General features: G+C 67.8%; 58 protein-coding genes (2 of these 58 running past the window's edge). 43 read left to right on the forward strand and 15 right to left on the reverse strand.

The genetic code is table 11. From position 1 onward, the window contains the following. The 4 genes from CHB86_RS05030 to CHB86_RS05045 all read left to right on the forward strand — a co-directional run. Positions 1 to 1,155: the 3' portion of an ABC-F family ATP-binding cassette domain-containing protein gene (locus CHB86_RS05030; protein WP_089231893.1), read on the forward strand. It extends 699 nt beyond the left edge of the window; the window shows 1,155 of its 1,854 coding nt (coding positions 700–1,854); its start codon lies off the left edge, out of view; it ends in the stop codon at positions 1,153 to 1,155. 50 nt (positions 1,156 to 1,205) lie between these two features. After that, positions 1,206 to 1,826, forward strand: a complete 621-nt coding sequence (locus tag CHB86_RS05035) for a MarC family protein (protein ID WP_089231895.1) — start codon at positions 1,206 to 1,208, stop codon at positions 1,824 to 1,826. Between the two features lie 78 nt (positions 1,827 to 1,904). Further along, a complete protein-coding gene (locus tag CHB86_RS05040) occupies positions 1,905 to 2,486 on the forward strand; it encodes a retropepsin-like aspartic protease family protein (protein ID WP_089231896.1) in 582 nt (193 codons plus the stop codon). 141 nt (positions 2,487 to 2,627) lie between these two features. Beyond that, entirely contained in the window at positions 2,628 to 3,107 is a 480-nt protein-coding gene (locus tag CHB86_RS05045; RefSeq protein WP_245837751.1) for a cytochrome c, read from the forward strand. Between the two features lie 126 nt (positions 3,108 to 3,233). Here the strand turns inward: CHB86_RS05045 and CHB86_RS05050 are convergent, their stop codons facing one another. Next, on the reverse strand, positions 3,234 to 3,692 hold the full coding sequence (locus CHB86_RS05050) for a DNA polymerase III subunit chi (protein WP_089231898.1): 459 nt from the start codon (positions 3,690 to 3,692) through the stop codon (positions 3,234 to 3,236). 4 nt (positions 3,693 to 3,696) lie between these two features. Further along, entirely contained in the window at positions 3,697 to 5,172 is a 1,476-nt protein-coding gene (locus CHB86_RS05055; protein ID WP_089231900.1) for a leucyl aminopeptidase, read from the reverse strand. 219 nt (positions 5,173 to 5,391) lie between these two features. Here CHB86_RS05055 and CHB86_RS05060 point away from each other — a divergent pair, with 219 nt between their 5' ends. The 7 genes from CHB86_RS05060 (at position 5,392) to rsmA (ending at position 13,986) form a co-directional block, all read left to right on the forward strand. Next, positions 5,392 to 6,066 (forward strand): DUF2270 domain-containing protein, encoded by a 675-nt coding sequence (locus CHB86_RS05060; protein WP_089231902.1) that lies wholly within the window; start codon positions 5,392 to 5,394, stop codon positions 6,064 to 6,066. A gap of 312 nt (positions 6,067 to 6,378) precedes the next feature. Then, a complete protein-coding gene (gene lptF / locus CHB86_RS05065; protein WP_089231903.1) occupies positions 6,379 to 7,509 on the forward strand; it encodes an LPS export ABC transporter permease LptF in 1,131 nt (376 codons plus the stop codon). Then, a complete protein-coding gene (gene lptG / locus CHB86_RS05070; RefSeq protein ID WP_089231905.1) occupies positions 7,506 to 8,612 on the forward strand; it encodes an LPS export ABC transporter permease LptG in 1,107 nt (368 codons plus the stop codon). Before lptF ends, lptG begins: the two co-directional genes overlap by 4 nt. Then, entirely contained in the window at positions 8,609 to 10,735 is a 2,127-nt protein-coding gene (locus CHB86_RS05075; RefSeq protein ID WP_089231907.1) for an LPS-assembly protein LptD, read from the forward strand. The genes lptG and CHB86_RS05075 overlap by 4 nt, the downstream gene beginning before the upstream one ends. A 95-nt stretch (positions 10,736 to 10,830) precedes the next feature. After that, positions 10,831 to 12,051 carry a peptidylprolyl isomerase gene (locus CHB86_RS05080; protein WP_089231908.1) on the forward strand — a complete coding sequence of 407 codons (1,221 nt, stop codon included), beginning with the start codon at positions 10,831 to 10,833 and terminating at the stop codon, positions 12,049 to 12,051. Beyond that, positions 12,051 to 13,046, forward strand: coding sequence for a 4-hydroxythreonine-4-phosphate dehydrogenase PdxA (pdxA, locus tag CHB86_RS05085; protein ID WP_245837752.1), 996 nt, complete (start codon positions 12,051 to 12,053; stop codon positions 13,044 to 13,046). Before CHB86_RS05080 ends, pdxA begins: the two co-directional genes overlap by 1 nt. An 88-nt stretch (positions 13,047 to 13,134) precedes the next feature. After that, the gene (rsmA, locus tag CHB86_RS05090; RefSeq protein WP_089231910.1) at positions 13,135 to 13,986 is read left to right on the forward strand and encodes a 16S rRNA (adenine(1518)-N(6)/adenine(1519)-N(6))-dimethyltransferase RsmA; all 852 of its coding nucleotides are present in this window, start codon (positions 13,135 to 13,137) and stop codon (positions 13,984 to 13,986) included. Between the two features lie 59 nt (positions 13,987 to 14,045). Here the strand turns inward: rsmA and CHB86_RS05095 are convergent, their stop codons facing one another. The 3 genes from CHB86_RS05095 to prfA all read right to left on the reverse strand — a co-directional run bounded on the left by CHB86_RS05095 (position 14,046) and on the right by prfA (position 16,866). Continuing rightward, a complete protein-coding gene (locus CHB86_RS05095) occupies positions 14,046 to 14,756 on the reverse strand; it encodes a DUF4167 domain-containing protein (RefSeq protein WP_089231911.1) in 711 nt (236 codons plus the stop codon). Positions 14,757 to 14,983: 227 nt separating this feature from the next. Then, complete coding sequence (prmC, locus tag CHB86_RS05100; RefSeq protein ID WP_089231913.1) at positions 14,984 to 15,814, reverse strand: peptide chain release factor N(5)-glutamine methyltransferase; 831 nt, start codon at positions 15,812 to 15,814, stop codon at positions 14,984 to 14,986. Then, complete coding sequence (gene prfA / locus CHB86_RS05105; RefSeq protein ID WP_089232565.1) at positions 15,811 to 16,866, reverse strand: peptide chain release factor 1; 1,056 nt, start codon at positions 16,864 to 16,866, stop codon at positions 15,811 to 15,813. Before prfA ends, prmC begins: the two co-directional genes overlap by 4 nt. Before the next feature lie 63 nt (positions 16,867 to 16,929). Here prfA and CHB86_RS05110 point away from each other — a divergent pair, with 63 nt between their 5' ends. Next, positions 16,930 to 17,208 carry a hypothetical protein gene (locus CHB86_RS05110; protein ID WP_089231914.1) on the forward strand — a complete coding sequence of 93 codons (279 nt, stop codon included), beginning with the start codon at positions 16,930 to 16,932 and terminating at the stop codon, positions 17,206 to 17,208. A gap of 9 nt (positions 17,209 to 17,217) precedes the next feature. On the opposite strand, the gene CHB86_RS05115 is transcribed toward CHB86_RS05110, so the two are convergent. Beyond that, positions 17,218 to 18,381 carry a M20 aminoacylase family protein gene (locus CHB86_RS05115; protein ID WP_089231915.1) on the reverse strand — a complete coding sequence of 388 codons (1,164 nt, stop codon included), beginning with the start codon at positions 18,379 to 18,381 and terminating at the stop codon, positions 17,218 to 17,220. Between the two features lie 63 nt (positions 18,382 to 18,444). Here CHB86_RS05115 and mazG point away from each other — a divergent pair, with 63 nt between their 5' ends. Further along, a complete protein-coding gene (mazG, locus tag CHB86_RS05120; protein WP_089231917.1) occupies positions 18,445 to 19,263 on the forward strand; it encodes a nucleoside triphosphate pyrophosphohydrolase in 819 nt (272 codons plus the stop codon). Between the two features lie 94 nt (positions 19,264 to 19,357). On the opposite strand, the gene CHB86_RS05125 is transcribed toward mazG, so the two are convergent. After that, on the reverse strand, positions 19,358 to 20,977 hold the full coding sequence (locus tag CHB86_RS05125; protein ID WP_089231919.1) for an NAD(P)H-hydrate dehydratase: 1,620 nt from the start codon (positions 20,975 to 20,977) through the stop codon (positions 19,358 to 19,360). A 179-nt stretch (positions 20,978 to 21,156) separates the two neighbouring features. On the opposite strand from CHB86_RS05125, the gene CHB86_RS05130 reads away from it, so the two are divergent. From CHB86_RS05130 to CHB86_RS05140, 3 genes are all read left to right on the forward strand, one after another. Further along, complete coding sequence (locus tag CHB86_RS05130; protein WP_089231921.1) at positions 21,157 to 21,495, forward strand: P-II family nitrogen regulator; 339 nt, start codon at positions 21,157 to 21,159, stop codon at positions 21,493 to 21,495. Between the two features lie 54 nt (positions 21,496 to 21,549). Further along, a complete protein-coding gene (gene glnA / locus CHB86_RS05135) occupies positions 21,550 to 22,956 on the forward strand; it encodes a type I glutamate--ammonia ligase (RefSeq protein WP_089231923.1) in 1,407 nt (468 codons plus the stop codon). 214 nt (positions 22,957 to 23,170) lie between these two features. Further along, positions 23,171 to 24,430 carry a calcium-binding protein gene (locus tag CHB86_RS05140; RefSeq protein WP_089231925.1) on the forward strand — a complete coding sequence of 420 codons (1,260 nt, stop codon included), beginning with the start codon at positions 23,171 to 23,173 and terminating at the stop codon, positions 24,428 to 24,430. A 69-nt stretch (positions 24,431 to 24,499) separates the two neighbouring features. On the opposite strand, the gene CHB86_RS05145 is transcribed toward CHB86_RS05140, so the two are convergent. Together CHB86_RS05145 and CHB86_RS05150 are read right to left on the reverse strand one after the other, a co-directional pair. Then, complete coding sequence (locus CHB86_RS05145; RefSeq protein ID WP_089231926.1) at positions 24,500 to 24,730, reverse strand: hypothetical protein; 231 nt, start codon at positions 24,728 to 24,730, stop codon at positions 24,500 to 24,502. A gap of 226 nt (positions 24,731 to 24,956) precedes the next feature. Next, complete coding sequence (locus CHB86_RS05150; RefSeq protein WP_089231927.1) at positions 24,957 to 25,130, reverse strand: DUF1059 domain-containing protein; 174 nt, start codon at positions 25,128 to 25,130, stop codon at positions 24,957 to 24,959. Positions 25,131 to 25,324: 194 nt separating this feature from the next. On the opposite strand from CHB86_RS05150, the gene CHB86_RS05155 reads away from it, so the two are divergent. Beyond that, the gene (locus CHB86_RS05155) at positions 25,325 to 26,230 is read left to right on the forward strand and encodes a hypothetical protein (protein WP_089231928.1); all 906 of its coding nucleotides are present in this window, start codon (positions 25,325 to 25,327) and stop codon (positions 26,228 to 26,230) included. Here the strand turns inward: CHB86_RS05155 and CHB86_RS05160 are convergent. Next, positions 26,227 to 27,018 carry a heme-dependent oxidative N-demethylase family protein gene (locus tag CHB86_RS05160; protein WP_245837753.1) on the reverse strand — a complete coding sequence of 264 codons (792 nt, stop codon included), beginning with the start codon at positions 27,016 to 27,018 and terminating at the stop codon, positions 26,227 to 26,229. The genes CHB86_RS05155 and CHB86_RS05160 overlap by 4 nt on opposite strands. Before the next feature lie 164 nt (positions 27,019 to 27,182). Between CHB86_RS05160 and CHB86_RS05165 the strand changes: the two genes are divergently transcribed. Beyond that, the gene (locus tag CHB86_RS05165) at positions 27,183 to 27,653 is read left to right on the forward strand and encodes a YybH family protein (protein WP_089231931.1); all 471 of its coding nucleotides are present in this window, start codon (positions 27,183 to 27,185) and stop codon (positions 27,651 to 27,653) included. Here the strand turns inward: CHB86_RS05165 and CHB86_RS05170 are convergent. Then, on the reverse strand, positions 27,637 to 28,581 hold the full coding sequence (locus CHB86_RS05170; RefSeq protein WP_089231933.1) for a Hint domain-containing protein: 945 nt from the start codon (positions 28,579 to 28,581) through the stop codon (positions 27,637 to 27,639). The genes CHB86_RS05165 and CHB86_RS05170 overlap by 17 nt on opposite strands. Before the next feature lie 306 nt (positions 28,582 to 28,887). On the opposite strand from CHB86_RS05170, the gene CHB86_RS05175 reads away from it, so the two are divergent. The 13 genes from CHB86_RS05175 (at position 28,888) to dddP (ending at position 40,439) form a co-directional block, all read left to right on the forward strand. Continuing rightward, positions 28,888 to 29,085 carry a Flp family type IVb pilin gene (locus tag CHB86_RS05175; RefSeq protein ID WP_217898275.1) on the forward strand — a complete coding sequence of 66 codons (198 nt, stop codon included), beginning with the start codon at positions 28,888 to 28,890 and terminating at the stop codon, positions 29,083 to 29,085. Between the two features lie 93 nt (positions 29,086 to 29,178). Then, positions 29,179 to 29,355 (forward strand): Flp family type IVb pilin, encoded by a 177-nt coding sequence (locus CHB86_RS24540; protein ID WP_176442778.1) that lies wholly within the window; start codon positions 29,179 to 29,181, stop codon positions 29,353 to 29,355. Between the two features lie 46 nt (positions 29,356 to 29,401). Next, positions 29,402 to 30,199, forward strand: coding sequence for a Flp pilus assembly protein CpaB (cpaB, locus tag CHB86_RS05180; protein WP_089231935.1), 798 nt, complete (start codon positions 29,402 to 29,404; stop codon positions 30,197 to 30,199). A 24-nt stretch (positions 30,200 to 30,223) separates the two neighbouring features. Further along, on the forward strand, positions 30,224 to 31,687 hold the full coding sequence (locus CHB86_RS05185; protein WP_089231936.1) for a pilus assembly protein TadG-related protein: 1,464 nt from the start codon (positions 30,224 to 30,226) through the stop codon (positions 31,685 to 31,687). 4 nt (positions 31,688 to 31,691) lie between these two features. After that, complete coding sequence (locus CHB86_RS05190; protein WP_089231938.1) at positions 31,692 to 32,198, forward strand: TadE/TadG family type IV pilus assembly protein; 507 nt, start codon at positions 31,692 to 31,694, stop codon at positions 32,196 to 32,198. Then, positions 32,195 to 32,836, forward strand: coding sequence for a TadE/TadG family type IV pilus assembly protein (locus CHB86_RS05195; protein ID WP_089231939.1), 642 nt, complete (start codon positions 32,195 to 32,197; stop codon positions 32,834 to 32,836). Before CHB86_RS05190 ends, CHB86_RS05195 begins: the two co-directional genes overlap by 4 nt. 15 nt (positions 32,837 to 32,851) lie before the next feature. Further along, positions 32,852 to 34,063: a CpaE/TadZ family protein gene (locus CHB86_RS05200; RefSeq protein ID WP_089231941.1), complete on the forward strand. Its 1,212-nt coding sequence runs from the start codon at positions 32,852 to 32,854 to the stop codon at positions 34,061 to 34,063. Between the two features lie 13 nt (positions 34,064 to 34,076). After that, positions 34,077 to 35,474, forward strand: coding sequence for a TadA family conjugal transfer-associated ATPase (locus CHB86_RS05205; protein WP_089231942.1), 1,398 nt, complete (start codon positions 34,077 to 34,079; stop codon positions 35,472 to 35,474). Positions 35,475 to 35,477: 3 nt separating this feature from the next. After that, positions 35,478 to 36,449 carry a type II secretion system F family protein gene (locus CHB86_RS05210; RefSeq protein ID WP_089231943.1) on the forward strand — a complete coding sequence of 324 codons (972 nt, stop codon included), beginning with the start codon at positions 35,478 to 35,480 and terminating at the stop codon, positions 36,447 to 36,449. Between the two features lie 10 nt (positions 36,450 to 36,459). Continuing rightward, positions 36,460 to 37,458 carry a type II secretion system F family protein gene (locus CHB86_RS05215; protein ID WP_089231945.1) on the forward strand — a complete coding sequence of 333 codons (999 nt, stop codon included), beginning with the start codon at positions 36,460 to 36,462 and terminating at the stop codon, positions 37,456 to 37,458. A 244-nt stretch (positions 37,459 to 37,702) separates the two neighbouring features. Continuing rightward, positions 37,703 to 38,536, forward strand: coding sequence for a helix-turn-helix transcriptional regulator (locus tag CHB86_RS05220; RefSeq protein ID WP_089231946.1), 834 nt, complete (start codon positions 37,703 to 37,705; stop codon positions 38,534 to 38,536). Positions 38,537 to 38,543: 7 nt separating this feature from the next. Continuing rightward, positions 38,544 to 39,014, forward strand: a complete 471-nt coding sequence (locus CHB86_RS05225) for a prepilin peptidase (RefSeq protein WP_176442779.1) — start codon at positions 38,544 to 38,546, stop codon at positions 39,012 to 39,014. 96 nt (positions 39,015 to 39,110) lie between these two features. Beyond that, positions 39,111 to 40,439: a dimethylsulfonioproprionate lyase DddP gene (gene dddP, locus CHB86_RS05230; protein WP_089231949.1), complete on the forward strand. Its 1,329-nt coding sequence runs from the start codon at positions 39,111 to 39,113 to the stop codon at positions 40,437 to 40,439. 68 nt (positions 40,440 to 40,507) lie between these two features. On the opposite strand, the gene CHB86_RS05235 is transcribed toward dddP, so the two are convergent. Beyond that, entirely contained in the window at positions 40,508 to 41,383 is an 876-nt protein-coding gene (locus tag CHB86_RS05235; protein ID WP_089231950.1) for an endonuclease/exonuclease/phosphatase family protein, read from the reverse strand. A gap of 121 nt (positions 41,384 to 41,504) precedes the next feature. Between CHB86_RS05235 and CHB86_RS05240 the strand changes: the two genes are divergently transcribed. Then, positions 41,505 to 42,713, forward strand: coding sequence for a bifunctional alpha/beta hydrolase/OsmC family protein (locus CHB86_RS05240; protein ID WP_089231952.1), 1,209 nt, complete (start codon positions 41,505 to 41,507; stop codon positions 42,711 to 42,713). A 21-nt stretch (positions 42,714 to 42,734) separates the two neighbouring features. Here the strand turns inward: CHB86_RS05240 and CHB86_RS05245 are convergent, their stop codons facing one another. After that, entirely contained in the window at positions 42,735 to 43,595 is an 861-nt protein-coding gene (locus CHB86_RS05245; RefSeq protein ID WP_089231953.1) for a calcium-binding protein, read from the reverse strand. Positions 43,596 to 43,804: 209 nt separating this feature from the next. Between CHB86_RS05245 and CHB86_RS05250 the strand changes: the two genes are divergently transcribed. From CHB86_RS05250 to CHB86_RS05265, 4 genes are read left to right on the forward strand one after another with little or no spacing between them, the layout of a single operon-like run. Beyond that, on the forward strand, positions 43,805 to 44,746 hold the full coding sequence (locus CHB86_RS05250; protein WP_089231955.1) for a nucleoside hydrolase: 942 nt from the start codon (positions 43,805 to 43,807) through the stop codon (positions 44,744 to 44,746). Beyond that, entirely contained in the window at positions 44,743 to 45,258 is a 516-nt protein-coding gene (locus CHB86_RS05255; RefSeq protein WP_089231956.1) for a GrpB family protein, read from the forward strand. Before CHB86_RS05250 ends, CHB86_RS05255 begins: the two co-directional genes overlap by 4 nt. Next, positions 45,255 to 45,710 (forward strand): GNAT family N-acetyltransferase, encoded by a 456-nt coding sequence (locus tag CHB86_RS05260; protein ID WP_089231958.1) that lies wholly within the window; start codon positions 45,255 to 45,257, stop codon positions 45,708 to 45,710. Before CHB86_RS05255 ends, CHB86_RS05260 begins: the two co-directional genes overlap by 4 nt. Positions 45,711 to 45,754: 44 nt before the next feature. After that, a complete protein-coding gene (locus CHB86_RS05265) occupies positions 45,755 to 47,197 on the forward strand; it encodes a protein adenylyltransferase SelO (RefSeq protein ID WP_089231960.1) in 1,443 nt (480 codons plus the stop codon). A gap of 6 nt (positions 47,198 to 47,203) precedes the next feature. Here the strand turns inward: CHB86_RS05265 and CHB86_RS05270 are convergent, their stop codons facing one another. Then, entirely contained in the window at positions 47,204 to 48,121 is a 918-nt protein-coding gene (locus CHB86_RS05270; protein ID WP_245837754.1) for a DMT family transporter, read from the reverse strand. Positions 48,122 to 48,288: 167 nt separating this feature from the next. On the opposite strand from CHB86_RS05270, the gene CHB86_RS05275 reads away from it, so the two are divergent. The 5 genes from CHB86_RS05275 to CHB86_RS05295 all read left to right on the forward strand — a co-directional run bounded on the left by CHB86_RS05275 (position 48,289) and on the right by CHB86_RS05295 (position 52,702). After that, entirely contained in the window at positions 48,289 to 48,750 is a 462-nt protein-coding gene (locus CHB86_RS05275; RefSeq protein ID WP_089231961.1) for a GNAT family N-acetyltransferase, read from the forward strand. A 17-nt stretch (positions 48,751 to 48,767) separates the two neighbouring features. Next, positions 48,768 to 50,120, forward strand: a complete 1,353-nt coding sequence (locus tag CHB86_RS05280; protein WP_089231963.1) for a DUF2927 domain-containing protein — start codon at positions 48,768 to 48,770, stop codon at positions 50,118 to 50,120. Positions 50,121 to 50,150: 30 nt separating this feature from the next. Beyond that, positions 50,151 to 50,315 (forward strand): hypothetical protein, encoded by a 165-nt coding sequence (locus tag CHB86_RS24545; RefSeq protein ID WP_089231964.1) that lies wholly within the window; start codon positions 50,151 to 50,153, stop codon positions 50,313 to 50,315. Positions 50,316 to 50,581: 266 nt separating this feature from the next. Next, complete coding sequence (locus tag CHB86_RS05290) at positions 50,582 to 51,763, forward strand: vWA domain-containing protein (RefSeq protein ID WP_089231966.1); 1,182 nt, start codon at positions 50,582 to 50,584, stop codon at positions 51,761 to 51,763. Between the two features lie 66 nt (positions 51,764 to 51,829). Continuing rightward, complete coding sequence (locus CHB86_RS05295) at positions 51,830 to 52,702, forward strand: DMT family transporter (RefSeq protein WP_245837755.1); 873 nt, start codon at positions 51,830 to 51,832, stop codon at positions 52,700 to 52,702. A 16-nt stretch (positions 52,703 to 52,718) separates the two neighbouring features. Here CHB86_RS05295 and CHB86_RS05300 read toward each other — a convergent pair whose 3' ends face one another. Next, positions 52,719 to 53,312: a hypothetical protein gene (locus tag CHB86_RS05300; protein ID WP_176442781.1), complete on the reverse strand. Its 594-nt coding sequence runs from the start codon at positions 53,310 to 53,312 to the stop codon at positions 52,719 to 52,721. Positions 53,313 to 53,446: 134 nt separating this feature from the next. On the opposite strand from CHB86_RS05300, the gene CHB86_RS05305 reads away from it, so the two are divergent. Continuing rightward, positions 53,447 to 54,145 (forward strand): M48 family metallopeptidase, encoded by a 699-nt coding sequence (locus tag CHB86_RS05305; protein WP_089231969.1) that lies wholly within the window; start codon positions 53,447 to 53,449, stop codon positions 54,143 to 54,145. 114 nt (positions 54,146 to 54,259) lie between these two features. Continuing rightward, positions 54,260 to 54,606 carry the 5' portion of a DUF4386 domain-containing protein gene (locus CHB86_RS05310; protein ID WP_089231970.1) on the forward strand. Its footprint extends 334 nt past the window's final position, so the window shows 347 of its 681 coding nt (coding positions 1–347); the start codon lies at positions 54,260 to 54,262; its stop codon lies beyond the right edge, outside the window.

Genomic DNA, 54,606 nt, shown 5'->3' on the forward strand with positions numbered 1-54,606 from the left:
ACCCGCGCGGCGCGGCTGGCGGCGGCGGAGAGCGAAGCGCGCAAGCAGGAGGCCCGGCGGGCGCATCTGCAGAGCTATGTCGACCGGTTCCGCTACAAGGCCGACAAGGCGCGGCAGGCGCAGTCGCGGCTGAAGATGATCGCGCGGATGAAACCGATCTCGACGCCGCAGGAAGCCGCACTGCGCCGTTTCACCTTTCCCGAGCCGGAGGAGCTGTCGCCCCCGATCATCGCCACCGAGGGCGCGGCGATCGGCTATGGCGAGACCACGGTGCTGTCGCGCCTGTCCCTGCGGATCGACCAGGACGACCGGATCGCGCTGCTGGGACGCAACGGCGAGGGCAAGTCGACGCTGTCGAAGTTCCTGGCCGGTCGGCTCGAAGCGCAGAAGGGCCGGATCACCCGGTCTGGCAAGCTGCGGGTCGGCTATTTCGCACAGCACCAGGTTGATGAACTTTACGTCGACGAGACGCCGCTGGAGCATCTGCGCCGGCTCCGCCCAGACGAGGCACCAGCGAAGCTGCGGGCGCGGCTCGGCGGCTTCGGCATCGGTGCGGAGCAGGCCGACACCACGGTCGGACGCCTCTCGGGCGGCCAGAAGGCGCGGCTCAGCCTGATGCTGGCCACGCTGGACGCGCCGCACCTGCTGATCCTCGACGAACCGACCAACCACCTAGACATCGAGAGCCGCGAGGCGCTGGTGGAGGCCCTCACCGCCTATTCCGGGGCCGTGATCCTTGTCAGCCACGACCTGCACCTGCTGAGCCACGTGGCCGACCGGCTCTGGCTGATGTCGGGCGGTCGTGTGGCGCCTTTCGACGACGACCTGGACGCCTACCGGGCGATGCTGCTGGAGCGCGACCGGCCGGAAAAGCCAAGGGACGAGACCAAGCCGAAGCGGCCCAGCCAGGCGGCGATCCTGGAGCTGAGGTCGGATCTCAGGAAATGCGAGCAGCGCGTTGAAAAACTGTCTGAAATGCGCGAGACGCTGGCCGAGCGACTGGCCGATCCGTCGGTCTATGACGAGGCCAACCGCGACCGGCTCGACCTCTGGCAGAAGAAATTCGCCGAGGTCGAGGAAGCGATGGAACGGGCCGAAGCGCTCTGGATGGACGCGGCCGAGCGGCTCGAAGCGGCGCAATCGGCGGGCGCCTGACTCGTGGCAAGGGGCGTGACCTGCGCGGCGGTTCGGCCTAAGGAAACGGAATGGACCTGACCTTCTTCATCAGCGCCTTCGTGACGCTCTTCGTGATCATCGATCCGATCGGGCTGGCGCCCGTGTTCCTGGCGCTGACCCAGGGCATGAGCAAGGAAACCCGAAACGCCATCGCGCGGCGGGCGATCGTGATCTCGCTGGGCCTGCTGACGCTGTTCGGCCTGGCGGGCGAGACGGTGCTGGATTTCGTGGGGATCTCCTTCCCGGCCTTCCGGATCGCCGGGGGGATCCTGCTGTTCCTGACCGCGCTCGACATGCTGTTCGAACGCCGCACTGCGCGGCGCGACCACACCGCCGAAGAGGACGACCGCCCCGATCCCTCGGTCTTTCCGCTGGCGATTCCGCTGGTCTCCGGCCCCGGGGCGATCACCACGATGATCCTGCTTGTGGGACAGGCCGACAGCACGGTGCAGGCCGCGGGCGTGTTCGTGGTGATGGTCGCGGTGCTGGCCGTCGTGATGGTGATGTTCCGCGCGGCCGGCCTTCTGGAGCGGCTTCTCGGGCGGACCGGCACGGTCGTAGCCACCCGGCTGCTGGGGATGCTGCTCGCGGCGCTCTCGGTGCAGTTCGTGCTCGACGGTCTGCGCGGGGCCTCCCTGCTGCCCGCCTGACCGACGCCCCTCGGGGCTGGCGGCGGGGCCTCCTGCCCCCTACATGTTCCTTCGGAGCCGCCAGTCGAGGGAGAGGCCATGAGCGCCGACCAGACCGCATCGCTGATCTATCTCATGCTGCTCGGCAGCGTGATCGCCGGATATTTCTTCCTGTCGAACCGGCAGTCGATCGGACGCAGCCTGCGCCAGGCCGGTCTCTGGGCGCTGATCTTCATCGGCGTCATTGTCGCCTACGGGCTCTGGGGCGACCTCCGCAACACGCTCCTGCCGCAGCAGGCGGTCTTTTCGGAGCAGGGTCGGGTCGAGGTTCCGATGGGCAATGACGGGCATTTCCACATGGTGCTGCAGGTCAATGGCACGCCGGTGCAGTTCGTCGTGGACACCGGCGCCACCGACATCGTGCTGAGCCAGAAGGATGCCGAGCGCGTGGGCATCGAGACCGACAGCCTGCCCTATCTGGGCACCGCCAACACCGCCAACGGGCGGGTTCAGACGGCGCGGGTGCGTCTGGAGGAGGTCGCGCTCGGCGACATCCGGGACACCAACGTCGCGGCGGTGGTGAACGGCGGCGAGATGCAGGGATCGCTGCTCGGCATGGCCTATCTGAACCGTTTCGCCGAGGTCACCTTTGGCGGAGGCAAGATGATTCTCACCCGCTAAGACCCCGAATCTTCTAACTTCCCTCTCCACATTGACAGGCATCATGGCGCGCGCTTTCGCGCATGACCTATGATGAGACAGGGAGTCCCGACGCGGCACTCCTGGCGCGTTCGGTGGCGCTCCCGCAACAAGGAGGGAGCGATGTCACAGTTCAAGACCATGAAGACCATGCTAGCGGCAGCGGCCTTAGTCGCCCTTGCCGCGGGGGCCGCCTGGGGCCAAGAGGACCAGAGCGGCCGCGCCGAGTACCTTGGTGCATGTGCCAGCTGCCACGGCGTCGATGCCCATGGCGGCGGCGAGGTCTCGAAATACCTCAATGTCGAGGTGCCGGACCTGACCACGCTGGCCGAGCGCAATGGCGGCGTCTTCCCGATGCTGGAGGTGATCCACATCATCGACGGGCGCAGCGGCGTGCGCGGCCACGGGGACGAAACCCCTGTCTGGGGCACCGGCTTCCGGCTGACCGACCGTGAGGCGCTCGCGGCGTCGGGTGAAATGCCCGCCTGGGGCGACCTGTTCCGCTCGGCCATCGGCGAGGATGCAGGCCCGTTCGGCGCGGAAACGATCGTGCGCGGGCGGATGCTGTCGCTGGCGCTCTATCTGGAGTCGATCCAGAAGTAGGCGCACTGGCACAGGCCGGAAGCGGCAAGAGTTAAGCGGTGGGGGGGAGCTTCGGCTCCTTGGGTGAGTGGCCCCGCCGGGGGGCACCCCGGCGGGGTTTCCTGATGACCGGCCCCCGGGCGCCGCTCAGCGTTCGGCCTTCTTCTCCCAGCGACCGCCCTCTTCGGACCAGTACTGGGCCGAGGCGCCGGCCTCGGTCAGCGCCTTCCACTGGCCGCGGGCGTGCTGCACCGCCGCCTCGTTGCGCCCGTCAAAGAGGATGCAGGCCCGCTCCAGTTCGGCGACCTCGTCGGCGCCCACCGGGGCGCCGTCGATCGCCATGAGGCAAGTGGCCCCGTTGGCGATCGCGGTGTCGCTGGTCAGGAGCACCGGCTGGTCGGCATCGTGCGGACCGCCCGCCAGCCCGTGTGGCAGGAACCCCTCCTCCGGCCCCAGCCAGAGCTTCTCGTCCAGCCAGCGCAGACGGTCCGTATCGGTCCCGCGCACGACGACCCGCCAGCCGCGCTCCCGCGACTTCTCCAGCAGCATCGTCAGCGTGACCTCCAGCGGGTTCCGCGTCAGGTGGTAGAAGAGCGCCTGCCCCATCGGATCATCCGGCCTCGTAGCCGTTGCGGATCAGCCGGTCGAGCGCCAGCACGCCCCAGCCCGAGGCCCCCTTGGGCGCCAGCGGCGGCGCGGCGGCGGGCTGGGCCACGCCGGCGATGTCCAGGTGGATCCAGGGCGTGTCGTCCTTGACGAACCGGTGCAGGAATTCCGCCGCGGTGATCGCGCCGCCCCAGCGGGTGCCTACGTTCTTCACGTCCGCCTTCTGGGACTTCAGCAGGCTCGCGTAGCTTTCGCCGAGGGGCATCCGCCAGGCGCCCTCGCCCTCGACCGATGCGGCCTTGAGGAAGGCATTGCAGAAATCGTCATTGTTGGAGAAGACGCCGGCGTTGTCATGGCCAAGCGAGACAATGATCGCGCCGGTGAGCGTGGCAAGGTCGATCATGCCCACCGGATTGAACCGCTCCTGCGCGTACCACATGACGTCGCCCAGCACGAGCCGGCCCTCGGCGTCGGTGTTGATCACCTCCACCGTATCGCCCTTCATCGAGGTCACGATATCACCCGGCCGCTGCGCCTTGCCGTCGGGCATGTTCTCGACCAGCCCGACGAGGCCCACGACATTGGCCTTGGCCTTGCGGCCGGCGATGGCGCGCATCACACCGGCGACGACGCCCGCGCCGCCCATGTCCATCGTCATGTCTTCCATGCCGGCCCCGGGCTTGAGCGAAATCCCCCCGGTGTCGAAGACCACGCCCTTGCCGATGAGCGCCAGCGGCGCCTCGTCGCCGCCGCCCTTCCACTGCATCACCACGACCTTGGAGGGGCTTTCCGAGCCCTGCCCGACGCCCAGCAGCATGGTCATGCCGAGATCGGCCAGCGCCGCCTCGTCGAGCACCTCGACCTCGACGCCCAGCTCGCGCAGCGCTTCCAGCCGATCGGCGAATTCGGTCGTGGTCAGCAGGTTTGCCGGCAGGTTGACAAGGTCGCGGGTCATGAAGACCCCCTCTGCCAGGGCGCGCACCGCCTCCATCTCGGGGACGACCGGCTCCGGATCGTTGACCATCATCTTCATGGCGCCCTTGGCCGGGTTCGCGGCCTCGCCGGACTTGCAGGCGTCGAAGGCATAGGCCCTCAGCATCATGCCGAGCGCGATCTCCTGCGTGCGTTTGCGGGCGCTGGCCAGCACCAGCACATCCTGCTTGCCGCGCGCCGCGCCGGCCGCCGCCCCCGCCTTGCGCAGCTCCTCGGTGCTCGCCGTCCGCTCCAGCCTGACGACCTGGACCGCCTCGGCCGCCATGCCGGAGGGATAGGCGATGTCGCGGGCCTCGCCCGGCTTCAGCGCCGCGAAGGCCTCGCTCGTCGCGAACCGCACGATGGCGCCCCGGCACAGCCGGTTCACCCGGCGGGCGGCGGCGTCCAGCCGGCCGTCGGAGGGCACGAAGACGGTGATGCGGCCGGAAAACTCCTTCAGGGCGTCGAGGTCGGTGGCGATAATCTCGACATCGGGGACAAGGGTCATCAATCTCTCTCCGGATCTGTTTGCACCATTCCTATCTGCGCTCCCCGGAATGCGCCAGTCGGGCGAGGCCACGAGCCGCCCCTCCCCGCGACACCGCCGGATATTTTCACGCGAACGGTTCCGCGGCGGCATCCCGCGCTCTAGGCTGGGTGACAGGGAGTTTCGGTGGATCGGCCGTTCGCGGCCCACCGGGCGGGCGGATATGCCTTGGGAGGGGCCATGCCGGAGACGACGACGCAGAAACGCGAGTTCACCCAGGCCGAAATCGGGGCGCTTGCGCATCTCTACCGGGGCGAGGTCTACCGAAGCACGATCTGGCGCACCCGGCTCGACACCACGACGAACTGGTCGGTGGTGTCGTTGGGCGCCGCGATCTCGCTCTCGTTCTCCAGCGCCGAGGCCTCCTCCCTGCCGCTGCTGCTCGTGGGCGTTCTGATCTGGACGCTGATGGTGCTGGAATCCCGCCGCTACCGCTACTTCAACGTCTGGCGTGCCCGGGCGCGCTACATAGAGGTCCATTTCTACGCGCCGATGCTGCTCGACGGCGACCTGCACACCGAGGAGAACTGGCAAAAGGTGCTGGCGGAGGATTACTGGCGGCCCGACTACCACGTCAGCCTCTTCACCGCCATGGGCCGGCGAATCCGGCGCAACTACCTGTGGATCCTGTCGGTTCAGATGATTGCCTATGTCGGCAAGCTGATCATCCACCCGGAGCCCGCGGCCTCGCTGCAGGAGGTCGTGGACCGCGCCGACACCGGGCCGCTGCCGGGCGAGCTGATCCTTGGGATCGGCATCGTCTACCTCGGCGCCTTTCTCGTCATCGCTCAGATCACCGGACGGCGGGACGCCCAGCGGAGCGCGCAACGCGGGCGCGGCAGGGCCCTCGGCTGAGCCTCACCGGTCCACCGCCCGACACAGCACCGGCGCGGATCTGTCGCGCGCCGCTTTCCGCCCGACGCCGCGCGCGCAGCGCGCCACGCCCAACGGGGCGAGATGCGTCAGCATCGAGGCCCGGCGGGAGCCCCCCGCCCCCGGCTTCCCGCAACGCCGGTTCGCGCGGACCGCTTCAGCGACTGCCGGCGCCTCCCCGCCGACGGCCCCCTCGGGAGCCATCAAACTTCGACCAGAACCCCGCGATGGGTTTTACCGGTCCGGCAATATCGTCTAAGCCGGTGCGAAACACTGATCCGGAGCACCGGCCGCGTGGCGCGATTCGACCGATATTTCCTTTTCCAGCTCATGGTGCTCTTCGGCTTCTTTTCGCTGGTGCTGGTGTCGGTCTACTGGATCAACCGCGCCGTCATCCTCTTCGACCAGCTGCTCGCCGATGGCCAGTCGGCCGGCGTGTTCCTGACGCTCACGCTCTACACCCTGCCCAACGTGATCCGCATGGTGCTTCCGATCTCGGCCTTCGTGGCCGCGGTCTATGTCACCAACCGGCTGACCACCGAGAGCGAGCTGGTCGTCGCGCAGGCGACCGGCATGTCCCCCTGGCGCATGGCCCGGCCGGTGGCGCTGTTCGGGCTGGTCGTCGCGTTGCTGATGGCGGTGCTGGTGCACGTCCTCGTCCCGGCGAGCCGCACGCATCTTGCCGAGCGCACCGACGAGATCGAGGCCAATGTCGCCTCCCGCATGCTGACCGAGGGGCAGTTCCTCAACCCGGCCCGCGGCATCACCTTCTACATCCGCGAGATCACCCGCGAGGGCGAGTTGCTCGATGTCTTCCTGTCGGATTCGCGCTCCGAGACCACGCGCACCGACTACCTCGCCGCCCGCGCCTATCTCGTGCAGGACGAGCGCGGCCCCAAGCTGGTGATGGTCGACGGATCCGCCCAGACCTACGACCTGACGGACCGCCGCCTGCTCGTGACCACTTTCGACAGCTTCACCTACGACGTCGGCACGCTGATGCAATCGGCCGGGCGCAACCGGCGCGACGTTCGGGAATATGACACGCTGACCCTGTTCAACCCCGACGAGGCCGCGCTCGAGGCCACCGGCAAGGAACGCTCCAACTTCCTCTACGAGGGGCACCTGCGCATCGCCCAGCCGTTCAACCCGCTGATCGCGGCGCTGATCGGCTTCTCGGCGCTGATGCTGGGGAGCTTCAGCCGCTTCGGGGTCTGGCGGCAGATCGGGCTGGCCGTGGTGCTGATCATCCTGCTCCAGGCGACGGAGAACGTCACCGCCGACATGGCGCGGCGCGAGGCCGCGCTCTGGCCGCTGGTCTACCTGCCAACCGCGCTCGGCAGCGCCATGATCCTCGTGCTTCTCTGGGCGGCCAAGCGGCCGGCGCTGTTCAAGCGCGTTGCCCGGCCGGAGGTGCCGGCATGAAGCTGCAGCTCTACTTCGCGCGCAAGTTCCTGACGATCCTCGGCGGCATCTTCCTTGTCTTCGGGATGTTCATCGTGCTGCTCGACATGGTGGAACAGATGCGCCGGTTCGACAGCGCGGAGCTGTCCTTCGGCGGCGCGCTGGAGCTGTCGATGCTCTCTGCGCCCGAGACGCTCTATTCGATGCTGCCGCTGGTGGTGATGCTGGCGACGCTGGCGCTGTTTCTCGGCCTCGCGCGCACTTCCGAGCTCGTGGTGACGCGCGCTGCCGGGCGCTCCGCGATCCGGGCGATGATCGCGCCGGCCATCGCGGCGGCGCTGGTCGGAGTGCTGGGCGTGACGGTTCTGAACCCGATCGTGGCCGCCACGAAGCACGCCTATGAACGCAAGGCCGCGGAGTTTTCCGGCGACGGGCGCAGCGTCCTGTCGGTCAGCCGCGACGGGCTCTGGCTGCGCCAGGGCGGCGCGGAGGGGCAGACCGTGATCCGCGCCCAGCGGGCCAATCTCGACGGCACCGTCCTTTACGGCGTGACCTTCACCGGCTTCGCCCCCGAAGGCGACTCGCAGACCGGCGCGGTGCGCCGCGCCGAGGCCGAGAGCGCGACCCTGATCGACGGCGCGTGGGAGCTGACCAACGCCAAGCTCTGGCCGCTCGGCGTCGACAACCCCGAACTGCGCGCCAGCTACCATGACACGCTGCTCCTGCCCTCCACCCTGACCCTCGACCAGATCCGAGACAGCTTCGGCTCTCCGGCCTCGGTGCCGATCTGGGAGCTGCCCGGGTTCATCCGCAATCTCGACGAGGCCGGCTTCTCCGCCCGCCTGCACCGGGTCTGGTTCCAGATGGAGCTGGCGCTGCCGCTGTTTCTTGCCGCGATGGTGATGATCGGCTCAGGCTTCACGATGCGCCACACCCGCTTCGGCCGGACCGGGCTGATGGTGCTCTTCGCGCTGCTGATGGGCTTCTCGGCCTTTTTCATCCGCAGCTTCGCCCAGATCCTCGGCCAGAACGGCGACCTGCCGATCGCGCTGGCTGCCTGGGCGCCGCCGGCGATCGCGATCCTGATGTCCCTCGGCCTTCTGCTGCACCTGGAGGACGGATGAGACTTCGCACCGCCCTGCTCGCCCTGATGCTGTCCACCGCCCTTCCCGCCGTGGCGCAGGAGGACAGCCCTGTCTCGACCCTGATCGCCGACCGGGTGGAGATCACCGCCGACGGCAAGCTGGTCGCCAGCGGCAATGTCGAGGCTTTCTACGAGGGCGCCCGGCTGCGGGCCGGCCGGATCACCTATGACGAGGACGCCGACCTGCTGGAGATCGAGGGGCCGATCGTCCTGACCCAGGGCGAGAACACCATCGTGCTCGCCGACAGCGCCGCGCTCTCGCCCGACCTCAGGAACGGCCTGCTGCGCTCGGCCCGCGTGGTGATGGACCAGCAGCTTCAGCTCGCCGCCGCCGAGATCGACCGCGTCGACGGCCGCTACACGCAACTCTACCGGACCGTCGCCTCTTCCTGCGAGGTCTGCGCCGCGAACCCGGTGCCGCTCTGGCAGATCCGCGCCCGGCGGGTGGTGCATGACGACCTCGAGAAGCAGCTCTATTTCGACGACGCGGTCTTCGAGGTCGTCGGCGTCCCGGTGATGTACCTGCCGCAGCTCCGCCTGCCCGACCCGAGCGTCGAACGGGCGAGCGGTTTTCTCACCCCGAGCCTGCGCACCACGGACGAGCTCGGCCTGGGGGTGAAGATCCCCTATTTCTTCCGGATCGGCGACGACAAGGACCTGACGGTCACGCCCTATGTCTCGGCCAACCGGACCCGCACGCTGGAACTGCGCTACCGACAGGCCTTCCGCAGCGGCGACATCGAGATGAACGGCGCGGTCAGCCGCGACGACATCCGCCCCGAGGGGCCGCGGGCCTACCTGTTCGCCGAGGGCGGGTTCTCGCTGCCGAATGACTACAAGCTCGAGTTCGACATCGAGACGGTGTCGGACGACACCTACCTGCTCGACTACGATTATTCCGACAAGGACCGGCTCGACAGCGCGCTGAACCTGTCGCGCGTCGGCCGCGACCGGCTGTTCGAGACCGAGGCGGTCGTCTACCGCTCGCTGCGCTCCTCGGAGGACAACGAGACCCAGCCATTCCTCGTGGGCGACGCCACCTGGACGCGGCGCTACGACGTCCCGGTTATCGGCGGCACCGGCAGCTTCCAGCTCGAGGCGCATGGCCACCAGCGCCGTTCCTCCGAGGACGTGGAGGGGCGCGACGTCGGCCGGGTGGCCGGCCTGCTCGACTGGACCCGCGCCTGGTCCGGCCCCGTGGGCATGCTGTTCACCGCCGACGCGCGGCTGACCTTTGACCACACCATCGTCGATGACGACAGCAACTACCCCGACACGATCAACCAGACGACGCCCTATGGCGCGGTCGAGATGCGCTGGCCCTGGGTTCGGCAGGATGCCGGTTCCAGCCAGGTGATCGAACCGGTGGTGCAGCTCGTCTGGAGCCCGGACGACGGTGAAAACACCCCGCAGGACGAGAGCACGCAGCTCGAGTTCGACGAAGGCAACCTCTTTTCCTTCTCCCGCTTCCCCGCCGACGACGTGCAGGAGCGCGGCCTGCGGGCCAACGTCGGCATAAGCTGGACCCGCTACGACGAGGCCGGCTGGACGCTCGGCGCAACGGTCGGCCGGATCTACCGCCAGGACGATCTGGGCCAGTTCAGCGGCTACGAGACCTTCGACGGCATCGAGTCCGACCTGCTGACCGCAGTGCGGCTGGAACTGCCGAACCGGATGACCCTGGTCAACCGGGCCTTGCTGGGTGACGATTACGACGTCACCAAGAACGAGCTGCGCCTGTCCTGGGACAGCGACATGCTGGAATTCGCCAGCACCTACGTCTGGATGCAGCCCAGCGAGGTCGAGGACCGCGACGACATCACCCACGAATGGCGCATCGACGGCGACTGGCAGATCAACGATCGCTGGAGCAGTTCCGCCGACGTCCGCTACGACCTGGAACTGGACCGTTCGGCCTCCGCCCGCGTCGGGGTCGTCTACAGCACCGAATGCGCCACTTTCGACCTCTCGGTCCGCCGCCGCTTCACCTCGACCGACCAGCTCAACCCCTCGACCGACTACACCTTCGAGGTCCAGCTGGCCGGTTTCGGCAACACCGGCGAGGGCCGCTCGAGCGCGTCGCGCTCGGCCTGCCGGGGCTAGATCGGCTTGTCGCAGCGGTGCCGCTGGCATAGAACGCGAAGGACACCCGGGCATTCGAGAGCGACCCGGGCGGGCAGCAACGGGAGCGCAGGACGATGATCCGGATTCTTCGGTCGATCTTGGTGACGGGCTTGGCACTTGTCCCGTTGCAGTCTGAGGCGCAGTCCGGCAACCCGTTCTCGCCGGTCATCATCGTCAACGAGCGCCCGATCACATATTTCGAGCTGGAGCAGCGCCGGCGAATCCTGTCGCTGTTCCGCGCCACCGGCGACATCGACGAACGCGCCCGCAACGACCTGATCGACGACCGGCTGCGGGTCGATGCCGCGAACCGTCTCGGCATCACCATCGCGCCGGAGCAGACCGAAGAGGGCATGGCCGAGTTCGCGCAGCGAACCAATATGGACACCGAGACCTTCCTGTCCTCGCTGGCCGCCAACGGCGTCGACATGCAGACTTTCCGCGATTTCGTGAACGCCGGGGTGGTCTGGCGGGAGGTGGTGCGCACGCGCTTCGGACCGCGCGCCCAGATCACCGACGCCGAGATCGACCGGGCGCTGGCCCTGACCTCGCAGAGCGGCGGCGCCGAGGCGACGCTGGCCGAGATCATCCTGCCCGCACGCACGCCCGAGGAGCTGGCGACTTCGGAGCAGATTGCCAACGATATCTACCAGAACACCACGTCGGTCAGTGGCTTCGCCGCTGCCGCGCGCCAGTACTCGGCCTCCCGGACCCGCGAGACCGGCGGCCGGCTGCCCCGCGCCATGCCGCTCTCCGAGATGCCCCCGGCAATCCGTGGCGAGATCCTGACCCTTGCGCCGGGCGGGGTGACGACGCCGATCAACGTGCCCAACGCCATCGCGCTGTTCCAGCTTCTGGAGCTTCGCGAGACCGGCGTTGCCGAGGCGCAGGACGTGACCCTGGAATACGCGACCTACCTGATCCCCGGCGGCCTCACCGAGACGGCACTTGCCGAAGCCGCGCGGGTCGCCGCCAGCACCGACACCTGCGACGATCTCTATGGCATCAACCTCGGCCAGTCGCCCGAGCGGCTGACCTTCGACACGCTGCCCGCCAGCGAGGTTCCCCGCGACATCGCGCTGGAGCTGGCCAAGCTAGATCCGGGCGAGACCTCCGCCGCGCTGGTCCGCGGCGGCAACCTCGCGATGCTCATGCTCTGCGCCCGCACCCCGGTCTTCGAGGAGCAGCCGGATCGCGAACGGGTGCGCAACCAGCTGATCAACCAGCGCCTCGCCGCCTATGGCGACGGATATCTGGCCGAACTGCGGGCCGACGCGATCATTCTCTACCCGTGATGGCGGTCCCGGCCGCCTCCGCCGGCCTGCCGCCGGTGATGACCTGCGGCGAGCCCGCCGGCGTCGGACCCGAGATCGCGGCCCGCGCCTGGGACAGCCTGCGCGCCGAGCTTCCCTTTGCCTGGATCGGCGATCCCGCCCACCTGCCCGCCGGCACACCGGTGCGCGAGATCGAGACGCCCGCCGAGGCCGCCGACGTGGCCGCGGAGGCCCTGCCGGTCCTGCTTCACCCCTTCCCCGGCGCCGCGGTGCCGGGATGCCCGGACCCGGCCAATGCCGCCGAGGTGATCGCGGTGATCGCCCGCGCGGTGGAGCTGGCCCAGTCCGGCGCCGCCGGCGGCATCGTGACCGCGCCTATCAACAAGAAGGCGCTCAGGGACGGCGCCGGCTTTGCCTATCCGGGCCACACCGAGTTTCTGGCCGCCCTCGCCGGGGTCGAGCGCGTGGTGATGATGCTGGCCTGCGAGGCGCTGCGGGTGGTTCCGACCACGATCCACATTCCCCTTTCCGTCGTGGCGCGAGAGCTGACGCCGGAACTGCTGGCCGAAACCATCCTGATCACCGACGCGGCGCTGCGCCGGGATTTCGGGATCGCGTCGCCGCGGCTGGCGGTGGCCGGGCTCAACCCCCATGCCGGCGAAGGCGGCGCGATGGGCCGCGAGGAGACCGACTGGATCGCCCCGATGCTGGAAGACATGCGATCCGACGGGCTCTCGCTCGCCGGCCCGCTGCCCGCCGACACCATGTTCCACCCCGAGGCCCGGGCGCGGTACGACGCGGCCATCTGCATGTATCACGACCAGGCGCTGATCCCGATCAAGACCCTGGATTTCGCACGCGGGGTGAACGTGACCCTCGGCCTGCCCTTCATCCGCACCTCCCCCGACCACGGCACCGCCTTCGACATCGCCGGCAAGGGCGTGGCCGATATCCGCTCCACTGTCGAGGCGCTGCGGCTTGCCGGGCGCATGGCGCGCACACGGGCAGAGGCATGACCGTTCCTGCCACGTCCAACCGAGCCGGCGGAAGGGAAACGCCTGCGTTCCGCGCGCTTGTTTCCAAACATATGAGGGGGCCGCAGCCATGAGTGCGATCGACGGCTTGCCGCCGCTGCGCGAGGTGATCCGGACCCACGGACTCGCGGCCAAGAAGTCGCTGGGCCAGAACTTCCTGCTCGACCTGAACCTGACCGCGCGCATCGCGCGCATTCCGGGCGACCTGTCCGGGGCGTCGGTCCTGGAAGTCGGCCCCGGCCCTGGTGGACTGACGCGCGGCCTGCTGGCCGAGGGCGCGGGGCGGGTTCTGGCGATCGAGAAGGACGCGCGCTGCCTGCCGGCCCTGGCCGAGGTGGCGGCGGCCTATCCCGGTCGGCTCGAGGTGATCGAGGGCGATGCGCTGGAGGTGGACGCGCTGGCGCATCTCGCCCCGCCGATCCACGTGGTGGCCAACCTGCCCTACAACGTCGGCACCGAGTTGCTCACGCGCTGGCTGTCGCCGCCGGAATGGCCGCCCTACTGGGCCTCGCTCACGCTGATGTTCCAGCAGGAAGTGGCGGAGCGGATCGTGGCGCAGCCCGGCGGCAAGGCGTATGGCCGGCTGGCAGTGCTGGCACAATGGCGCTGCGATGCGCGCATCGCACTCCGTCTGCCGCCAGAGGCGTTCACCCCGCCCCCCAAGGTGAGTTCCGCCGTCGTCCACCTTCGCCCGCTGCCTGAGCCACGCTGGCCGGCCGAGCCGGAGGTCCTGTCGCGCGTTGTGGGCATGGCCTTCAACCAGCGGCGCAAGATGCTGCGCGCCTCGCTCAAGGGCTTGGGCGGCGATGTTGAAAGCCTGCTGGAGGCGGCGGGCATCGCGCCCACCGATCGGGCCGAGCAGGTCTCCATCGAGCAGTTCGCCGCGCTGGCGCGTGGCGTCGCCGCACGCAGCCGCAACTGACGGCAAGCCGGAATCCCGGCCAGCGACCGACGCCCCGAGGGGCGCCGCAGCGCGCGCTGTTACTTCGCGGTCTCGGTTGAGCTTTCCTGCCCACCGGGCGCCTCGGCCGGAGCATCCTGCGCCGGGGCGGCGGAGGCTTCGGGCGTATCCGTCTTGCGCTTGCGGGTCCGCGGGGCGCGCGGTTTCGCCTTGGGCTTGGCCTTGGCTTCGGGCGTCTCGACGAGCGTGTTGCCCTCTCCGCCTTCGGCCGGCGCATCCACCACAGTCGCTTCGGATTTCTTGGCCGGCGGCACATCCATCACGAGGTCGGGCTGCGGGGTACCCTGGCTCGCGTCCTCGATCACGTCCGGTCCGCTGGTGTCCGGCTGGTCGATCGACTGGAACGCGTCCGAGCGGAAATCCTCGCGGCGCTGGTTGCCGGCGTTGTTCCCGCCGTCCCCACCGGAGTTTCCGTTGTTCCCGTCGTTGCGCTCGCGCTGACGGTCCCGGTTGGACTGCTCCTGCTGCTCGCGGCGGGCATCCTGCTCGCGTTGCGCCTCGCCCAGCATGCGGGTGTAGTGCTCCGCGTGCTGCTGGAAGTTTTCCGCGGCAACCCGGTCGTTGCCCAGCGTCGCGTCGCGGGCGAGCTGGGTGTACTTGTCGATGATCTGCTGCGGGGTGCCACGCACCTTGCCCTCCGGACCCGACGAATCGAAGACCCGGTTGACGATATTTCCCATCGAGCGCGAGCGGTTCGACTTCGAACGCGAACGTGACTTGGATGATCTCATGTGTATCTAGTTCCGCCTTGTTGCGGGGGCGGACCTTGTGTTGCTTGCTGCAGGCTCAGCGCCCGCGCGTCGGTCCGAGTTGTTATGGCTTTCGTGCGCGGGGGGCCGTCGGCCGCCGTTCCGTGCCTGTTCTGCTAATCATGCGACGGCTGCCGTGACAAGTCAAAAACCGTTCAAACAGCCGGAAAGCGCCGATCACAGGTCCGAACGTGCCGTTTGGGGCACGTTCATGGGCGTTCTGCGTTTCCGATGACCACCCTTCTGCGTCCATCGAGATCGGTACGAAAGCCGATGTCTTCAAGCCCAGCCGCCCCGAAAATCTCCGCCACGGCCGCAGCCTGGGTGGCGCCGACCTCGACCATGAGCCGCCCGCCGGGGGCGAGGTGTGCCGAGGCGCCTGCGGCGATGGCGCGGTAGGCCGAAAGCCCGTCGGCCTCGTCGGTCAGGGCCATCCGCGGCTCCCAGAGCCGGGTTTCGGGCGCAAGGCCGACCATCTCCGCCGCGGCGATATAGGGCGGGTTGGAGACGATCAGGTCGAATTGCCCGGTGACCGCGCCGAACCAGTCCGACTGGCGGAACTCCGCGTCGATCCCGAGCGCCGCGGCATTGCTGCGTGCGACGTCGAGCGCGGCCGGAGAGGCATCTACGCCGAGGCCCGTCGATCCGGGGCATTCTGCAAGCAATGTCAGCAGGATACAGCCAGTTCCTGAACCAAGGTCCAGTACGCGTTCAAAGGGTTTTTCCAGTGCCGCGGCAACCAGCGTCTCGGTTTCCGGGCGCGGGTCGAGCACATCGGCGGTCACGCGGAACGGACGCCCGTAGAACAGCCGCTCGCCGATAATGTGGGACACCGGCCTGCGCTCTTCTCGAGCCGCGAGCGCATTTTCCAGCGCCTCCCCGCCCTCGAAGGCATCACGCAGGTGCAGGCTCAGCCTGTCGGCGCCAATCCCCGCGGCAAAGGCCACCAGCCTGCGGGCATCGCGTTCGGGCGTCTCGACCCCGGCCGCCCGCAGGCGCGCCGTCGCCGTCGCGATCACGTCCGCGAAGGTGGCGCTCACGCGCCCATCTCGGCCAGCTTGCGGGCCTGATCGTCGGCAGTCAGCGCGTCGATCACCTCTCCCAGGTCGCCCTGCATCACCTGGTCGAGCTTGTAGAGCGTCAGGTTGATACGGTGGTCGGTCATCCGCCCCTGCGGGAAGTTGTAGGTGCGAATCCGTTCCGAGCGGTCACCCGTGCCAACCTGGCTGCGCCGGTCGGCCGCGCGCTCGTCGGCGGCCTTCTGGCGCTCCATGTCGTAGAGTCGTGCCCGCAGCACCTGCATGGCGATCTCGCGGTTGCGGTGCTGGGATTTCTCCGAACTCGTCACCACGATGCCGGTCGGCAGGTGGGTGATCCGCACCGCGGAATCGGTGGTGTTCACGTGCTGGCCGCCGGCGCCGCTGGCGCGCATCGTGTCGATCCTGAGATCGCTCGCCGGGATGGCGATATCGACCTCCTCGGCCTCGGGCAGCACCGCGACGGTGGCGGCCGACGTGTGGATGCGCCCGCCGCTCTCGGTCTCCGGCACGCGCTGCACCCGATGGACGCCGGATTCGTACTTGAGCCGGGCGAAGACGCCGTCGCCCTGCACATGGGCCACGGCCTCCTTGATGCCGCCAAGTTCGCTCTCCTGCGCCTCGATCAGCTCAAACTTCCAGCCCTCGGCCTCGGCAAAGCGCTGGTACATGCGCAGCAGATCCCCGGCAAAGAGCGCCGCCTCCTCGCCGCCGGTTCCGGGGCGGATCTCGATCATCGCCGGGCGGGCATCGGCGGCGTCCTTGGGCAGCAGCGCCAGCTGCAGCGCCTTCTCGTGTTCCGGCAGGCGGGCGCGCAGGTCCGGAAGCTCCTCCTCCGCCAGATCCTTCATCTCGGGGTCCTCGAGCATCGCCTCGGCCTCTGCGATATCGGACCGGCACCGGCGCCAGGCGGCGATCTCGGCCACCACGGGCTTGAGGTCGGAATATTCCTTCGCGAGGCGCGCGATCTCGCCCGCCCCGGCACCCCCGGCCATCTTCGCCTCCAGGAACTCGAAGCGCGCCGTAATCTCTTGAAGTCTTTCCTCGGGAACCATGCCGGGCTGCGTGCAGGATTGCGCGGCTTTGGTCAAGAGGTCGCGATATGCTATGATCTCCGGATGCGCAGCCTGCCGTTCCTGCCTCTTCTGCTTGCCGCCGGCCCCGCCCTCGCGGAGGGCCCGGGAGAGGCCGGCACGGGCATCGACTGCTACTGCACGGACCGGCAGGGCGCCCGCGTGGAGCTGGGCGAGACCATCTGCCTGACGGTCGACGGCCGCGCCTTTCTCGCCCGTTGCGAGATGTCTCTCAACACCCCGATGTGGCGCGAGACCGGCGACGGCTGCGTCAGCTCACAGCGCGGCCCGGCCCGCGCGCTGCTCTCCATAAGTCCGGTATGAGGCCCCCGGTCACTCGAGCGGCAGCGCCCGCTCTACCAGCCGCGCAAAGAAGCTTGCCCCGACCGGCGCGATCTCGTCGTTGAAATCGAAGGCCGGGTGGTGGCACATCGGCCCCTCGCCCTGCCCGATGAACAGGAACGCGCCGGGCCGCTCTAGCAGCATGAAGGAGAAGTCCTCCGCCCCCATCTCGGGGTTGCGGGTCATCTCCACCCTGCCCTCGCCGGCGATCTCGCGCGCCACCTCCACGGCGAATTCCGTCTGTGCCGCGTGGTTGACCGTCGCCGGGTATTCCGGGCGATAGTCGAGCACGATCTCCACCCCCATCGCGGCGCCGATCCCGGCGCAGATCTCCTCCATCCGCCGGCGCACCATCTGCTGTGCCTCCGGGCGGAAGCTGCGCACCGTGCCGCCGATCACCGCCTGTGCGGGGATCACGTTGTTGGCCGATCCCGCGTTGATCCGGGTCACCGACAGCACCACCGTATCCAGCGGTGCAACGTTGCGGGAGAGGATCGTGTCGAAGGCCGAGACGAGTTGCACCGAGGCCGCCACCGGGTCCACCGACTGCTGCGGCCAGGCGGCGTGCCCGCCGACGCCCCGCAGCGTGATCTCGAAATCGTCCACCGCCGCCATCAGCGGCCCCGGGCGCGTCGCGAAGCGGCCGGCCTCCATGTCGGGCGCGGTGTGCAGCGCATAGACCTCGCCGATCCCGAAGCGCTCCATGATCCCTTCGCGGCACATCTCCCGGCCGCCGCCGCCATCCTCTTCGGCCGGCTGGAAGATCAGCGCCACCGTGCCCGCGAAACGCCGGGTCTCGGCGAGGTACTTCGCCGCGCCGAGCAGCATCGTCGTATGCCCGTCATGCCCGCAGGCATGCATCCGCCCCGGGCTTTCGCTGGCATGCTCCGCCCCGGTTTCCTCCGCGATCGGCAGCGCGTCCATGTCGGCCCGGAGCCCGACGACCGGCCCGTCGCCCTGCCCCTTGATCAGCGCCACCATGCCGGTGCCGGCAATGCCCTCATGCAGCTCATCCACCCCGATCTCGCGCAGCCGCTCGGCGACGAACCGAGAGGTCCTGGGCAGGTCGAATCCGAGTTCCGGATTGCGGTGCAGCCAGCGCCGCCAGGATTGCATCTCCTCGGCATAGCCCGCGATGCGATTGAGAACCGGCATGGACATGTCTCCCGAAACCGCCCTAATTCGCGGCGACCCTAGTCCAGGACAGGAGCCGCGACCATGCACGATTCCCTGATCAACGACCCCATGGGCGGAATGCCACGCCTGCTGGAGATCATGGCGCGCCTGCGCGATCCCGAAAACGGCTGCCCCTGGGATATCGAACAGACCTGGCAGACCATCGCCCCCTACACGATCGAGGAAGCCTACGAGGTCGCCGACGCGATCGAGCGCGAGGCCTGGGGGGAGCTCAAGGGCGAACTGGGGGATCTGCTGCTGCAGGTGGTCTATTTCGCCCAGATCGGCGCCGAGGAAGGCCGCTTCACCTTCGGCGAGATCGCCGACGGCATCTCCGACAAGATGGTCGACCGCCACCCGCATGTCTTCGGCGACGAGAGCCGGGACAAGTCAGCCGAGCAGCAGACCCGCGACTGGGAAGTGCAGAAGGCCCGCGAGCGGCAGGAGAAGGGCGAGGCGCGCGTGCTGGACGGGGTGGCGCTCGGGCTGCCGGCGCTCCTGCGCGCCTACAAACTTCAGAAACGCGCTGCAAGGGTTGGATTCGATTGGGACAATGCGGATCTGGTGCTCGACAAGATCCGCGAGGAAGCCGAAGAGCTTGCCGAGGCCGCCGCGTCCGGTTCGCACGACCGGATCGAGGACGAGATGGGCGACATGCTCTTCGTGCTGGCCAACCTCGCGCGGCATCTGGGCGTCGACCCGGAGCAGGCCCTGCGCCGCACCAATGACAAGTTCATCCGCCGTTTCAATGCCCTGGAGGACGCGCTTCACGCATCCGGCTCGTCGCCCGCCGAAGCGACGCTCGACGAGATGGACGCGCTCTGGAACGCGGCCAAACGCAGCGAGTCCGGCCGGGACTGAACCCCACAGGGCTCGCCTAGAACCAGACCGCGCGAAGCGCTCAAGAGGAATGCGCCGCAGGCGCGCAGTCTGGCAAGCTGTCCGCCGCTTCCCGTCAGACGCCGATTTCCCGGAACACCGCCGGCAGCAGGTCCGGCAGGTCCGCCGCGATCAGCCCGGGGCCGAAGCGCCGCGCCGCCTCCACGTGCAGCCAGGTCGCGATCTCGGCCGCCGTCACCGGCCAGACGCCACGCGCCAGAAGCCCGGTGATCATGCCGGACAGCACGTCGCCCGCGCCCGCCGTCGCCAGCCAGGGCGCCGCGCGGTCATAGCTCGCCGCGCTGATCACCGTGCGCCCGCCCGGCTCGGCGATCACCGTGTCCGGTCCCTTGAGCAGAACGATGCAGCCCGCCCGCGCCGCCGCCTCCTGCGTCGCATCGACCTTGGAATAGGCCGGTCCGCGGGTCGCGGGGTCCGTGAGCTTCGCCCAGATGTCGGGAAAGAGCCGTGCGAACTCGCCGGTGTGTGGCGTCAGGATCACCCGCGAATGCAGGTGGGCGAAGAGCGAGGGCGCCGAGCCCGCGAAGGAGGTCAGGGCATCGGCGTCCAGCACGCAGCAGCGCCGGCTGCCGAGCGCGGTCATCACCATGTCGCGGGTCGCGGAGCCCACGCCGAGCCCAGGCCCGAGGCAGAGCGCGTTGAGCCGTTCGTCGCCCAGGATCGCGCCGAGGTCCGAGGCGCCGTTGCACCGCGCGAGCATGATGGCCGTGAGATGCGAGGCGCATTCTGTCATCGCCGAGCCCGGCGCCGCGACGGTGACCAGCCCGGCGCCGATCCGCAGCGCACCGCGCGCCGCCAGCCGTGCCGCGCCGGTATGCCCGGGGCCGCCGGACACGACCAGCGCGTGGCCGTAGTCGTATTTATGGACGCCCGGCGCATCCTCCCCGCCCTTGCGCAGTTCGTAGGCGCGCGGGATCGCCCTGGTCACCGCCGCGCCGAGGGTCTCGCGCAACTCGCTGCGCGCCGCGCGCAGCGCCGCCTGGTCGAGCCCGATATCGGCCACCCGCACCGCGCCGCAGGACTCCGGCCCCTCGGACAGCACATGGCCCAGCTTCAACCGATGGAAGGACACTGTCATATCCTGTTTCAGCGGCAGCTCGACCTTCGCCCCCGGCACCAGCGGCCGGCCCGAGTCCATGCACAGCCCCGAGGGCGCATCGACCGCGACGCGTTTCGCCGTCCCCTTCGGAAAGGCGGCGTCCAGCTCCCGCAGGGCCCTGTCGAGATCGTCCGCCAGCGGCCGCACCAGGCCGGTCCCGAACAGCGCGTCGATCACGAGGGTCGGCGCCTCGGCGCCGTTGGAGCCGACGCCGTAGCGCAAGGCGAAGCGCCAGTCGTTGAAATCCGTGGTCGGCCCGAGCACGGACCAGCGCTCGAAATTCGCGCGGGCATCGGGCGGCAATCGGTCGGCCTCGCCATAGAGAAAGCACTCCGCGGTCCAGCCCCGCTCCTTCAGAAGACGCGCCACGACGAAGCCGTCACCGCCGTTGTTGCCCGGCCCGCAGAGAATCACCGCCCGCCGCGATCCGTGCTCCAGATCGGGGAAAGACGCCAGGATCGCCTCCACCACGCCCTGCCCGGCCCGCTCCATCAACTCCGCACCCGTGGCCGCGCCAAGGTCGAACGCCGTCTGTTCGATGGCGCGCATTTGTGCAGATGTAAGAAGTTCGGTCATCAAATTTGGCCCACCCGATTTATTGTTCGCCTCATACGCAGGCAGTTTGCACAGTTTTTAACCACTCACTCATGAAACGGCCTTTCGGCGCAATGCCGCCGCGGCTCTTGAATTGTTCCCCCTCCGGGTTGATGGTCTCTGCATTTACCGGGACGGATCACAGGGAGTCGGCCGCCACCATGAAAAAAATCGAAGCCATCATCAAACCTTTCAAGCTCGACGACGTGAAGGAAGCCCTTCAGGACGTCGGCGTGCAAGGGCTGAGCGTGATCGAGGTCAAGGGTTTCGGGCGGCAGAAGGGACATACGGAGCTCTACCGGGGCGCCGAGTATGTCGTGGATTTCCTGCCGAAGGTGAAGATCGAGGTCGTGCTGCCCGACGACCAGCTCGACGCCGCCATCGAGGCCATCATGACCGCCGCCAAGACCGACAAGATCGGCGACGGCAAGATCTTCGTGTCCTCGGTCGAACAGGCGATCCGCATCCGAACCGGCGAAGAAGGCGACGACGCGCTCTGACCCGCCACGCAAACCCGCAATCCATCCAATACTGACAAAGGGACCAAGGTCACCATGAGCAAAGAAGCGGTTCTCAAGACCATCAAGGAGGAGGACGTCGAGTACGTCGATGTCCGTTTTACAGACCCGCGCGGCAAGCTGCAGCACGTCACCGTGATGTCGGATCAGGTCGACGAGGACTTCCTGGAAGAAGGCTTCATGTTCGACGGCTCCTCGATTGCCGGCTGGAAGTCCATCGACCAGTCCGACATGAAGCTGATGCCGGACACCAACTCGGCCTACATGGATCCGTTCTACGCCGAGAAGACCCTCGCCGTGCACTGCTCCGTGGTCGAGCCCGACACCGGCGAAGCCTATGACCGCGACCCGCGCGGCACCGCCGAGAAGGCCGAAGCCTACCTGAAGGCCTCCGGCATCGGCGACGCGGCCTATATGGGCCCGGAGGCCGAATTCTTCCTGTTCGACGACGTGCGTTTCCAGGTCGGCATGAACAAGGTCGGCTACGAGGTGGACGCCATCGACGCCGCCTGGAACACCGACACCGAGTACGAGATGGGCAACATGGGCCATCGTCCGGGCATCAAGGGCGGCTACTTCCCCGTGAACCCGACCGACGACGCCCAGGACCTGCGCTCCGAGATGCTCTCGACCATGAAGCGCATGGGCATGAAGGTCGACAAGCACCACCACGAAGTGGCGTCGTGCCAGCATGAACTCGGCCTGATCTTCGGCACGCTGACCAAGCAGGCCGACGAGCTGCAGAAGTACAAGTACGTGATCCACAACGTGGCCCACGCCTACGGCAAGTCCGCCACCTTCATGCCCAAGCCGATCGCCGGCGACAACGGCACCGGCATGCACGTGAACATGTCGATCTGGAAGGAAGGCAAGCCGCTCTTCGCGGGCGACAAGTACGCCGACCTCTCCGACGAGGCCCTGTGGTACATCGGCGGCATCCTGAAGCACGCCAAGACGCTGAACGCCTTCACCAACCCGTCGACCAACTCCTACAAGCGCCTGATCCCCGGCTTCGAAGCCCCGGTTCTGCGCGCCTACTCCGCCCGCAACCGCTCCGGCTGCGTCCGGATCCCGTGGGCCGAGTCGCCGAAGGCCAAGCGCGTCGAGGCCCGCTTCCCCGACCCGTCGTCGAACCCGTATCTCTGCTTCGCGGCCCTGCTGATGGCTGGCCTCGACGGCATCAAGAACAAGATCGATCCGGGCGAAGCCATGGACAAGGACCTCTACGATCTTCCGCCGGAAGAGCTCGAGGGCATCCCGACCGTCTGTGCCTCGCTGCGTGAAGCCATGGAGTGCCTGGCCGCCGACCACGAGTTCCTGCTCGCCGGCGACGTGTTCACCAAGAGCCAGATCGAGGGCTACATGGATCTCAAGTGGGAAGAGATCTACGCCTTCGAACACACGCCGCACCCGGTCGAGTTCAAGATGTACTACAGCTGCTGATCCGAAAGAGATCAGGGACAGTGACAGCGGGGGCGCCTTTCGGGGCGCCCCTTTTCCTTTTCCGACCGACCGATCCGGATGAGCCATGCGACCGGATCGCTGTCGCCAAGATCGCGACAATCCCCGCAAACACCCGCAAACGTTGAAAATTACCTAGGGTAATGCTACGATAGGTGACTTTTGCAACGACAAATTCGGCCACGGAGGGGGACAGATGGCTACCTGGAACTACTACAACGCGAACAAGGGCATTCACGCGTTTCGCTGGGACACCGAGTATTACGACGTGGACGTGAAGGCGAAGAAGATTGTCCTGACCTACAATGAATCGCTCGGGCGCGGCTTCGAGGACGACCGCAACGCCTATCGTATCGAGTTCCTGACGGAGGGGAGCAAGACCTACAGGCCACAGGAAGGCCGCAACGCGGGTGAGGATCAGTTCTACGCCGGATCGATCACCGAGATCCGGATGTTCGACCCGAGCGGCGACCTGCAGATCAAGGTGACCAAAATCGACGTGCCACTGGTTGCGGTTCAGGGCTGGTACAACCGCGAAGGAGATTTCGACCGGCTCTTCCAGTTCCTCGACGGGTTCGACTCGACCCATATCGGCGCCCAGAACGGCAAGCCGGAAACATGGGACCTGTACCAGAGCTATGATGACATCCGGACCGGCCGGGGGAATGACACCGTCACAGCCAAAGGCGGAAACGACTTCATCATCGATCTGGGAGGCAGAGATTCCTACGACGGCGGCGCTGGCTTCGACCAGGTAAGCTACGATGAGTGGTACTACAATCCCGGTGGCGCGACCCAGGGCATCAGGGCGGATCTCAAGGCCGGGGAGATTGTCGGGCCTGACGGGGTGAAAGACAGCGTCAAGGGAATCGAGGGCGTACGGGGCACCTTCCTCAAGGACGTCATCCGCGGTGACGGCAAGGACAACACCCTTGTCGGCTTTGCCGGCAACGACGTTCTGGATGGCCGCGGCGGCTGGGACAGCGTCCGGTACGACCGGGATGACGATCACGGCGGCTATAACGGCATCCGCGCGAACATGAAGACCGGCAAGGTCAAGGACGGCTTCGGCACGACCGACACGCTCAAGAGCATCGAGCGGATCGACGGCTCGGACGAGCGGGATGTCATCATCGACAGCAACAAGGATCACGGCTTCCGCGGTCGCGATGGCAACGACGTCTTTCGGATCTACGGCGGAAACGACTGGATGCGCGGCGACGAGGGAGCGGACAGCTTCCTGTTCTACGGCACCGATTTCGGCTCGGACTACGTCGGCGACTACGACCCCGGTCAGGACAGCCTGACCATCGTTGCCGCCAACCGCCCCCGCGACCTCAAGATCCTGTCGCGCGACAACGGCAACGACACGCTGGTTCGCCTGAACAAGAACGCCGAGGTCTACCTTGAGGACGTGGATCCCAACAGCGTCAGCGCCGGGGATTTCATCGCCTGAGCTTCAGTGCCCTCCCCCGGGAGGGCACATTACCGACGACCTGTGCCTCACGCGCGCGGCGCGGGCCCGTCATTTCGAGCGCTTGCCTTTCGGACCGGTCACGTTGTCACGGCCACGGGATTTTTCCACACCCCTCATCTCGTCCTCGCCCGGACGGTCGGCGCTGAACTCCTGGTTCTCGTCGTGGTTCTGGCCGAGGAGCGTGTCGCCCTCCGACGCCCAGGGGTTGTTATGCGCCGCCCTGGCGGTGGTGAGCGAGAGCGCCACCAGAAGGCCGGCGAGTGCGAGGGTGGATTTCATGCGCCTGCGGTTCCTTGGTTGAGTGACACCCGAAACTGCCGCCGGGCTGCGCTCGCAATACATGCAAATTATCGAATATCACAGCCCGTCCCCGAGCCCGCCGGTCAGTCGGCAGGTCCCCGCCGGTCCTGCGCGGCAGCTCGCCGATGTGGCCCTCCCCGAAACGCAAAACAGGCGCCCCCGGGGCGCCTGCCTGCTACTGAACCGTGCCAAGGTCCTCGCCGGATCACTCCAGCCGGATCGCCTCTTTCACTTGCTTGGCCAGCTCCGGCGTCACCTCGACGCGGTGCACCTCCTGGGCATGTTTCGCCGCCATTTCGAGCAGCTCTTCGTCGGTCTCGGCCCGGGCTTCGAAATCACATCCCGGCATAAGGTCACCGCATTTGAGAAGTCTTGTCATGGCGCTTCCTCCCTGTCGCGCTCGATAGACGCCCACCATACCATGGTCTCGCAAAGATGCATCAACCGGGCACGCCGCGCCGCAGAACAAGGCGCCATCGCCGTCCGCTCCTCGCGATTTCCCCGCCCGCGCCACGATCCGACCGCAAAGCCCGGGCATCTTGCGCGCAGGTCCCCACATCAGAAGGCCCCGCCATGCACCTGCCCGATCGTATCTCCGTCACGCTCCTCCTGCCGCGTCCCGCCGTGGCAGACGCGCCCGGTCTGCGGGTGCGTCTCAATACGATCCTTGGCCCGTCGGGGCTGCATTTCGACCAGTTTCCCGCGCGGCACGGCACCACGCTGAATGCCCGGGGCCTGTGCATCGAGATCCGCGAGCGCGACCTGCCGATCACCTCGGCCCGGCTGGATTCGTCCATCGACTCCCGCCTTCAGGAGCTGCTCAATGAGGACTGGGCCGGTCTGGTCGCCCGCCACAGGGCCGCGATCAGCCTCGAGCTGCGATGCACCCCCATGCCGCGCGAGGCGACCACGGACGGCGCCGAACCCGCAGAGGCCTCGGCCCTGCGCAACCGCAATTTCTCCGCCACGCGCGAGGCCTACGACCTGATGCTGATGGCGGGCCATGTCGCGGCCTCCTGGCTGGCGGAATCGAGCCACCCACTCGCCGTCTACTGGAGCCAGTCCGACCGCATCTTCCCCGCCCCGCGCTTCCGCGCCATGGACGGCATGCTGTTCCCGCTCCCACTGTTCCTGCATCCGACCCCGATAGGCACGCCAACACCCGCGAAGGGCACCGAGGCGAAGGGCCTGTTGCCGGAGTTCGACATCCGGGGCGCGGAGACCCTGATCGGCTGCACCTTGCGCATCGCCCCGGCCCGGGTGCGGTTCGACTGGCTGATGAAGCGCGTCCTCGCCTTTGTCGCCCATGTCCGCGCCACCGAGGCGTTGCCGGAGGAAGGCGCCGCCTTCGGGCTCGAGGACGGCGAGCGCTTCGTGGTGCACCGCCTGAGCGGAGGCGCGCTCGGCCTGGTGCTCGAGGAGCGTAACGGCCTGCCGGTCTGCAACGGCGGCGCGGGGTATTTCCAGACGGCTCTCTAGTGCGCCACCGCCGCGCCTGTTGGCAGGTCCGAGCGGCGCATCACCATGGTGTGGATCGAGAAAGCCACGGCACCTGTTTCGGGCAACCGGAGCAGGCACTGGCGCTCCGAACGCAGGAAAGGCGCCTCGTTTTCTGCCTCCGCCCGAACCTCGCCCTCCCGCAACGGATGGAACAGCGCCGCGTCCCGGTAATGATGCCGGTTGGCGCGCCAGAGCGGCCGGCCCGGCCGAACGCCGTCCAACAGGCGCTGCACACGTCGTGCTAGCTCGGCATCGTATTCAGCCACGGGCCGATGGATCGCCACCATCGGGCGGCCAAGTTTCTCCGAGAGCGTCCAGCTAGCCGGGAAACACAGGACGGCGGCCGTGAGCAGGTGCTCCGTTCCGCCCGGCGGCTTTTCCAGCAGGCAGAGATCCTCCTGCACCAGCCGGCCCAGCGTCAGGAGCGGCGCATCACGGTCCAGCCGCACCAGCCGGCTGTCGGGGCAGCGCATCACCTCACCCTCCAGCCGGAAATCACCGCGATCAGCGAGCTGTGCGAGCACGATGTCGTAGAGTTCCTGCGCGGCCGGCAGCGCCGCCTCCGGCAGGGCATGTACACGGGGCGTGACCTCCGCCAGTAGGCGCTCCCGCTCGGCCATCTGGGCAGGGTAGCTATCGAGGACCCATAGCCAATCCGCCATGTCGAGCGGCGAGATCCCGGGCAGGCGATGCGTGCGCGGGTCTTCCCAGGGCGGGTTCGAGACGACCCGGTTGAGGATCATCTGGGGCTGAGCGAGATCTGACATGGATGCCGACTTGAAACGCGCCCCGCGCGCCGGAACAGGTGGCATTCTGCCGCTGCCTCCGCGCAAGACGCAACGGGCGCTCCGGCTGATCTGCGTCATGGCTCGATGACGTTGCGTAATGGTACCATCATCATGGCGCGCGGACCCGACATCGGGAGGTTCACATGAGACAGCATCGCTGGACACATATCACACTGGCCGCCTGCTCCGCCGCCGCGTTCGGCCTGGGTATGGCCCTGCCCGCCTATGCCGACGACGCCGCGGACGAGGCCGCCATCAAGGGCCTCTGGCAGACCTACAGCACCGCACGGGTGGACGCGGATGCCGAAACCTGGCTGTCGCTTTGGGACGCCGAGGGGATCCAGATGCCGCCGGGCATTCCGGCGCGCGGCTTTGACGTGCTGCAGGAATCCGTTCCGAAGGCCTTCGTGCCCGGAGCGGTCACCGCGATGGAGATCGATCCGATCGACATCGAGATTGCCGGCGACTGGGCGTTCTCGCGCGGGGTCTACAGCTCGACCCGCATGAGGGACGGCCAGGAGATGGAGCTTGACGGCAAGTTCCTGACGATCCTGAAACGGCAGGACGACGGTACCTGGAAGATCTATCGCGACTGCTTCAACAGCAACAACTGATCGACCGGCTTTCCGCCAAGGCCTCTGCCGGGGACAGCAGGGGCGCCGGCCCGCGCGCCCGGTAATCCGCTCTGGCGAAGAACGCGCGGCCTTCGACGATACTGGCGAAGGGGCGCGCCGGTCTGGCATGGACCGGGCCCGGGGCGAGACAGGGGTATAGTTTCTCGAGGTCCGACCGGGTCGGGCCAAGTCCGCGAGGGCCGAGGAAGAGGCTCTCCGCCGCCACGCCATTGGCCAGGATGACGTCATGCTGCTCGAGCAGCAGGTGGTGATAGGTGATCGCCTCACCGTCTCCCATCAACCAGGCCCGTCCCGAGGCCAGCAACGCCTTTGCCGGGACGAGGATCTCCTCCAGCCCGAACCAGAGTTCCACGCAGCCACCGGCGACAAGCACGCGGTGCTGCTGGGACACGGTCAGCGGCCGGTCGTTGCCGAGCGCGCCTTCCCCGATCACGACGGCCCGCAACCGAGGATCCCGCTTCAGTGACGCCGCCGGAACGCGCCGCGCCCCGGCCCAGAGGATCCGCGCGACGCGGCCCGAGGCCGTCACGACCCTGTCGCCCGCCGAGAGCCGTTCGATGGGAACCTCTCCCTGCGGTGTCGCGATCAGCGTGCCGGCGAGGAAGCAGGGAGGGTCCGTCGGATCGAGATCGCCTCCCGAGATCTGCCAGTTTCCGGTCCGCAGGGGGCCGGTCGGATTGTCAGAGGCATAGGCGTAGATCTCTCCCTCGACCTCGATGAATTCCCCCGACTGCCCAGTCCCCCGGTAATTGCCCTGCCCGAGGTAGGTGTAGCTCCGGAACGTCGCGCCACCGTCAAAGGTGATCGTGTCCGCATCGATGATGGTCGCAGACAGCGTCGTGTTCTGGACGACGAAATTGCCGCCGCCTGTCGAGTTGACCGTGTGTGCAAGGATATCGAACGGCATCGTGTGGAACTCCACCCGATATGGCGTCCGGGTGTTCGGCGATTGGATTTCTTGAGGAGACCATCCCTCCTCAATGTGGCGAACGTTTGCTCCAAGCAGGGAAACCTCCCGACCGCCCTGCCCGTTTCGGCGCCCAACTTCCCATCAAAAAACACATCGACGCAAAGCAATTCAACCTTCGGTAGAGTTCCTCATCCAAATTGACGGTGGATGCCACTTGGCGACCTGAAACTCTCGAGGAAGCTGGCCGGAGTGTCTCGGCGGCTGTGTTTAAGCCGGTTACCGGCTAAATCCTGGAGGGAAACCATGACCAACTACCTGATGCGCACCTTCAAGCGTTTTTCCAAAGACGAGAAGGGTGTGACCCTTGTCGAGTACGGCATCGCGATCGCCCTGGCCGTCGGCCTCGGCACCGCGGCGCTGACGACTCTCGGCGACGAAATTGGCGACGCGATGGACGCCGCGGGCGCAGAGATGCCGAGCACCACCACCACCACCAACTGACTTGGTGCGAGCTTTCTCGAAACTCTTCTGCGGCCGCGCCTGCGGTCGCAGAAGCCTCCCCCCGAAGCCCAACGTTTCACCTGAAAGCCAAAGATGAAATTTTTTCTTATTAGATTTAAATACCTTACCCGCGACACCCGCGGCGCGACGCTGGTCGAATACGGCGTTGCCCTGTCGCTCGCGATGCTCGTCGGGGTCACGGCGCTGACCGCTCTTGGCCTCGAGATCGAGGATGCGATCGTCGCGGCCCAGCAAGAGATGCCCGACTGACCCGCCATCCGCGCAAAGGCGCGATACGAAACCGAAAGGACCAAACATGCGACTGAGCGCCATTCTGACAACCCTTGTGGGCCTCGCCGTTGCCGGTGGGTCCGCATATTTCGCCCGCGATTACGTCGAGCGGAGCACAGCCGCCGCGCTGGCGGTAGAGCCGGCAGCCACGGTCAGTGTGCTTGTTGCACGGCAGGACATCTCGCTGGGCCAATCAATCGAATCCCATCTGCTCGAGACCATCGAGTGGCCCCGCGATGCGGTGCCGGCGGGCGTATTCACCAACCGCGACGAACTTCTGCCCGAGCGTGGCCAGCCAACGCGCCGCGCCAAGCGCGCGATCTCGCAAGGTGAGCTGATCATGCGGGTGAAGGTGTCCGACTTCGGCGAGAAGGTTACCATTGGCCAGGCGCTCGGCCCCAACCTGCGCGCCATGGCGATCAAGGTCTCGGCCGAGACCGCCGTCGGCGGCTTCGTGACGCCCGGCGATTTCGTCGACGTCCTGCTCACCCAAGGGCAGCGGGACGACCTGCGCGCGGTGACCATCCTGCAGAACATCCGCGTTATCGGTGTCGACCAGGACGCAGACGAACATGTCGACACGCCCGAGGTGGCGCGCACCGTGACCGTTGCAGTGACCCCGGAACAGGGCCAGCGGCTCGCCCTTGCCCAGCAGGCCGGGACGCTCAGCTTGACCCTGCGCAACTACGAAGCCGCAGAAACCCAGAAGCTCGAGTTGATCCGCCTGAGCGACATCCTGATGGATGCCCCGCTCGAGGATCGGATCTCGAAGACCGTCGTGGTCCGCCGCGGCAACGTGCCCGAAGTTCAGGAGCTGCGCTGAGGCGCATGGCCGAGGGAGAGCGCGATGAAACCGTTTCGTTCCATAGGTGAACTGCGCAAGGCGACGGAGGGGACCATACTGGTCTTCTGGGGGATTTCCTTCGCCACCTTCCTCGGCCTGGTCGCCCTGTCCTTCGATCTCGGCCGCATCGGCATCACCCAGACCGAACTGCAATCCTTTGCCGACCACGTGGCGCTCGCCGCCGCCGGCGAGCTGGACGGCCGCCCGGACTCGATCGACCGTGCCCGCGCCGCCGCCGCCAATTTCATCACCGATCACAAGACGTTCGGCTCCGGCGACAGCACCCTGTCGGGCGACGCGGACTATGCGCTGACCTTCTTCCGTTCCCTGCCCTCCAGCGACCTGACGGCCATGACGGACATCGCGACCGAGCCGGAGGACGCCGCCTATGTCCGCGCGACGGCCACCGCCAGCACCGTCGACATGACCTTCGCCGCCGCCTTCGCCGCGCTCACCGGAAATGCCGCGCCCGATGGAGTGGTGCGTGCCTCGGCCGTGGCGGGTTTCACGATGTATGCCTGCGACATCACTCCGATGATGTTCTGCGTGCCTGGCCCCGACTGGTCGGCCGACGACCATACCGGCGACATGGTGCTGCTGCGCACCGGCGGCCAAGGCGCGGCCTGGGGGCCTGGCGATTTCGGGTTCCTCGACCCGCAGAACGTGAAGGTCGATCCGAACGGCCCCTGCGCCGGCCTGTCGAACCAGCAGCTGGACCGATGCCTGCTCGGCGCCGTCGGCAGCATCACCCAGTGTTTCGTGCAGAAGGGCGTCGACATGGAGCCCGGGCAGAAGGTCGGCATCGAGGACGCCGCGATCAACGTCCGGTTCGACATGTATTCCGCCACGATGAACAACAAGAAGAACGACCCGGACTACGCGCCCGCGCCGAACGTCATCGATGGCCTGGTTACCAAGAGCTGCAAGGCCGACGACAACGTCGTGAGCAACCAGGACCCCACGCCGCTGTCCGTGCCCCTGCCGCCGGACGATTGCTTCCCCGGCTGCCCGCGTTTCGGCGACGGCAATGGCTGGGCCACCGGACGTGCCAACTACGTGAACGTCAATTACGGCGGCGTGGACCCGACCGGGCTGCCCGCAGACGCCACCCGATACGAGTTCTACAAGAAGGAGATCGACCTGCACGGCGGCGCGCTGTCGTCGGAAGCGATCCTGCCCGCGGGCAACCCGGAGACCGGCCGTCCGCAATGCGCCCCGCAGGCCACGTCCAACCCCGATCGCCGTGTCATCATCGTCGCCGGGATCGACTGCGCGGCCAACAACATCCAGGGCTCGGCCAGCAACGTGCCGGTGCAGGAATTCGTCAAGATCTTCCTCGTCCAGCCCGGAAAGGTGAGCGGTGCCAAGCAGTTCGACATCCTTGGCGAGGTCGTCGGCACGGCCGGTGGCGTCGGTGGCGGCGCAGCGGGCGCGACCTTCCACGATGTCGTGCAGCTCTACCGGTGATCCCATGACACGCCTGTTCCGCCATATCCCCTCAAACCTCCGCCGGTTCCGCCGCTCCGAGAACGGCGCACAGCTGGTTGAGTTCGCGATCCTGCTTCCGATGCTGCTGCTGATCTTCGCCGTGATCGTCGAGGGCGGGCGGCTGATGTGGTCCTACCAGGCCACGGGATCGGGCGTACGGGATGCCACGCGCTATCTCGCCCGCGTCGTGCCCTCCGATGTCTGCAGCGGCGGCGGTTCCGTCGCCGCCTGGCAGGGCAAGGTCGAGAGCATCGTGCGCGAATCCTCTGCGGGCGACGCCTTTTTCCCGACCGGTATCACCATCACCTCCGTCACCCCGCGCGTGACCTGCTTCTCCGGCAGCTACCGCGTGCCCGTCGTCGGCGTGGCCGCCGTCACCGCCAACGTGACGATCACCTTCCCCTTTGCCGGCCTCTTCCGCTTCGCCGGAAGCGATCGCACCACGATCAACACCAGCGTCACCGACCAGAGCCGGATCTTCGGAACATGAAACCGCACCGCACATATCGCCTGCGCGCCTTCCGGCGCGACGAGGACGGCGCGACGCTGGTCGAGTTCGCGCTGGTGCTCGCCTTGTTCCTGCTGATCCTGTTCGGGCTGATCGACTTCGGCCGGATGGCCTTCCACTATGTCACCGCCGAAAAGGCGATGCACATCGCCGCCCGCGTCGCGGCCGTGCGCCCGCCGGCCTGCGCCGGGGTGCCGGAATTCCACCTGATCGACCCCGACAACACCGACACGACCCCGCCCGACTACGGGACGCGCTGTAACGCCGGGGCCAATGTCTGCCTGCCCGCCGGCACGATCTCCTGCGCCGGCGCGCTTACCAATTCCACCGTGGCCGAGATCTGGCCGATCGTGCGGGGCACCCTGCCCAACGACGCCAACCCGGACGCGCTGCGGTTCAGCTATGCCTACGACCCCAATCTCGGCTTCCTCGGCGGGCCCTACGTGCCTGTCGTGACAGTCGAGCTTCAGAACCTTCAGTTCCGCTTCATCTCGCCGCTGGGCGCGCTGGTCGGGCTGACGGGCGCCACGGCCCCGACCGGGCTGGGCGCAGACATCGCCTTCCCTGCCATGAGCGTGTCGATGCCGGGTGAAGACCTGGCCCACGGCTCTGCGGGATAGAGAGAGGAGACCGACATGACTGCCAGCTCCAATTCCATCGCCCTCGTCGGGTTCATCGATCCAACGTCGCGACAGCTCGCCGACGAGATCCGCAATGACAAGAGTTGCGAGGTGGAGGAAATCGGCCTGCCGCTCGCCGCGATCAACGGCCATGCCGTGAAGCTCGCCCACAAGCATTCGGTCATCCTGTTCCGCGCCAACACCGGCTCGAAGGACGACGAGGAGGCTGTCCGGCTGATCCGCAGCCAGGCCACCCGGCGGGCGACCATCGTTGCGCTGACCGAGGCCTCGGCCTCGCTGCAGGCGGCGCACAATCTCACCCGGGCCGGCGCCGATGCGGTGCTGCCCGACACGGCCTCGTTCGACGATCTGAAGGCGGCGCTCAGCCATGCCGCAGCCTCCCATGCGCCGGCCGTGGCGACGGGCGGCGGCGCGCCGAAACAGGGCCGGATCATCTCGGTTGCGCAGGCGCGCGGCGGTGCGGGGGCAACCACCGTCGCCGTCAACCTCGCGGACATGCTGCTCAGCCGGCAGGGCCGTCTCAAGAAGAAGCCCAGCAAGCGCGTCGCCATCGTCGACCTGGACCTGCAGTTTGGCGCCGTCGCGGGCTTCCTCGACGCCGCGCGGAACGACAGCCTCTACCAGATGGCCAGCGAGGACACGCTGCCCGACGAGACCTTCCTCGAGCAATCCCTCGTCAAACTGCCGTCCGGGCTCTCGGTCCTGCCCGCGCCCTCCAAGTTCGCGCCGCTCGACGCGCTGACAAACGCGCAGGTCAAGGCGATCCTCGAGACGCTGGCGCGCAGCCACGACCACGTGATCGTCGACATGCCGCGCGCGCTGGTGGGATGGATCTCGCCGGTGCTGGAACTCAGCGACCGGATGCTGCTCGTGACAGACACCGCGGTGCCCTCGTTCCAGCAGGCCCGCCGCCTGATCGATGCCTATACCGAGGACAACCTCGGCCTTGCCATCGACATGGTGGTGAACTTCGAGAAGAAGCCGTTGATCAAGGGCCGGCTGCACAGCGAGGCCGAGAAGATCCTCGAACGCCCGCTGAAACACTGGTTGCCGCCCGACCCGAAAGCCACCCGCCTGGCACTGGATCGAGGCGCGCCGCTGTCCGAGGTCGCCAGCCGCTCGCCGCTGACCCGCGCCTTCCGGAAACTCGGCACTTCTCTCACGGACGCGATGGACCAAAGAGCGGTCGCAAGGATCAAAGGTTAAGGAGCACGACGCCATGTTCAAGAATTTCAGCAAGCGATCGACGTCCGGCTCCGACGGCAACGTGGTCCAGCTCATGCCCGAGGCACGGATCGACCAGCCGGATGCCTTGCCGGTGGCGAAGGTCTCCGCCGAGGATGCCGAGCTGAGCGCCTTCCTGGAGCTCAAGAGCCGGCTGCACGACGCCCTGCTCGACCGGCTGAACCTGTCGGTGATCGACAAGATCCAGCCCGAGGACCTGCGCCGCGAAGTCGCCACGCTGGTCGGCCAGGTGCTGACCGAGGAGGGCAATCCGATGCGCTCCGAGCAGTTCAAGCGCGTCGTCGACGAGCTGATGCACGAGGTGCTCGGCCTCGGCCCGCTGGAGCCGCTGCTGGCCGACCCCACGATCAACGACATCCTGGTCAACGGCCACCGCAACGTCTTTGTCGAGCGCGGCGGCGTGCTGGAGCGCACCCCGGTGCGGTTCCTCGACGAGAAGCACCTGCTGCGGATCATCGACAAGATCGTCTCGCGGATCGGCCGGCGCATCGACGAGGCAAACCCCTGGGTCGATGCGCGCCTCGAGGACGGCAGCCGGGTCAACGCGATCATCCGCCCCTGCTCCATCGACGGGCCGAGCATCTCGATCCGCAAGTTCTCCAAGCAGCCGCTGACGATGGACATGCTGGTCAAGAGCGGCGCGCTCAACCGCACCGCCGCGGACCTTCTGCAAGGCCTCGTTGCCGCGCGGATGAACGTGCTGATCTCGGGAGGCACCGGCTCGGGCAAGACGACGATGCTCAACGCCATGTCGGCCTCGATCGGCCATCACGAGCGCATCGTCACCATCGAGGACGCCGCCGAACTGAGGCTCCAGCAGGAGCACATCGTCCGGCTCGAAACCCGCCCGCCGAACCCCTCGGGCACCGGCGCCGTGATCCAGCGGGACCTCGTGCGCAACGCGCTCCGCATGCGCCCTGACCGGATCATCGTCGGCGAGGTGCGCGGCGCCGAAGCCTTCGACATGCTGCAAGCGATGAACACCGGTCACGACGGTTCGATGACCACGGTGCACGCCAACTCGACCCGCGACGCGCTCGGACGGATCGAGCAGATGGTCACGATGATCGGGCTGGAACTGCCGCTCTCGGCGGTGCGCAGCCAGGTCGCCTCCGGTCTCGACTTCGTGGTGCAGCTCTCGCGCCTCTCCGACGGCCGCCGCAAGGTGATGTCGATCTCCGAGATCACCGGCATGGAGGGCGACGTGATCACGATGCAGGACCTCTTCGTCTTCCGCCGCCGAGGTCTCGCCGAAGACGGCACCGTGCTGGGCGAGTTCACCGCGACCGGCATCCGCCCCTTCGCCGCCGAGCGCCTGCGGGCCGCCGGAGTGGAGCTGCCCAACGAGATGTTCACCGTGAGGGAGAACTGAGCCATGCTCGATCGCCTGTCGGACCAGGATATCATCTACGTCGTCTATTGCGGCATCGCCGTCGGCGCGCTCGTCTTCGTGTCGGGCCTGGGCCAGCTCTTCAGCCCACAGGAGAACCGCGACGAGGCGCGCAGCCGGCGCATGCGGATGATCGCGGACGGTCGCTCAACCGCTGAACTTCTCGCGCTTCTGAAGCCGACGCCGAAGACCGGGCTGCTTGCCCGCATTCCCTTTGTCGGCGACCTGACGGTCAAGCTGCGCAAGGCCGGCTGGATGATCAGCGCCCGGATGTTCGTGGCGGCCTGCCTGATGCTCTGGGGCGCGATTACCCTCGTCGGTGCGAATTTCGCGCCGATCGGAACCGTGGCGCTGCTCGCCATCGTGCCCGCCTTCGTTCTGCCGCTGGCGGTCCTGAACGCCCGGATCAACCAGCGCACCGAAAAGCTGGTGCTGCAACTGCCCGACGCGCTGGAGCTGATGGCCCGCGGCCTGAAGGTCGGCCACCCGCTGGCCGCCTCCATCGCCGCCGTCGCCGAGGAGATGCCCGACCCGATCGGCACCGAGTTCGGCCTGATCCACGACCAGGTGAACTACGGCGAGGACCTGGTGGACGCGTTCAAGGAATTCGCCGAGCGGGTCGATGTCGAAGACGTCAACTACCTGTCCGCCAGCATCGGCATCCAGTACGGCACCGGCGGCGACCTGGTGCGGGTGATCAGCGTTCTGTCGCGCACCATCCGCAACCGGATCGCCATGCGCCGCAAGATCCGAGCGATCTCGTCGGAGGGGCGGCTCTCCGCCTGGTTCCTCTCCGCCCTGCCCCTGGTGATCTTCGGATTCACCATGTCCGCGACGCCGGAATACTACGGCGGTGTCATGGCGGACCCGATGTTCCGCCCGATGGCGATCACCGTGATCGTCCTCGTGATCGCGAATGCGCTGGTTCTGCGCAAGCTCGTGAACTTCAAGCTCTGAGGGGACGATCATGGACCGTATTCACCCCATCCTCACGTCCTACGGGATCAGCAGCGAGATGCTGATCATCCTTGGCATCGCGCTCGGTTCGCTGCTGTTCGTCTACGGCCTGAGCACGGCGACCAGCAGCCCCAACCCGGCCGCCGACAGGCTCGCCGCCTCGGACCGGCGCCGCCAGGCGCGGCTCGACCAGGGCATCCTGAAGCCCGTCGAGTCGGACCCGACCGGCCTCATGAAATCCTTCGTGCCCTCGGACGCCGCACAACGCAGTGCGCTGCGGCTCAAGCTCAAGCAGGCCGGCCGCGACGGGCCGAACAGCGTGGCGCGCTTCATGCTCACGCGGATCCTGCTGGCGCTGCTGCTGCCGGCGGTGTTCCTCGGCCTTGCGGCCCTGAGTCGCGAGATGCCCGAAGTCGTCCCCGAGGGGCTGGCCGTCCGGCTGAACGGCATGTCCAACTTCGGCATGTTCCAGTGGCTGACCCTGCTCGTCGCAATCGGCTATTTCGGGCCGCTGCGCCTGCTCGACGCGCGGGTCGAGGCCCGACAGCAGCGGATCCGCTACGGCTTTCCAAACGCGCTCGACCTGCTGCAGATTTCGGTCGAGGCCGGGCTCGGGTTCGACGCGGCGATGACCCGGGTCGGCAACGAGTTGCGGGAGGTCTCTCCGGACATCGCCTACGAGTTTCTCAGCGTCCAGCACGAGGTCCAGGCCGGACGGCCCCGCGACGCCGCGCTTCGAGACATGGCCGACCGGGTCGGGCTCGACTTCGTGCATTCCTTCGTCAACGTCGTACGCCAGTCGATGCAGCTCGGCACAAGCATGACGGAGGCTCTCAACGTCTATGCAGAGGAGCTGCGCAACTACCGCGAGGTGCAGGCGCAGGAAAAGGCCAACAAGCTGCCGGTCAAGATGTCCGGGGTCCTGGCCTCGCTGATGCTGCCGGCGCTGATCCTGTTGTCGCTCGGCCCGGTGGTGATCCGTTACGTGAACTACTTCGCCGCCAACTGACCGCGCGGCCCCGGCACTTTTCGGCCACAATTCCCACGGCGAACCCGGGAATTGTGGCCTTGCCGATGAACAATTGCACTGCCCAGAGCCTTTGTTTCAAATTTGTGATCCATTCCCGCCAAGTATTTGACACATTCGTTAAAGCGTCATTAACTGACCTAGAGGCAACGAACCAATAGGCAAGAATCCACCCCGAGCAGCATGTGAAGTGTGTTGTGTTGTTCTTTATTTTTCGGGGTACAAAATGTTCGGTTCGGGGGAAGAATTCCAGACAAGTCAGGGTGCGAGCGCGGTCTCGTTGATCGATGCGGTCTTCCGTTGGTGCAAGGCACTGAAGGGAGAGGACACCATCGAGTCCGCGCTCGCGGCAATCGCCAAGGGTGTGGGAGCCGAGGCAATGACCCTTTCGCGGGTCCGGCACGGGAGCTTTCAGGCAGCGAAATGCGTGACTTACGACACGTTGTCGAGCGCGTCGCCGAAGCCGCGCCTGACCCGTTCCTTCGCGGCATCGATCCTCAGCGAGTTCATGTCGATCGCGCGCTCCGGCACCGTCTGGCTGCGCTCCGTCGTCGAGGTGGAGACCGATCCCGCGCTGGATCTGTTTCACTCCCGGCGCAAGCTTCAGGAACTGGTGGTCATTCCACTTCAGACGGATCACGGCTTTTCCGATTTCGTGGAATTTCATTTCCTGGATCCGCTTTCGCGCAATCAGCATGCATTGCTCAATATGCTTGCAGAGACCCTCAGCGAGGCCTGGCGAAATCGTAGCCACGGGGTTTTCGCGGCCTGTGCGCTGGAGGACAAGCGGCAGGAGCGCGATTTCGACTCGGTCGACCTTCTCGGGCATGAAAACCCGGCACGTCTGAGCCGGGCGGAGTACCGGGTCTGCCTGCTGCTGAGCCGCGGTCTGCCCAACAAGGGGATCTGCGAAGAGCTCTCGATCTCGAACGCCACTCTGCGGACGCACCTGCGCAACGTCTATGCCAAGACCTCGACAGATGGGATGCCGGACCTGCTCTACCTCCTTCTCAAGGGTCCGAGGCAGCGTCCGCAGGGCGACCTGCGGCGGATCGCGTGAGCCCGGCATGGAACTCCTGCCCCTGCTCCTCGCGGCCCCGCTCATGCTCTGGATGGCCTATGGCGACCTTCGCTACATGCGCATCCCCAACCGGCTGGTCGGCGCGCTGGTCCTGATCTTCGTCCTCTCGGTGCCGTTCCTTCCCGTCGAGTCCTCGATGGAACGGCTGGTCGCGGCGCTCTTCGTGCTGGCCGTCTGCTTTGCCGCCTTCGCGGTGGGCTTCTTCGGCGGCGGCGACGCCAAGGCGCTGGCGGCGATGATGCTGCTGATCCCGCCGGGGACGCTCAACCTCTTCGGCCTCGTCCTGTCGGTGTCGATCGTGCTGGGCCTAGGCCTCGTGCTGACGCTCCGCGCCGCACCGGGGGCGCAACAGGCCAGATGGGTCGCGCTCCGCGCCCGGGGCATGTTCCCGATGGGCGTGTCCATCGCCATGGCCGGGTTGATCCATCCCTTCGCGGTGACGGCGCTCGCCTTCTAGCCCTGCATTCCGGCCCGAATGCGACCGCGATGGTCGCATCCGGACCTGACAGCCGCGCCATGGCGGGCCGAGCCTGTGGGAACAGGAGGCCGCGCCATGAACCTTCACTCCCGAGACCGCCGCAAGATCGACCCCAGCCGGGGCGCCACCCTTGCCGACGGCAGCCCCAACGACAACGACCGCATCGAGATCGGCCCGACGCTGCTGGCGTTGCGGGAATGGGAGGCGGCGGGGCTCGCCCTGCCCGACCTGGCCGAGATGCGGCGCTATCGCTGGCAGCGATTGACCCGGCACATCGTGGACCGCGACTACGGCGGCCTGCTGATGTTCGACCCGCTCAACATCCGCTACGCCACCGACACCACCAACATGCAGCTCTGGAACGCGCACAACCCGTTCCGGGCCTGCCTGCTCTGCGCCGACGGGCACATGGTACTCTGGGAGTATCGCAATGCACCGTTCCTGGCCGATCACAACCCTCTGGTGCGCGAGGTCCGGTCCGGGGCCTCGATGTTCTATTTCTCCGTCGGCGACCGTGGTCCCGAGGCGGCGCGCGACTTCGCGGGACAGGTGGCGGAGGTGATGGCCGCCCATGCCGGCCGCAACCACCGGCTGGCGGTGGACAAGATCATGATGCACGGGCTCCGCGCGCTGGAGGCCGCGGGGTTCGAGGTCATGGACGGCGAGGAGGTGACGGAGCACGCGCGCGCCGTGAAAGGGCCGGACGAGATCCGGGCCATGCGCTGCTCCATCCACACCTGCGAGGCCTCGATGGCCGCGATGGAGGCAGCGGCCCGGCCTGGCTTGAGCGAGGACGAGATCTGGGCCGTACTCCATTCCGAGAACATCCGGCGCGGCGGCGAGTGGATCGAGACCCGCCTGCTCTCCACCGGCCCGCGCACCAACCCGTGGTTCCAGGAATGCGGGCCTCGGGTGCTGCAGCCGAACGAGATCCTCGCCTTCGACACCGACCTGATCGGCCCCTACGGCATCTGCACCGACATCTCCCGCACCTGGTGGATCGGCGACGCGCCCCCGCGGCAGGACATGGTGGCGGCGATGCGCCACGCGGTGGAGCACATCACCGAGAACATGGCGATGCTCCGCCCCGGGGTGACGATCGGAGAGCTGGTCAGGGGCGGCCACCAGCTCGCGCCCGAATACTGGGCGCAGAAATACTCCTGCAAGTTCCACGGTGTCGGGCTCTGTGACGAGTGGCCCCACGTCGATTATCCCGACCACTACCACGAGGGCGCCTGGGACCACGCGCTGGAGGCGGGCATGGTGCTTTGCGTCGAGGCGCTGGTCGGAGAGGTCGGCGGGGATTTCTCGATCAAGCTGGAAGACCAGGTGCTGATCACCGAGGACGGATTCGAGAACCTGACCTCCTACCCTTTCGACGACAGGTTGATGGGCGGCGCCTGATCGGCGCGGGGCAGGCCACGCCCCTTGCGCCCCGTCCCGAGGATGTTTCCCAACCTGTGATGGCGACGTCAGTAGCGGGCGACGAGGCCGCGGTGGTCGGAGCCGAGCAAGGGGCGCAGCGTTGTGGCACCGCGATTGCCGGCCGGGATCAGGACGTGGTCGATCGGCAGCACGAGCACGGGGTTGAGCGGAAAGCTCGGGCGCACCTTGCCGGCACGCTCCGCTCCGATGCTCGAGGCGATCCGGCGCATGGTGTGGGACCAGGGAACCATGTTGAGATCACCGCCCAGAACCACCGGCCCGTCGAGCCGGTCCAGCACCTTCAGCCGATGGCGGACGTGGGCTGCCTGGCCGAAGGGCCAGGGCCATTCGAGATGGAGCGAGACGACCCAGGTCCGTCCCTCCGGTGTCTCGACCTGGAGGGCGGCGAGCCCCTCGCGGCAGATCTCGGAACCCTCGACGGGGGGCCAGCGGGTGGCCAGCGCCACCGAGCCGACCCGCGTGGGTTCGCAGACCCGCGCGTGGGGCAGGATATCGGAGAGGTTGTCCAGCATCCCCCGCACCTCGGGCATGAGTTCCTGGAGCGTGAGCACGTCCGGCGCCACCTCGCGGATATCGGCTTCGAGCGCGGAGGTGTCGGCGATCCGGTAGGACATGTTCTTCTGGTAGACCGTGACCGTCTCCGGCGGCGGTGAGACGGTCTCGTAGCGGGTATAGGCCATCAGCACCGGCAGCGAGATCAGCGCAACCGGCACCAGCCAGAGCGGCGAGGCCACACCGGTGAGCCATCCGAGGGCGATCCAGAGCGCTCCGATAAGGGTCACCGGCCCGCGCAGCACCGCCAGCGATTCCCCCGCCGGATGCAGCGGGCCGAGAAACCCGCCGGCCAGAACGGCAAAGCCGCAGACGGCGACGGCCCAGAAGATCACGCTCCAAATGCTCATTGGCTCAAGCTCCGGTTACGGCCCGTCACCTTCCCGTGACGCGGGTGACACAGGCCTTTTGTTCGGTGTGCCGCAGCACCACCCTTCGATCAAGCACGCAATCGCCCCCGGGAGAAACAGCATGGAACGGATCACCTTCGAAGGTGCTCACGGCACGCCGCTGGCCGCCAGGCTCGACATGCCGGAAGGGCCCCACCTGACCACGGCCATCTTTGCCCATTGCTTCTCCTGCACCAAGGACATCGCCGCCGCCCGGCGGATCGCGCAACGTCTGGCGGGCATGGGGATAGCCGTGCTGCGGTTCGATTTCACCGGGCTGGGGCATTCCGAAGGCGAGTTCGCCAACACGACCTTCACCTCGAACGCAGGGGACCTGAAGGCCGCCGCGGCCTACCTCGAGGCGCGCGGCATGGCGCCGACGCTGATGATCGGCCATTCGCTGGGCGGGGCCGCGGTCCTCAAGTCGGCGGGCGAGGTCGACAGCCTCAAGGCGGTGGTCACGATCGGCGCGCCCTTCGAGCCCGGCCACGTCACCCACCATTTCGCCGACGCCCTGCCCCGGATCGAGGCCGAGGGGATGGCGCCGGTCGACCTCGGCGGGCGGTCCTTCTGCATCGGGCGCGACTTCGTCGAGGATGTGCTGAAGGCCGATCTCGCGCCCCATATCGCCAACCTCCGCAAGGCGCTGCTGGTGCTGCACGCGCCGCGCGACTCGGTCGTGGGCATCGACAACGCGACGCGCATCTTCATGGCGGCACGTCACCCCAAGAGCTTCGTCACCCTCGACGATGCGGATCACCTCGTCAGCCGGGCCGCGGATGCCGAATACGCCGCCGAGGTGATCGCGGCCTGGGCCGGACGCTATATCGAGCTGCGCCCGCCCGCGCCGCCCCCCGGCGCGCCGGAAGGGGTGGTCCGGGCCTCGGAAGCGGATCCCGACGGCTTCCTGCAGGACATCAGCCACGGGCCGCGCCACCATACGCTCGCAGACGAGCCTCTCGCCTATGGCGGCACGGATCGCGGAATGTCGCCCTACGGGTTCCTGTCGGCGGCGCTGGCAGCCTGTACCTCGATGACGATCCGCATGTATGCCCGCCGCAAGGAATGGCCGCTGGAGCATGTCTCGGTCGACGTGACGCACGAGAAGGTCCATGCGCAGGACAGCGACCTGACGGGTCCGAACCGGATCGACAGGTTCACCCGCCGGATCCGGCTCGAAGGGCCACTGGATGCCGGGCAGCGCGCACGGCTGCTCGACATCGCGGACCGTTGCCCGGTGCACAAGACATTGGAAGCCGGCGCCAGGGTCGAGACGGCCCTGATCGACTGACGTCCCCTGCCTGCACCGGCCTCACAGGTCGAACACGTCCTTCGTCAGCTCGCTCTTGTCGGTGTCGTCGAAACGGATCGTTACGTTGGCGAATGACACGATGGCGTCCTCGTCATCCTGCCGGATCGTCAGCTGCGAGAATTTCGACGCGCCCTTGTTGATCTGGACGATGTCCTCGGAGGCGTCGAAATCGTCGATCTTGTCGCTGCCGTCGCCCCGGGTGAAGACGAACGTATCGGCCCCGTTGCCGCCCTCAAGCTCGTCATTGCCGGTGCCGCCGATGAGGCGGTCATTGCCATTGCCCCCGTCGAGATCGTCCCGACCCGCGCCGCCGCTCAGCATGTCCCTGCCGCCGTCGCCGTCGAGGTCGTCGTTCCCGTTGCCGCCGTAGAGCTTGTCATTGCCCTTGCCGCCATCGAGGTCGTCTGCGCCGCTTCCGCCTTTCAGCAGGTCGTTGCCACCGCCGCCGTCGATGTCATCATTGCCGTTGCCGCCGTAGAGCTCGTCGTTCCCGCCGGCGCCGCTGTCGTCATCGTCGTCGTCACCGTCGAGGTCATCGTCGCCGTCGCCGCCATAAAGCACGTCGTCGCCCCCCTCGCCCTCGAGGTCGTCGTCGCCATCGTCGCCGTAGAGCACGTCATTGCCGCCGCCACCGTCCAGATCGTCGGCGTCGGCGCCGCCGCGCAGGACGTCCCGGCCCGCACCGCCCTCCAACTCGTCCTCTCCGGCGCCGCCGCGCAGCTCGTCCGCACCGTCACCGCCGTAGAGATCGTCGTCGCCGCCGTAGCCATAGAGCATGTCGCTCCCGCCGAGACCCTTGATCACATCGTCCCCCGGCCCGCCTTTCAGCACGTTGTTCTTGCCGTTCCCCTTGATGGTCATCGAAATGCGCCCTTCCAAATGCGTTGAAACATGGACGCAGGCTAGCCGATGAATCCTCGCCGGATCATCACGTTTTCCTGTGCGCTCCGGGTGTCCCCATCGGACCGGCGGAATGCCGCCGTGGACGGCGGCAATCTCTGCCCGTCCGGCGGCTGGACTTTTGGCCGGGGCACCTCCAAGGTCGCGCTGTTCACGAAGGAGAAACCGGCATGGCGCGGCGCAAGATCATCATCGACACCGACCCCGGCCAGGACGACGCGATCGCGATCCTGCTGGCGCTGGCCAGCCCCGAGGAGCTGGAGGTGCTTGCGATCACCGCGGTGGCGGGCAACGTGCCGCTGGCGCTGACCTCGCGCAACGCACGGGTGATCTGCGAGCTGGCCGGGCACACCGACGTGCCGGTCCACGAGGGCGCCGACCGGCCGATCCGGCGGACGCTGGTGACCGCCGAGCATGTCCACGGCAAGACCGGGCTCGACGGCGCCGACCTGCCCGACCCGAAGATGCACATGGCCGCCCAGCCGGCGGTGGAAGCGATCATCCACCACGTCCGCCGCGAGCCGCCTGGCACGGTAACCCTCTGCCCGCTGGGGCCGCTGACCAACATCGCGCTGGCCTTCGAACGCGCCCCCGACATCGTCGAGCGGCTGGCCGGGATCGTGTTGATGGGCGGCGCCTATTTCGAGGTCGGCAATGTCACGCCGGCCGCCGAGTTCAACATCTACGTCGACCCGGAAGCCGCGGATATCGTTATGAACTCCGGGACCGACATCACGATCCTGCCGCTCGATGCGACACACCAGGCGCTGATCACGCGGCCCTGGCTCGACGAGCTCGCCAAGGTCGACACGCCGGTGGCGCGCGCCGCCTGCGGCTGGCTCGACTTCTTCGAGCGCTACGACATGGAGAAGTACGGCGGCGCCGGCGGCCCGCTGCACGACCCCTGCGTGATCGCCTACCTGTTGAAGCCGGAGCTGTTCGAGGGGCGGCACATCAACGTCGAGATCGAGACGCTCAGCGAGCTGACCCGCGGCATGACCGTCGCCGACTGGTGGGGCGTTACCGACCGCGCGCCCAACGCGACCTTCATCGGCAAGGTCGACGCGGAGGGGTTCTTCGACCTGCTCCTGGAAAGGCTGGCCCGCCTGTGACGGTAGAGATCGCCCCCCACGACCCGGCCTGGGCCTGGCTCGCCGAGGGCGAGGCGGAGCGCTGGAGCGCGGCGCTCGGCCCGGCGCTGGTTGCGCTGCATCACATCGGCTCCACCTCGGTCGACCGGCTCGCGGCGAAACCGATCATCGACCTTCTCCCGGAGATCGCCCCCGGCACCGATCCCGACAGCCTGCGCCCCGCCATCGAGGCGCTTGGCTACGAGTGGATGGGGGAATACGGCCTGCCGGGCCGCCGTTATTGCCGGCGCAACGACCCGCGCACCGGCCGGCGGCTGTTCCATGCCCATTGCTGGCTGTCCGGCAGCCCCGAGATCCGCCGCCACCTCGCCTTCCGCGACGCGCTGCGCGCCGATCCCCTGCTCGCAACCGCCTATGAATCCCGCAAACGCCATTGCGCCTCGCTGCACGCGGAGGATCACGCCGCCTACGGCGCCTGCAAGGCCACCTGGATAGACACAGCCGAAGCCCGAGCCCTGGAGGGTCTGGAATGAAGACCAAGCTGCACATGGCCCGCGCCGAAGACCTGTCCAGACTGCTCGGCATGGTCGCGTCCTTCCATGACGAGACCGGGATCGAGCAGGACGAAACCACCCGCACCGCGGCGCTTGCGCCGCTGCTCGAGGGCTCGCCCCACGGCGTCGTGTACATCATCGGCCCGCGCAACGCGCCGGTGGGCTATATCGCGATCAGCTTCGGCTGGTCGATCGAGATGGGCGGGATCGACGGCTTCGTCGACGAGTTCTGGATCCGCCCCGCCGTGCGCGACAAGGGCATGGGCGGCGAGGCGCTGTCCGCCCTGGTCCCGGCGCTGCGCGAAGCGGGCGTCAAGGCGCTGCACCTCGAAGCCGACCGCGAGAGCCCTGTCGATGCGCTCTACCGCCGGCTCGGTTTCGAACGGCGGGATCGCTACTGCCTGATGACCGCAGACCTGCGCCACCCCTGACATCGGCCCACGGGCCACCTATGTTTCCTCTCAAGGAGACGCCCATGCCCCTCGAGATCCCGTTCGACAACAGTTATGCCCGCCTGCCGGAGCGCTTCTACGTGCGCCAGCCGCCGGTGCCGGTGCGCGCCCCGGAACTTCTGCTGCTCAACCGCGGGCTTGGGGCCGAGCTTGGGATCGACCCGGACGCGCTGCAGAGCCCCGAGGGCGTGCAGGTGCTGGCCGGCAACGCGGTGCCGAGCGGCTCCGACCCGCTGGCGCAGGCCTATGCCGGACACCAGTTCGGGGGCTTTTCGCCGGTGCTGGGCGACGGCCGCGCGCTGCTGCTGGGCGAGATGGTCGACAGCCAGGGCCGCCGCCGCGACATCCAGCTCAAGGGCTCCGGCCCCACCGCCTTCAGCCGGCCGGGCTCGGACGGACGCTCGCCACTCGGCCCGGCGATCCGGGAGTTCATCGTCAGCGAGGCGATGCACGCGCTTGGCATCCCTTCGACCCGCTCGCTCGCCGTGGTCGCCACCGGTGAGCGTGTCCGGCGCGTCGAGATCGAGCCGGGCGGCGTGCTGACGCGGATCGCGTCGAGCCACATCCGCGTCGGCACCTTCCAGTTCTTCGCCGCCCGTGGCGACGCCGAGGCCGTCCGGCTGCTCGCCGAGCACGTCATCGCCCGCCACTACCCCGAGGTCGAGGGCCCGCTGGGCCTGCTGGACGCCGTCATCGCGCGGCAGGCGCAGCTGGTGGCTCAGTGGATGGGCGTGGGCTTCATCCACGGGGTGATGAACACCGACAACACCTCCATCTCCGGCGAGACCATCGACTACGGCCCCTGCGCCTTCATGGACAGCTACCACCCGGCGACGGTCTATTCCTCGATCGACCATCAGGGGCGCTATGCCTACCAGAACCAGCCGGACATCCTCGCCTGGAACCTCGCCCAATTCGCCACCTCGCTGCTGCCGCTGATCGACCCCGACCAAGAGACCGCGATCACCGCCGCACAAGCCGCGATGGAGCGCTACCCGGCCCTTGTCCGCCGGCACTGGAGCGCGGTCTTCCGCGCCAAGATCGGGCTGGTGACCGAACAGCCGGGCGACGACGCGCTGATCGGCGACCTGCTGGCGCGGATGGTCGAGGGCCAGGCCGATTTCACCAACACCTTCCGCGCCCTGGCAGCCGGAACGCCCCGCGACGAGTTCCTTGACCCGGCCGCCTTCGACGCCTGGGAGGCGGACTGGCGCAAGCGCCTCGAGCAGGACACCGCGCCCGACCGGCTGCAGGCCCGGCTCCGGGCCGCAAACCCGGCGATCATCCCGCGCAACCACCGCGTCGAACAGGCCATCGACGCAGCAACACAGGGCGATATGGCCCCTGCCGCCCGGCTCGTTGCGGCCCTGTCCCGCCCCTTCGAGGACCTCGCGGAGGACGACGCGGATCTTGCCCGCCCGCCGACCGAGGCCGAGCGCGTGCACCGGACCTTCTGCGGCACCTGACCGGGCTCAGCCGGGCGTGCGCTTGCGGTGGTTGATGAGGATCAGTCCCGTTGCCACCAGCACCAGCCCGCCGAGCAGCGTCGGCGGCAGCGGCTCGTCCAGCAGCAGCCAGCCGAGCGCGACGCCGAAGACCGGCGACAGGAAGCTGAAGGCCGCAACAGCGGCCGGCGGATAGATCGCGAGCAGCCACAGCCAGGCCGAGAATCCGAGGGCCACGACAAAGACGATCTGGAACCCCAGGCCCCACCAGTGCAGCGCCTCCGGCTCCCGGAGGAACTCCCCGAAGAGCGGTGACAGCGCCAGCAGCAGCGGCGCCGAGACCCCGACCTGCCAGAGCAACTGCGTCTCCGGCGAGACCTCGCGGATCGCGGTGCCCCGGGCGCAGAGCGCCACGCCGGCCCAGGCGAAGGACGCGCCGAGCGCACAGAGATCGCCGGCCAGCGCGCCCTCGCTGCCGGCCCCGCCACGCCCGGCGATCACCCAGGCCACGCCGGCAAATGCCACCACCAGCCCCACCATCCGGCGGCGGGTCAGGCGTTGCCCCGGCAAGAGGAAATGCGCGGCGATCCCGAGCCAGACCGGCATCGAGTAGAAGATCACCGAGGAACGCACCACGGTTGTCATGTCGAGCGCAAGGAACAGCAGCAGGAATTCCGTCGTGAACGCCGCCCCGATCAGCAGCCCACCCGTCCAGGTATGCCGCGCCAGCTCCACGCGCCTGCCCCGAAGCCGCAGCATCAGCCACAGGATCGGCACCGCCCCGGCCGAGCGCAGACCGGCCCAGAACACCGGCTGCAACCCCTCGTTCACCACCTTGGCCACGACCTGGTTCATGCCCAGAAAGGCCGAGAACCCGATCAGCGCCAGCGCGCCGAAGGTGTCGATACTGTCCCGCCTGTCCACGATCCCCTCCGCCGAGCGCATGGGGCGCCTCTGGGGGAAGGATGATGCGATGTCAATCCGCGCTGCCTGCGAAAGCGGCGCTCCTGCAACGCTCTCTCGCTTGTTACGGAAATGCCGGCGCAATTCGTTTCCCTGCCACCGACCGCTCGGATAGCGTTGCCCGCAACGAAAAGACGGGAGAACACCGTATGCCCGGACGAGCAGAGATCCGCATCCGCCCCATCGAGGCGTCCGACGAACCCGAATGGCGGAGGCTGTGGACGGGCTACCTCGAGTTCTATGAAAGCTCGGTCAGCGAAGACGTCTACCGGACCTCCTTCGCCCGGCTCTTGGGCGACGACCCGCAGGATTTCCACGGTCGCCTGGCCGAGATCGACGGCCGCCCGGTCGGTCTGGTGCATTTCCTGTTTCACCGCCACATGTGGCGTGTCGAGAACACCTGCTACCTGCAGGATCTCTACGCCGACCCAGACGTTCGCGGGCACGGCGTCGGCCGGGCGCTGATCGAGGCCGTCTATGCCGAGGCCGACGCCCGCGGCTGCCCTTCCGTCTACTGGCTGACGCAGGAGTTCAACAGCACGGCCCGCACGCTCTATGACCGGATCGGCACGCTGACCCCGTTCATCCGCTACAACCGGGTGGTGGCGTGAGGGTGCGTGCATTCGCAATGGCGGCGACCGCGCTGGTGCTCGCCGCCTGCGCCCCTTCGCCTTCGGCCGACATCGCCCAGAGGCGCGCGAGCTTCGACGAGCCGCTGCCCCCGATGCGCGCCTTCGGGACGCCGCGGTCGAGCGCCTCCGTCCGGACCAACACCCAGCTCGCGGGAGATTTCCTCGACCTGACCTTCATGCTGGAAAGCGGCCGGGAACTGCCCCGCCTGACCCGGTTCGAGGGCGAGATCACCGTCGGCCTGCGCGGCTCCGCAGACGCGACCCTGCAGCGCGACCTTTCCCGGCTGCTCACCCGCCTGCAGCGCGAAGCCGGCATCCCGATCCGCTCTGCGCGGGAGGGCGAGGAACCGTCGATCGTGGTGGAGGTCCTGCCGCGCAAGGAGCTGCAGCGCGCCGTGCCGCAGGCCGCCTGTTTCGTCGTGCCCCGCGTCAGCGGCTGGTCGGAGTTCCGCCGCCAGCGCCGGTCCGAGACCGTCGACTGGACCACGCTGGAAACCCGCGAGCGCGCCTCCGTCTTCCTGCCGGGCGACGTGTCTCCGCAGGAGGCCCGCGACTGCCTGCACGAGGAGATCGCCCAGGCGCTCGGCCCGCTCAACGATCTCTACCGGCTGCCGGACTCGGTCTTCAACGACGACAATTTCCACACTGTGCTTACCGGCTTCGACATGCTGATGCTGCGCGTCTACTACGACGATGCGCTGTCCAACGGCATGAGCAAGGCCGAGGTGGCCGCCGCCCTGCCCGGCATCCTCGCCCGGCTGAATCCCGGCGGCCAGCGCAGCGGCCCGACTCCGACCCCGCCGACGCCGCGCATCTGGATCGAAGCGATCGAGGACGCCCTCGGCCCGCGCGGCAACATGGTGCAGCGCCGGGTTGCCGCCGAGCGCGCCGTCGATCTGGCCCGGGCCGCGGGCTGGCGCGACACGCGGATGGCCTTCTCGCTCTACGCTCTCGGCCGGCTGTCGCTGAGCCGCGAGCCCGAACTGGCGCTCGCCGCCTTCATCGAGGCCGCCGAGATCTACCGCCGCCTGCCCGACACCCAGATCCAGGCGGCCCATGTCGCCATGCAGCTCGCCGCCTTCTCGCTGAGCGCCGGGCAGACCGCCGCCACCATCGGTCTGGTCGAGGAGAGCCTGCCCGCGGTCCGCGAGGCCGAGAATGCCGCCCTGCTGTCGACGCTGATGATGATGCGCGCCGAGGCGCTGGCCCTGCAGGGCCGGACGGCCGAGGCCCGCGCGGAGCGCACCGAGGCGCTCGGCTGGGCCCGCTACGGCTTCGGCGCCGACGACGTGGTCTGGGCCCGCGCCACCGAGATCGCCGCCCTTGCCCCCGGCCCCTCGGACCGCTAAGCCGCGATCCGAAACAGCCGAGGACGGACGATGATCGTGATTTTCTGCGCCCTCGCCGGGGCGCTCCGGGGCGGATACCTGGCGAAGAAGCGGGGCGGCAAGCCCGCCGACATCGCGCAATATGCCGCCGGCTACGCAATCGCCCTGGGGCTGCTCGGCCTCTTCGCGACGATCTTCCTCGAACGGATGCTCTGAGCCACCCCGGGCACTCCCGCCCCTCCACCTCGCGCTGACGCGCGCGGCAAGAGGGTTGGGCGAAGCGCCCTTCGGGCGCAAAGCCAAAGCCCAACGCCGCGCCTGTCCTTCTCCTGTTCCCAGGCATCCCAGGGGGAACGGCCCTGCGGGCCGCCGCGGCCCCGTCCACCAGCGACGCGCTCGGCTCCCTCAGGCTTTCCGCACCGGTTGACGCCCCGCGCCGCAACGTCGAGTGTTGGGACCAGCCCCGCAGGAGAGCCCACGGCATGTTTCTCCCCTTCTTTCAGAATCTGCGCGACGCCGGCGTTCCGGTGAGCCTGCGCGAGTATCTCGCCTTTCTCGAAGGCATGGCGGCGGGGCTGGTGACCTATGACATCGAGAGTTTCTACTACCTCGCCCGCACCGCCATGGTGAAGGACGAGCGTCACCTCGACCGTTTCGACCGCGCCTTCGCCGCCGCTTTCGAAGGGCTCGAGGCAATCCCCGTCGAGACGGTCCTGGAGGCGGTCGACCTGCCCGCCGACTGGCTGCAGAAGATGGCCGAGAAGCACCTGTCCAAGGAGGAGATGGCCGCGATCGAGGCTCTCGGCGGCTTCGACAAGCTGATGGAGACGCTTCGCCAGCGGCTGGAGGAGCAGAAGGGCCGGCACCAGGGCGGCAACAAGTGGATCGGCACCGCTGGCACCTCGCCCTATGGCGCCTATGGCTACAACCCCGAGGGCGTGCGGATCGGCCAGAAGGAAAGCCGCCACAAGCGCGCCGTGAAGGTCTGGGACCGGCGCGATTTCCGGAACCTCGACGACACGGTGGAGCTCGGCACCCGTAACATCAAGGTGGCGCTGAAGCGCCTCCGCCAGTGGGCCCGGCATGGCGCCCACGAGGAACTCGACCTCGACGAAACGATCCGGGCCACCGCCGATCACGGCTATCTCGATGTGAAGATGCGCCCGGAGCGGCACAATGCGGTGAAGGTCGTGATGTTCCTCGATGTCGGCGGCTCGATGGACCCGTTCGTCAAGGTGGTGGAGGAGCTGTTCTCCGCTGCGCGCGCCGAGTTCAAGCACCTCGAATATCACTACTTTCACAACTGCCTCTACGAAGGCGTCTGGCGGGACAACGAGCGTCGATGGACCGAGCAGACGCCGACCTGGGAGGTGCTCAACACCTACGGGCCCGACTACAAGTGCATCTTCGTCGGCGACGCCTCGATGAGTCCCTATGAACTGCTGCACCCGGGCGGCGCCAACGAGCACTGGAACGCGGAATCGGGCGAGGTCTGGCTGCGGCGAGCGCGGGAGCAATGGCCGGATCACCTCTGGATCAACCCGACGCCGGAACGGCACTGGCAATACACCCAGTCGATCGGAATGGTGCGGGAGATCTTCGAGGGCCGCATGGTGCCCATGACCCTCGACGGCATCGACCGCGGGATGCGCCTGCTCAGCTAGGCCGGTTGCCAGGCCCGGTCGCGCCCGTTATCGCCAAAACACCTTCACACCACCTCGGAGACCGCCGTGCCGCGCGCCCAGGGCCTGCCCCTCTATCTCTCCGCGATGTTCCTTATCACGGCCATGTCCGCCTGCGTCCGGGCGGTGTCGGGAGAGGTGCCGCTCGGACAGATCATCTTCTGGCGTTCCGCCGTCGCACTGGTACCGATCCTGGCCTACATGGCGGCGCGCGGCGAGTTGCCCGCCGCGCTCCGCACATCGCAGCCGCGGCTGCACGTCACCCGCAACCTGCTCGGCGGCCTGTCGATGGCGCTGTCCTTCCTGTCGCTGGCTTATCTGCCGGTCGCCACGGCGCAGGCGCTGGCCTACCTCGCGCCGATCCTGACGCTGGTGCTGGCCGCGCTCGTCGGGCGGGAGCAGATCGGCGGGCGGGTTGTCGGGGCGATGGCGCTCGCGGTGGCGGGGCTCGCCGCGATGATCGGCGGCGCGCTGACGGCCCCGGGCCAGGGCGCGCTGATCGGGATCGCAGCCGGGCTCGGCTTTGCCACAACCCAGGCCGTTGTGCGGGTCCATGTCCGTGCGATGACCCGGAGCGAGAAGCCCTCCACCATCGCGTTCTATTTCGCGGTGACCGGCACGGCGATCGGGCTGGCGAGCCTGCCCTTCGGCTGGTCGACCCCCGACCTGCCGGCGCTGGCGCTGCTGGCCGGGGCCGGCTTGCTGGGAGGGATGGCGCATGTGGCCGCGACCGAGGCCGTGGCCCGCTCGCCCGTCTCGCGACTGGCGCCGCTGGAGTACACCGGGCTGATCTGGGCGCTCGGTTTCGACATCCTGGCCTTTGGCGAGATGCCCGCGCCCGCCGCCCTGGGAGGCGCAGTGCTGATCGTTCTGGCGGTACTGATCCTCGCGATCCGGAGCGGGGCGAAGGCGCCCGGCTGACCGGAGGCCCCTGCCCTCAGCCCTTGGTCGGGTTCGGCATTGCCGCGCCGCGCAGACCGACGATGTTGGGCCGGACCTCCTCCTCGCGCGTCATGGTCCGGCCGGGCGCAGGATCGCGCCAGTTGCCCAGCACCAGACCGGTGGCGACGACCATCAGGGAGGCGGCCACGGAGGGTGCGACGGCGGCGGTCATGTAGGCCGGAAGCGAGGATACCGGCAGATCGAACCCGGCGACGGCGATACCGGCCATCGGCGCGAAGACGAAGATCTGGACCGCGAACATCGCCAGCAGGATCGTCAGGCCGTGGCCGGGATGCTCCGGCCGGCGCAGCCACGGCGGCGTCATCCGGGGCACAGCGAGGAACAGGCAGACGCCCGCACCGGCGAAGCCGACGGCGATGGAACTGCCGATATGGCGCCCGAGGGCGAGACCGACCGGTATGCCCGCCAGGATCGCCAGAAAATAGAGGATGCCGATGGCGCCAAGCAGGCGCAGCATGATTGCGTGCAGGGAATCGATGATGTCGCGCATGAAACAACTCGCAGTCTGGAACTCGGGAACACGGGTCTTGAACATCTTCACCATCATTTCGAAATGCGGCGTTAACATGCTGCCTTTCTGAAAAATCGGCGTCGGGGCGGAGGCCGGCTGCTGTTCCGGCTGCCCGCGCCGCACCCCACGCCGATCCAGCGTCCGGGTCGCTTCGGCTTGCTGCGGCCCCGTCTTCGCCCCATATCTTGGGCATGTTGAAGCTTACGCCCCTCCTGCTGATGCTGGCCTACGGGCTGGTGATGTATCGGTTCTCGGCCTGGAAGACGGCCCGGGATCTCGATGCGCGTTCGACCGAACTGGCCGACCCGACCTTGCGCGGACTGACCAACCGGATGGCCGAGGCGTTGGGTCTGGAACGGATTCGGGTTCATATCTACGAGGTCGCGCCGATCAACGGGCTGGCGGCTCCGGACGGGCGGATCTTCATCACCCGCGGCTTCTATGACCGCTACCGTGCGGGCGAGGTCAGCGCCGAGGAGATCTCGAGCGTCATCGCCCACGAACTGGGCCACGTGGCGCTCGGGCATTCGCGGCGGCGGATGATCGACTTTTCCGGGCAGAACGCGATCCGGATGGCGCTGGCGACCATGCTCAACCGGTTCCTGCCGGGTCTGGGTGTCTGGATCGCCACGATGCTGACCACGTTGCTGGCCGCCCGCCTGAGCCGGCAGGACGAGTTCGAGGCCGATGCCTATGCCTCGGCCCTGCTGGTCAAGGCCGGCATCGGGACGGAGGCGCAGAAGAGCCTGTTTGCCAAGCTCGAGCACCTGACCGGCGGGCTCGGCGCGGGCACCCCGGCCTGGCTGCTGAGCCACCCCAAGACGGAACAGCGCATCGCCGCGATCGAGGCGCGCGAAGCCCGCTGGACTCGCCCCCAGATCGAGGATTAACGGACCGGCGCATCCATGCCGGAATGCATGGGACTTCTGCACGAACAGGCAATTTCAATGCCGTGACGCATGGCGCATCCTGAGGGCAGATCGACCCAAGGGAGCGCCAAGATCATGTCCAACTTTCCCAGGGCCAGCCGTGGCCTGCTCCGCCTCGCGGGGCTTTTCTACCTGCTGATCATCGCATGCGGCCTCTGGGCGGAGCTGGCGGTGCGCGGCCCGGTTCTGGCGCTGGAAACCCCGGCGCTGCAGAGCGCGGCCATTCTTGCAAACGAGGGGCGGTTTCGCCTCGGGCTTGTCGCCGATGCCGTGATGGCGCTGAGCGACGTGGCGCTGGCCGGGCTGCTCTTCGTCATCCTCGCGCCTGCCGGGATGCTGCTGGCGGGCCTCGCGACGGCCTTTCGTCTGGTGCAGGCGGCAATCATCGGCATGAGCCTGATGCTGCCCTATGCCGCCCTCCA

It is taken from the genome of Tropicimonas sediminicola (genome assembly GCF_900188335.1).
Classification (GTDB): domain Bacteria; phylum Pseudomonadota; class Alphaproteobacteria; order Rhodobacterales; family Rhodobacteraceae; genus Tropicimonas; species Tropicimonas sediminicola.

Excerpts from the sequence above, each read along its gene's own strand:
- CHB86_RS05125 (WP_089231919.1), bottom strand. The coding sequence starts at position 20,977 with ATGACCGAACTTCTTACATCTGCACAAATGCGCGCCATCGAACAGACG.
- CHB86_RS05195 (WP_089231939.1), top strand. The coding sequence starts at position 32,195 with ATGAAACCGCACCGCACATATCGCCTGCGCGCCTTCCGGCGCGACGAG.
- CHB86_RS05160 (WP_245837753.1), bottom strand. The coding sequence starts at position 27,018 with ATGTCAGATCTCGCTCAGCCCCAGATGATCCTCAACCGGGTCGTCTCG.
- CHB86_RS05060 (WP_089231902.1), top strand. The coding sequence starts at position 5,392 with ATGCCGGAGACGACGACGCAGAAACGCGAGTTCACCCAGGCCGAAATC.
- prfA (WP_089232565.1), bottom strand. The coding sequence starts at position 16,866 with ATGGTTCCCGAGGAAAGACTTCAAGAGATTACGGCGCGCTTCGAGTTC.
- CHB86_RS05205 (WP_089231942.1), top strand. The coding sequence starts at position 34,077 with ATGTTCAAGAATTTCAGCAAGCGATCGACGTCCGGCTCCGACGGCAAC.
- CHB86_RS05240 (WP_089231952.1), top strand. The coding sequence starts at position 41,505 with ATGGAACGGATCACCTTCGAAGGTGCTCACGGCACGCCGCTGGCCGCC.
- CHB86_RS05130 (WP_089231921.1), top strand. The coding sequence starts at position 21,157 with ATGAAAAAAATCGAAGCCATCATCAAACCTTTCAAGCTCGACGACGTG.
- CHB86_RS05145 (WP_089231926.1), bottom strand. The coding sequence starts at position 24,730 with ATGAAATCCACCCTCGCACTCGCCGGCCTTCTGGTGGCGCTCTCGCTC.
- CHB86_RS05220 (WP_089231946.1), top strand. The coding sequence starts at position 37,703 with ATGTTCGGTTCGGGGGAAGAATTCCAGACAAGTCAGGGTGCGAGCGCG.
- CHB86_RS05110 (WP_089231914.1), top strand. The coding sequence starts at position 16,930 with ATGCGCAGCCTGCCGTTCCTGCCTCTTCTGCTTGCCGCCGGCCCCGCC.
- CHB86_RS24540 (WP_176442778.1), top strand. The coding sequence starts at position 29,179 with ATGAAATTTTTTCTTATTAGATTTAAATACCTTACCCGCGACACCCGC.
- CHB86_RS05210 (WP_089231943.1), top strand. The coding sequence starts at position 35,478 with ATGCTCGATCGCCTGTCGGACCAGGATATCATCTACGTCGTCTATTGC.
- CHB86_RS05290 (WP_089231966.1), top strand. The coding sequence starts at position 50,582 with ATGTTTCTCCCCTTCTTTCAGAATCTGCGCGACGCCGGCGTTCCGGTG.
- CHB86_RS05305 (WP_089231969.1), top strand. The coding sequence starts at position 53,447 with ATGTTGAAGCTTACGCCCCTCCTGCTGATGCTGGCCTACGGGCTGGTG.
- CHB86_RS05095 (WP_089231911.1), bottom strand. The coding sequence starts at position 14,756 with ATGAGATCATCCAAGTCACGTTCGCGTTCGAAGTCGAACCGCTCGCGC.
- CHB86_RS05040 (WP_089231896.1), top strand. The coding sequence starts at position 1,905 with ATGAGCGCCGACCAGACCGCATCGCTGATCTATCTCATGCTGCTCGGC.
- cpaB (WP_089231935.1), top strand. The coding sequence starts at position 29,402 with ATGCGACTGAGCGCCATTCTGACAACCCTTGTGGGCCTCGCCGTTGCC.
- CHB86_RS05190 (WP_089231938.1), top strand. The coding sequence starts at position 31,692 with ATGACACGCCTGTTCCGCCATATCCCCTCAAACCTCCGCCGGTTCCGC.
- CHB86_RS05215 (WP_089231945.1), top strand. The coding sequence starts at position 36,460 with ATGGACCGTATTCACCCCATCCTCACGTCCTACGGGATCAGCAGCGAG.
- glnA (WP_089231923.1), top strand. The coding sequence starts at position 21,550 with ATGAGCAAAGAAGCGGTTCTCAAGACCATCAAGGAGGAGGACGTCGAG.
- CHB86_RS05175 (WP_217898275.1), top strand. The coding sequence starts at position 28,888 with ATGACCAACTACCTGATGCGCACCTTCAAGCGTTTTTCCAAAGACGAG.
- rsmA (WP_089231910.1), top strand. The coding sequence starts at position 13,135 with ATGAGTGCGATCGACGGCTTGCCGCCGCTGCGCGAGGTGATCCGGACC.
- CHB86_RS05235 (WP_089231950.1), bottom strand. The coding sequence starts at position 41,383 with ATGAGCATTTGGAGCGTGATCTTCTGGGCCGTCGCCGTCTGCGGCTTT.
- CHB86_RS05280 (WP_089231963.1), top strand. The coding sequence starts at position 48,768 with ATGGCGGCGACCGCGCTGGTGCTCGCCGCCTGCGCCCCTTCGCCTTCG.
- CHB86_RS05245 (WP_089231953.1), bottom strand. The coding sequence starts at position 43,595 with ATGACCATCAAGGGGAACGGCAAGAACAACGTGCTGAAAGGCGGGCCG.
- CHB86_RS05035 (WP_089231895.1), top strand. The coding sequence starts at position 1,206 with ATGGACCTGACCTTCTTCATCAGCGCCTTCGTGACGCTCTTCGTGATC.
- CHB86_RS05300 (WP_176442781.1), bottom strand. The coding sequence starts at position 53,312 with ATGTTAACGCCGCATTTCGAAATGATGGTGAAGATGTTCAAGACCCGT.
- CHB86_RS24545 (WP_089231964.1), top strand. The coding sequence starts at position 50,151 with ATGATCGTGATTTTCTGCGCCCTCGCCGGGGCGCTCCGGGGCGGATAC.
- CHB86_RS05200 (WP_089231941.1), top strand. The coding sequence starts at position 32,852 with ATGACTGCCAGCTCCAATTCCATCGCCCTCGTCGGGTTCATCGATCCA.
- CHB86_RS05270 (WP_245837754.1), bottom strand. The coding sequence starts at position 48,121 with ATGCGCTCGGCGGAGGGGATCGTGGACAGGCGGGACAGTATCGACACC.
- mazG (WP_089231917.1), top strand. The coding sequence starts at position 18,445 with ATGCACGATTCCCTGATCAACGACCCCATGGGCGGAATGCCACGCCTG.
- dddP (WP_089231949.1), top strand. The coding sequence starts at position 39,111 with ATGAACCTTCACTCCCGAGACCGCCGCAAGATCGACCCCAGCCGGGGC.
- CHB86_RS05165 (WP_089231931.1), top strand. The coding sequence starts at position 27,183 with ATGAGACAGCATCGCTGGACACATATCACACTGGCCGCCTGCTCCGCC.
- CHB86_RS05150 (WP_089231927.1), bottom strand. The coding sequence starts at position 25,130 with ATGACAAGACTTCTCAAATGCGGTGACCTTATGCCGGGATGTGATTTC.
- CHB86_RS05115 (WP_089231915.1), bottom strand. The coding sequence starts at position 18,381 with ATGCCGGTTCTCAATCGCATCGCGGGCTATGCCGAGGAGATGCAATCC.
- CHB86_RS05050 (WP_089231898.1), bottom strand. The coding sequence starts at position 3,692 with ATGGGGCAGGCGCTCTTCTACCACCTGACGCGGAACCCGCTGGAGGTC.
- CHB86_RS05185 (WP_089231936.1), top strand. The coding sequence starts at position 30,224 with ATGAAACCGTTTCGTTCCATAGGTGAACTGCGCAAGGCGACGGAGGGG.
- CHB86_RS05155 (WP_089231928.1), top strand. The coding sequence starts at position 25,325 with ATGCACCTGCCCGATCGTATCTCCGTCACGCTCCTCCTGCCGCGTCCC.
- CHB86_RS05275 (WP_089231961.1), top strand. The coding sequence starts at position 48,289 with ATGCCCGGACGAGCAGAGATCCGCATCCGCCCCATCGAGGCGTCCGAC.
- lptG (WP_089231905.1), top strand. The coding sequence starts at position 7,506 with ATGAAGCTGCAGCTCTACTTCGCGCGCAAGTTCCTGACGATCCTCGGC.
- CHB86_RS05170 (WP_089231933.1), bottom strand. The coding sequence starts at position 28,581 with ATGCCGTTCGATATCCTTGCACACACGGTCAACTCGACAGGCGGCGGC.
- CHB86_RS05260 (WP_089231958.1), top strand. The coding sequence starts at position 45,255 with ATGAAGACCAAGCTGCACATGGCCCGCGCCGAAGACCTGTCCAGACTG.
- CHB86_RS05265 (WP_089231960.1), top strand. The coding sequence starts at position 45,755 with ATGCCCCTCGAGATCCCGTTCGACAACAGTTATGCCCGCCTGCCGGAG.
- CHB86_RS05140 (WP_089231925.1), top strand. The coding sequence starts at position 23,171 with ATGGCTACCTGGAACTACTACAACGCGAACAAGGGCATTCACGCGTTT.
- CHB86_RS05055 (WP_089231900.1), bottom strand. The coding sequence starts at position 5,172 with ATGACCCTTGTCCCCGATGTCGAGATTATCGCCACCGACCTCGACGCC.
- CHB86_RS05080 (WP_089231908.1), top strand. The coding sequence starts at position 10,831 with ATGATCCGGATTCTTCGGTCGATCTTGGTGACGGGCTTGGCACTTGTC.
- CHB86_RS05045 (WP_245837751.1), top strand. The coding sequence starts at position 2,628 with ATGTCACAGTTCAAGACCATGAAGACCATGCTAGCGGCAGCGGCCTTA.
- CHB86_RS05225 (WP_176442779.1), top strand. The coding sequence starts at position 38,544 with ATGGAACTCCTGCCCCTGCTCCTCGCGGCCCCGCTCATGCTCTGGATG.
- CHB86_RS05075 (WP_089231907.1), top strand. The coding sequence starts at position 8,609 with ATGAGACTTCGCACCGCCCTGCTCGCCCTGATGCTGTCCACCGCCCTT.
- pdxA (WP_245837752.1), top strand. The coding sequence starts at position 12,051 with ATGGCGGTCCCGGCCGCCTCCGCCGGCCTGCCGCCGGTGATGACCTGC.
- CHB86_RS05250 (WP_089231955.1), top strand. The coding sequence starts at position 43,805 with ATGGCGCGGCGCAAGATCATCATCGACACCGACCCCGGCCAGGACGAC.